Source organism: Kitasatospora sp. NPDC059327, from assembly GCF_042752535.1.
In the GTDB taxonomy this organism is placed as follows: domain Bacteria; phylum Actinomycetota; class Actinomycetes; order Streptomycetales; family Streptomycetaceae; genus Kitasatospora.
The window spans coordinates 1-51,097 of sequence record NZ_JBHYYB010000065.1; the positions used below are offsets into that span (position 1 = coordinate 1).

Below are 51,097 nucleotides of genomic sequence, written 5' to 3' on the forward strand. Positions count from 1 at the left end.
CTCGACCGGCGTCCGGACGCCGGTCGAGCGTCGGCACCTAGGGACACGGACCGCCCGCCTGCCCGAGGAGAACCGTGGCGGAGCCCGGGTTCCGCCACCGCGCCCGGCTCCGGGGCCGGCCGCAGCACCCCCGGCCCGCCCCGGAGCCGGCTGCGCCGACCATCGGCCCACCACGTCCCCGGACGATCAGACCGCCCCTGTCCCTCCAGGCAACACAGCGAGGCTCGATCCGCCATGAACCTGACCTCAGTACAGCTCTCCTGGAGCACCACGATCGGCACGATCACGGTGTCCGTGCTCACCCTGGTGGTGCTCCTGCGCCGGCGGAACCAGAAGGCCCGCCGGTCCGGTGAGAGCGCCGACTCCTGGGAACGCTCCGAGGAGCGGCGCCGGCGCCGTGAGCTGGTCTACGGGATCTCCTCCTACGTGCTGCTGTTCTGCTGCGCGGGTGTGGCGGCCGCGTTGTCGTTCCACGGCCTGGTGGGTTTCGGCGTGCAGAACCTGGGTCTGTCGGGCGGCTGGGAGTACCTCGTGCCGTTCGGCCTGGACGGCGCCGCGATGTTCTGCTCGGTGCTGGCGGTGCGCGAGGCCAGCCACGGCGACGCGGCGCTCGGCTCCCGCCTGCTGGTCTGGGTGTTCGCCGTCGCCTCGGCCTGGTTCAACTGGGTGCACGCGCCGCGCGGAGAGGGCAACGACGGCGCCCCGCAGTTCTTCGCCGGCATGTCCGTCTCCGCCGCGATCCTCTTCGACCGCGCGCTGAAGCAGACCCGCCGGGCCGCACTGCGCGACCAGGGCCTGGTACCGCGCCCGCTGCCGCAGATCCGCGTCGTGCGCTGGCTGCGCGCGCCCCGCGAGACCTACGCGGCCTGGTCGCTGATGCTGCTGGAGAACGTCCGCAGCCTGGACGAGGCGGTCGACGAGGTCCGGGAGGAGCGCCGGGTCGAGCAGGAGGCCCGACTGCGGACCCGTAGCGCCGACCGCCGCGAGCGGGCCGAGCTGAAGGCCCTGGCCCGCCAGGGCGGACTGTTCTCCCGCGGCCACGGCCAGCGGGCCCTCGCCCCGGGAGCGGGGGCCGTCGCCCCCGAGGACCGGCCGAGCGATCCGGAGCCCGTCCCACCGGCCGAGACCGTTCCGCCCGCCGAGGCCGATCAGCCGCGCCCGCGGCGGCGCGCCCTGCCGCGTGCCGCCGCTGCCGGACCCGCCCTGCCGCCGGCCCCGTCGGCGGCCGTCTCCGAGAGCCGTCGGGACGGACCCGGCACGGACGGACCCGGGGAGGGCGACGCGTCCGTCGACCTGACCGTCGACGACTACACCCTGTCGCTGCCGGGGCTGGACGCGATGGAGCGCAAGCTCCGTGCGATCGAGCGGCAGCTCGGCTGAACCCCACGGGCCGGGCCGCACGAGGGGAGCGGATCCGCGGGCGGCGCCGTTCGCGGATCCGTAGCGCCCCGTCCCGGCCCGCGTCGGGCGCCGTGGCTGCCCCGGGGCGCCGGCCTCGCGGGCACGGACGGTGACCGGAGAGGTCCGCACGTCGGTGACCCGGCGGCGCTCACGGGTGCGCGAGCGACGACACGCCGGGTCCGGGAAGACCGCCGTCCCGGTACAGGGACAGGATCCGCCGGAGTCGGCGATGGACGCCGGACAGCCGAAGGGTCGCACCGCGGGAGGCGGCGATCCGGCTCGAACGCTCCAAGGCCACGAGCCCGTGCGAGTCACAGAACGTGACGGCGGCGAGGTCGACGGTCACGCGTCGCACGCCGCCACCGAGGCAGGCCGCGACCGCGCGCTCCACCAGTGGCGCCGAGTCGAGGTCCAACTCACCCGCGAGTCGCACGAGGACGGTTTCGGTCGAGGCGACCACTCGGACGTACAGCGGCTCTGAGGTGTTCATCGGCTGGGCCCTCCCGTCCGGGCTGGGGCGGCTCGCCCGCCCCGGACGGGACGAGCGGTCACACGAGGCCAGCGCCACGTGCTGCCAGAATGCCCCAATAGACCCATTTGGGGTAGCCCTGGCGGGAGATTCCACAGACGGTGACCCAGCGTGCTCGCGCCGATGACGGGGCGCCCCTGCCGCGCCCGGCCGCCCCGGGCGGCCGCGGCGGATAACGGTCGGGCAACAGGGCGGGATGCCGGGGCCCCCGAACCCCTCATCCTGTCGTCGATCCCCCGGACCGGGCCCCCACCCCGTCGACCCACCGCCCGGTCACGGCGCGGAGCGCCGACAGCCCGGTCCCGCCGTCCGCCCCACCCCTCACCGAACAGCCGGATCACGAACCGACCAAGGACCGAACCCGTGCACCTGGGCTCCTTCCCGGCCGGCTACGGGCGCGAGCCCTCCGCCGGACACCCCGACAACCCGGCCGAAGCGCCGGCATCCGACGACCCCGGAACCGACCGGACCGCCGAGACCGACGCCGCCCTCACCGTCCGGCTGCGGGCCGGGGACGTCGGGGCCCTGACCGAGCTGTACGAGCGTCACTTCCCGGCCGCCGTCGCCCACGCCGCCGCGGTGGCCGGACCCGGGCACCGGGCCGAGGACCTGGCGGGCGAGGCCTTCGCCCGGACCATCGCCGCGGTACGCGCCGGCGCCGGCCCCAAGCGGAGTTGGCCGCCCTACCTGCTGGCCGTGATCCGTAACACGGCGCACGCCTGGGCCGCGGCCGACCGGCGCTCCCCGCCCACCGCCGATGCCGATCTCCGCGTGGGCGACGCCGAACTCGCCAGGTCACCCGAGCAGTTGCTCGTGGAGTCCACCGAGCGCGAGCTGGTCGTCGCCGCGTTCCGCAGCCTGCCGGACCGCTGGCGCGTGGTGCTCTGGTACGCGGTGGTCGAGCGGCGGCCCGCCGTCGAAGTGGCCGCTCTGCTCGGCCTGTCGGTCAGCGGGGTCCACTCGCTGGCCGTGCGGGCCCGCGAAGGACTGCGCGAGGCCTACCTCGCGGCCCACCTGCCCCGGCCCCGGTCACCCGACTGCCGGGCCTGCGCGGACCGGCTCGCCGCGCTGGTCAGACGGCCCCCGCGCAGGATCCCCCGAGCACTGGCCCAGCACCTCGACGGCTGCGCGGCGTGCCGCCGGTGCCTGGCCGAGCTCCGCGAGGTCAACCGCCGCCTGCTCCTCACCGGGTCGACCCTGCTCGGCCCGGCACCCGGCAGCGGCTCCTCCGGCCCGCCACCGGTCCCGTCGCGGCACCGACCGCTCCGGCAGCCGTCGGGGGCCGGGCCACCCTGACCGCGGAGACCCCCGTCGCCCCTCCGCGTCACCGGGCACCGGGGACCCGTCGCGGATCCGCCGGACGGCACACCCCCGCGCCGTGCACGCGGCCGAAGCCCGACGGCCCGCGCGGCCGCCGGCGCCGGCCTCGCGCCGCACGGACGGGTCGGCCACCGCCTGTGCGGGTGGTGGCCGACCCGTCCGTCCTCCCGGATCAGTCGCCGATCTCAAGACCGAGGTCGTCGAGGACGAAGCTGGTCTTGAGGACGCTGTCCTCGGTCCCCTCGAACCTCAGGGTGACGGTCTGCCCGGCGTAGGCCGAGAGGTCGACGCCGCGCCGGGTGTAGCCGGCGGCCCGGTCGAGGTTCGAATGGACGGCGAGTTCGGTGCCGTTGGCCGTGACGGTGAGCTTGTCGTACTGGCCGGAGTCGGTGTTCTCCTCCGAGTCGACGTGCAGCCAGTACCCGAGGCTCGCCCGGCAACCCGCCGGGACGGTGACCGTCTGGGCGAGGGTGTCCGTGCGGGAGGATCCGTACCCGTCGAGCCACGCCTTCCAGGTGCCGCCGTGGGCGGCCTGGCGCGGATCGGCGTCGACCACCGCGGCGGTGGCCGCCCAGGGCGCCGCCGCGCCGCTCTCGAAGCCGGCGTTCCCGAGCAGTTGGGCGGCGGGGCACGGGCCGGTGCCGTCGGTGACGGCCCAGGTGAACCGGGTGCTGCCGGCCGCCCCCGACGCGAACGCGGCGGTCACCGTCACCGTCGTGGATCCGGCCTCGGCGGGCGTGCCGGCGATCCTGCCGGTGCCGCCGTCGATCGTGAGTCCGGCGGGCAGGCCCTCGGCCGAGAAGGTCGCCGCACCGGCGGCCGCGGGGGTCGCGATCAGGAGCTCGGCCGGCGTCCCGACGGCGGTGACCTGGTCGCCCGGGTGGGTGACCGCGGGCGTGTCGGGAAGGACGGCCCCCACGTTGACGGCGGCCCAGGCCGTCCCGACGGCGCGGTACGCGTCGCTGTCAGCGCCGTAGAGCTCGGCGGCGGCCTGGAGGGTGGCCGTGCGGGCCGCCGCGTAGTCGGTGGTGGAGGTCATGTGGACGGTCAGCGCGCGGTACCAGATGGCGGCCGCCCGGTCCCGGCCGATGCCGGTGACGCCGATGCCGCCCTGGGTGGGCGAGTCGTAGCGGACACCGTTGACCTCCTTCGCGCCGCTGCCCTCCGCGAGGAGGTAGAAGAAGTGGTTGCCGACCCCGGAGGAGAAGTGGACGTTCAGCCGGCCGATGCCCCGGTACCAGGAGTCGGGCGAGATGCCGTCCTTGGAGGGCTTGTCCATGTACCGCAGGGGGGTCCCGTTGCCGTTGAGGTCGAGCTTCTCGCCGATGAGGTAGTCGGGGGTGTCGGCGGCCAGGTCGGCGTGGAACTCCACCATGGAGCCGAGGATGTCGCTGGTGGCCTCGTTCAGGGCACCGGACTCACCGGAGTAGGCGAGGTTGGCCGTCGCGAAGGTGACGCCGTGGGTCATCTCGTGGCCGGCGACGTCGAGGCTGGTCAGCGGGTGGGTGTCGTCGACGCCGTCACCGAAGGTCATGCAGAAGCAGTCGTCGTCCCAGAACGCGTTCTCGTACCCGCTGCCGTAGTGCACCCGGCTGTAGGCGGCGGCCCCGTCGCCGCGGATCCCCGCCCGGCCGAAGGCGTCCTTGTAGTAGTCCCAGGTGGCTCCGACACCGAACTGGGCGTCGACCGCCGCCGACTCGCGGTTGGCCGACGTGCCGTCGCCCCAGCCGTCGTCGGTGGGCCGCGCGAAGACGGACCCGTCGCCGGAGCTCCGGTTGCCCAGGTCCGTGGTGTAGGAGCCGCCGCGGGCGGCGTCCCGCAGCTCGTACCCCGACCCGGTCGCCGTGGTGCCCACCGTGACCTCGCCGACGTGGACCCCGCGGCCGGCCCCGGTGCGCACGCCCTCGAAGGTCCGGAGCACCGTGCCCTCGGCCGCGTCGGTGACCATGTGCAGCTTGCTCGGGCCGCCGTCGGCGGCCGTTCCGGCGACCACGGTCTCCCAGGCCAGGCGCGGCGCGCCCTCCGCCGCCCAGACCACCAGGCGCGGCGCGCCCCCGGCCGGGGCGCCCGGTCGCGTGTCGAGCGCCGCCTCCCGGGCCGCCGCGGCCTCGATCGCGGGTGCGGTGCCGAGGCCGGCCAGCGGTGCGGTGGAGGCGCGGTCGACACCCTTGAGGGCCCCGTCGGCACCCTGGTGGACCACCAGGTCGCCGCCGAGGACGGGCAGTCCGGCGTAGGTGCGTTCGTAGCGCAGGTGCCGGGTGCCGTCGGCGTCGCGGATGACGTCCTTGGCGACCAGCTTCTCCTGGCCGGCGAGCCCCAGGCGCTGGGCGAGGGCGGCGCCCTGCCGGTCCGCGGCGGCCAGCGCGGCCGACCGGTCGGCGGCGGAGGGCGCCGGGGCCGGGGCGGCGGGGGCGACGGACGCGCCGCACATCGAGACGCCGGTCACCAGCAACGAGGTGGTGACGGCGAGCGGGACGAGCCGGCGCAGGGGAGCGGAACGGGACACGGGAACTCCTTTGTCTGCCGGCCGTCGGTGGGCCGGCTGCTGGATCCGCGCCGCGGGGGCGGCGCGGGTGGGCGATCGGTTCCGGGCATCGGGGACACCGGGGGCGGGCCACCGGGGTTCCGGGCGGCCCGAGGGGTCCGGGGAAGCTGCCGCGCCGCGGAAGTCCATCCCGCATGACGTGGGCATGACATGAATGGGGGCGCGCATCACCCCGGCCGGAGGCGCGGGACGCTCCATCGAGACTCGCGCAACGCCGGCTCCCCACAGCCCACTTGAGGAAGGGGAGACTCGGAGCATAGCCGCGATGCCGTGGAATCCTGTTGAACTGTGCTTGATTATGGGGTTTTCTGTTGGCGTTTCAGCCACCTCGGTGCCAGGAGCGCCGCCGACGAACGCGCCGATGGGCGCCCGTCCCACCGGGGTGCCGCGGCGGTCGGCCCCGGTCACCTGGCCCGATCACGGCGGCCGCGGCCGGCGTGATCGGCCGGATCCGCGCACCGCCTCCCCCGGACGGGGAACGCGCAGGGGCGGGGCGCGGGGCTGTCGGCCCCACCCCTACGCGCGCCGTTCCACCGCCCGGCCGGACGTCAGCTCCCGGTGGCATCGCTCCAGACGTCCGTGTAGCTCTTCAGGTTGGCGTCGATGTCCTTCCAGTCCGGTGTGAAGACGTCGACGCCCTTCAGCAGCGCGGCGAGCCTGGCGGCGTCCTCGCCGGTCGCCGGAACGTCGCCGCGGGCCGGGAAGCCACCGGCGACCGCGCTCACCTGACCCTGCACCGACTCGGTCAGCAGGAAGTCGAGCAGCATCCGCCCGTTGGCGGCGTGCGGGGCCGACTTCACCAGGGCGCCCGCGTAGGGCAGCGCGAAGGTGGAGGGCCTGCCGTCCGGCCCGGCGAGGAAGAAGATGCCCTGGTTCGGCATCGACCTGGCGTCGGCGTAGTTCATCTGCACGTCGCCGTTGGCGACCAGCAACTCCCCCTTGTCGACCTTGGCGGCCAGCGCGCCGGTGGACTTGGAGGGCCCCACGTTGTTCTTCTGGAGCTTCCGCAGGAAGTCGGCGGCCCCCCGGATGCCCCCGAAGTCGTGCATGGCCTTGATCAGCACGGCGGTGCCGTCGCCCGCCACGCCGGGGGTCGAGTACTGGAGCTTGCCGCGGAACCTGGCGTCCAGCAGGTCGTTCCAGGTCGCGGGGGGCTCGGGCAGTTGCCTGGTGTTGTGGATGAAGCACAGGTAGTTGTTGACCACGGTGGTCCAGGCGCCGTCGGCGTCCTTGTCGGCCGCGGGGACGGCGTCCGCCCCGGCCGGCCGGTAGGGGGTGACCAGTCCCCGGCCGACGGCCTGCTGGATGAACGGCGGCACCGTGACGATGACGTCCGCCTGGGTGTTGGACCGCTCCCTGAGCAGGCGCTGGACGATCTCGCCCGAACCGCCCTCGACGTACCTGACCCGGACGCCGGTCTTCGCGGTGAAGTCCTTGAAGACCTTGTCGTAGAAACCGCCGCCGTCGTCGGACTTGAGGCCGTCCGCGCTGTAGACGGTGACCTCGGCGGCGCCCTCGCCGGCGGAGGAGCCGCCGGCGCACGCGGCCGTCGATCCGGTGAGGGCCAGCACCACCGCGGCCGCCAGGGTCGTTCTGCGCAGGTCCTTCATGGGGGTGTCACTCCTTGCGGTAGGCCGCGGCACGGGACCGCGGCGGGTCGGAGCAGGTGGAGGAACAGTGTGGTGGGAGGAGGGGGCGGCGCAGCCGGGCGACAGGGTCGCGGGGCGGCCGGGGCCTCAGCGGTACAGGGCCCTCGTCCGGAGCCGCGAGCAGCCGATCAGTACCACCAGCGTGCTGGCCAGGAGGACCACGGCGAGCGCCGCGCCGGTGAAGACCGCGCCCCGATCGGTGGCGGCGAAGATCCGCACCGGCAGCGGGAGCCAGCCCGGGGGGTACAGCATCATCGTGATGCTGAGCTCACCCATCGACAGCGCGAAGCACAGGCCGAACGCGGCGTTCAGCGAGGGCAGCAGGAGCGGCAGGGTGACCCGCCGCAGCACCCGGGCGGGCCGGGCCCCGAGCCCGGCGGCGGCCTGTTCCAGGGCCGGGTCGAGCCGGGACGCGGCCGCCGCGACGGACTGGTAGGCGAAGGCGGTGACCCGGACGCTGTGGGCCAGGATGACGATGGTGCTGGTGCCGTTGAGCAGCACCGGCGGACGGCTGAACGCGACCAGCAGGCCCAGTCCCACCACCACCGAGGGCACCGCCACCGGCAGCATGAACAGGCCGTCCGTCAGCCTGCCCAGGCGCGGACCCGCGTTCCGGGCCGCGAGTGCCGCCCAGCCGCCGACCGCCAGCGCGACCACGCCGGCGATCCCGGCCGTGGCGAGGCTGGCGAACAGGGCGTCCCGGGACTCCCCGTGCGCCGCGTCCGCGTAGTGCGCGGTGGTGAAGGCGGAGGGCAGGACCCCGCTCCACGCCTTGGCGAAGGAGGCGGCCAGGACCGTCAGGAACGGCAGGGCGAACAGCGGCACGGCCAGCAGGAGGAAGGCGCCGCAGACCAGGGCGCGCCCGGCCCGGCTATGCACCAGCACGGCCGCCACCCCGCTTCCGACGGCCCCGCAGGCAGAGCCGGTACACGCCGTAGAGCGCGACCGACAGCAGGACGTTGACCACCGCGATGACACAGGCCGCCGGGTAGTCGGACTGCAGGATGGCCCGGCTGTAGACGAGCGTCGGCAGGGTCGTGACGCCCTTGGCGCCGGTGAACAGGACGATCCCGAACTCGTTGAGGCACATCACCAGGGCCAGGCTCCCGCCCGCCGCGAGCGCGGGCAGGGCCTCGGGCAGGATCACCTGGCGCACGATCCGCCACGGGCGGGCGCCCAGCGAGGAGGCGGTCTCGATCTGGGCGGTCTCCACCTGGGAGAACGCCGCGAGCAGCGGGCGCATCACGAAGGGCGTGAAGTAGGTGACCTCGGCGAGCAGGACGCCCCACGGGGTCGCGAGGAAGGCTATCGGGGTGCCGTCACCGCCCGTCAGGCCCGTCAGGACGCCGTTGGCCATTCCCGCGGAGCCGTAGATGAACACCAGGGCCAGCGCGATCAGGAAGGACGGGAACGCGAGGAAGGTGTCGATGAACCGGCCGAAGGCGCGGGCGCCGGGGAACGGGACGAAGGCGATCACCAGGGCCAGGAAGAACCCGAGGACGACGCAGCCCGCGGTCGCTCCCGAGGCGATCCAGACCGTGTTCCACAGCGCGTCGCGGAAGGCGGCCGAGGCCAGCACCTCCCGCCAGGGCTCCGCGGAGTGGCCGCCGCCCTCCGGTGCGAAGGACTGCAGGGCGACCAGCGCCAGTGGGTAGAGGAAGGCGAATCCCAGGGCGGCCAGCGGCGGGAGGAGCCACATCCCGGGGCGAAGGGTCCGGGTGCGGCCCGGTCGGGCGCCGGTCCCGCCGAGCACAGCGCTAGCCATCGGCGTCGCTCCGCGCGGGGGCGGGGGCGGGGGCGGCGCCGTCCGGCGGCGTGTCCAGCAGGATCGCGTCCGCGATGTCGAAGCCGAGCGTGACCGGGGCACCGGGGCCGACGGGGACCACCGGTCCGGCGAGGTCGGCGGTGATCCGGCGCCCGGCCGGGAGGTCGACCAGCAGCCGGTGGGTCGCCCCGCGCCACTGCACGTCGGCGACGGTTCCGCGCAGCAGGTTCACGGCATCGGACGCGTGGACGATCCGCACCTGGTGCGGACGGACGCACAGGGTGGCCGTCCGGCCGGCCGGCAGCGGGGTCGGCGCGGTGGCGCGCAGCGGCGTGCCGTCCAGGCGGACCGGTGTGCCCTGCGGGCCGGCGCCCGCCTCCACGGTCACCGGCAGCAGGTTGGCGCCGCCGACGAACGAGGCGGTGAAGGTGTCGCCGGGGCGGCGGTAGAGGCGTCGCGGTGTGCCGCAGTCCACCAGTCGCGCGTCCTTCATCACCGCGATGCGGTCCGCCAGGGTCAGCGCCTCGATCTGGTCGTGCGTCACGTACAGCATGCTGACGTCGGGCAGTTCACGGTGCAGGCGCGCGAGTTCGCTCAGCATGTCGGAGCGGAGCCGGGCGTCGAGCGCGGACAGCGGTTCGTCGAGCAGGAGCACGTCCGGGCGGATCGCGAGCGCCCGGGCGATGGCGACCCGCTGCTGCTGGCCGCCGGACAGTTCGCGGGGGTACCGCGCGGCGTAGGAGGCCATGCCGGTGAGTTCCAGTGCCTCGGACACCCGGCCCGGGATGTCCCGCCGGGCGACCTTGCGGGCCTTCAGGCCGAAGGCGACGTTGTGGTCGACCCGCATGTGCGGGAAGAGCGCGTAGTGCTGCACCACCATCCCGATGCCGCGCTCGTACGGCGGCAGGTCGGTGACGTCGCGTCCGCCGATGCGCACCCGGCCGCCGACGGGCTTGGTGAAGCCGGCGACGGTCCGCAGGGCGGTGGTCTTGCCCGAGCCGCTCGGGCCGAGCAGCGCGACCACCTCGCCGGGGGCGACGGAGAGGGTGAAGCCGTCCAGGACGACGGTGCCGTGGTAGGCGACGGTGACGTCCTGGAAGTCGATGCCGGACCGGCTGTGCGGGCCGGGGTCGGGAGGGGGTGCGGCGGATCGGTCCGCCGAGCGCGGGGGCGTTCGAGTGGCCAAGGGTGCGGTGTTCCTCTCACGTCGTGGACGGGGGCGGGGGGGGCGTTGGCGGGGCCTGGGACGGGGGCGTTGGCGGGGCCTGGGCGGGCGGGACCGGTCGGCGTCAGAGGCCGAGCAGGTCCGCGGTGGTCTCGGCGACGGCCGGTGAACAGGTCATGCCGCGGCCGCCCGGCCCGGTGACCAGCCAGGCGCCGTCGCGCACCTGCTGGCGGTGGACGACCTGGGTGGTGTCCACGCACTGCGCGTACACGCCGGCCCAGCGGCGCCGGACCGGCGGCAGCGCACGGCCCAGCAGGGACTCGACGAGCCCGGTGAGGTACGCGTAGGGGTCCTCGACGACGTCGAAGTCGAACGGCTCGTCGTAGGCGTGCGTGTCACCGATGGTCAGCCCGCCGTCGTTGCGCTGGACCATCAGCAGTTGCATCCGGTGCTCGGCGGCGGTCGGGTGCTGGGGCTGTCCGAGTGCGAGGGCGTCCAGCGCCGGGCCGCCGAAGCCCGGGTAGTAGCGGAAGCTGTCCCCGTCCGCGACCGAGGTGGTGAGCTGCTCCCCCAGCGGGTCGGTCTGCATCATCTGCAACCTGACCCGGCGGACCGGAAGTTCGGGGTCGAGTTCGCGCACCAGGCCGCCGAGGTGGGCGCCGGTGCACAGGACGACCGCGTCGCCGTAGTGCACGTCGCCGCGGTCGTCGCGCACCGCGGTCGCGCCGACCAGCTCGCGCACCTCCCGGCCGGGCAGGAAGGTGTACCGGCCACTGGCCCGCAGGGCCGCGCGGAGTGCGGGCTGGGCGGTGCGCGGCTCGACCGAACCGTCCCTCGCGCAGTGCAGGGCGGCGAGGAACTCCCCGCGCAGGGCCGGGTTCAGGGCCCGGGCCCCGGCGGGGTCCAGCAGGGTGAAGCCGCGGGCCGCGGCCCCGGCACCCCGGGCCGCCTCCTCGGCGACCGCCAGCTCCGCCTCGGTCCGCACCAGGGTGAGCGAACCGTTCGCCCGGAAGCCCAGCTCCGGGACCTCCGCGCCGATCTCCCCCCAGAGCTGCCTCGCCCGTTGAGCGACCGCCAGCTCCTCGCCCTCGGCCCGGCCGCTGACCCAGACCAGGCCGAAGTTGCGTACCGAGGCTCCTCGGGCCTCGGCCTCGCGCTCGATGTGGACCACCCGATGACCGCGCTTGATCGCGTGCCAGGCGTGCATGGTGCCCAGGACGCCTGCGCCGATGACTATGAGTCGCATGCCCGGAAAGCTGTCCCGCATGTGTTACACGCTCAGTTCCGTTCTGTTAACGGAAGGTGACATTCATAAAGGGACTAGACCCGTTATGGATTCGTTATATCTCACCCGCCCCACGAGCACCAGGAGTCGCACCGGGGCCCGCGACCACCCCGACGGCGGCGGGCTCCGCGGTGCCGCGCGAGCCCGGCCGGACCCCGGGGCGGAGGGCCGGGCGGAGGGCCGGGCGGAGGGCGGGGCGGAGGGCGGGGCGGAGGGCGGGGCCCGCGCCCTCCCGATGACAACGAATGCGTAAAGCCCCGGGACGGCATCCCGGCCGTCGCCTCACCTCTCGATACCCGGCGCACCCGTGGCGGGCGGCTCCCGGAAGGCCTCCGGCGGCGAATCCGTACCCCTGCGGCCAATCGGAGGCCAGCGTTCTCCCACGGCGATCGACGCCGCCCCGAACCAAACCCCAAGTAACCGAATATTTCCACGAGTTGAACGTTGGAATTCGCGCATCCGACAGGGTCGCACAGCCATACGGTCGTGCTATGCTCCCAGCCATTCAGAGCACAACTCCCCTCCTTTGCAAGAAGATTGGAGGTGAAGAACCATGTTGAGCTTCTCCGGTCAGGTTGGCAGTACCGCTACCGGCGGTGCTTTCGTCCAGGTGGCACCCGGCGCCAGCACGACGTGCGGCGGCGGTAACTGCTGCTGCTCCTCCTGCTGCTCCTGGTAGTTCTCGTTCCACTCTCGAAATGCCGGGCGGGGCGCTTTTCCGGTCCCGCCCGGCGTCCATTCCCCACCCGTTCCCACGCTGCTCCGGTCGCCACTCTCCCGTCCCCAGAGAAGGACAGAAGATGTCGCTGAAAGACTCCCAAGAAGCCCTCTCCGAATACCTGAACCGCAACGCGCACCTGTCCTCGGTGACGGCCTTCGGCCAGCAGCACACCTCGGTGTCCAGCCACAGCGCGACGACCGTGGTCCGCGCGCCCGAGGCCGTGGTGCGCGGCCGCTGGAGCCCCGTCGTGGAGGGCTTCGTGGGCGAGGAACTCCTCCTCAACCACCGCCGCAGCGGCCGCGACCTGGGCATGCAGCTCGGCGTCTCGCGCTACCTCGGCCACGACGCGGTACTCTCCAGCGCCCACGCCGACCTGCGCGAGCGGCTCGACGGAGCGGTCGCGCTGCCCGCGCACCGCAGGCTGCGGAGCGGGCTCACCTCCACGGTGGTCTCCCGGCGCAGCGGTCGGCGGTTCTCCGGCAAGGCCGTGTCGCTCGACGACCTGGCCACCGTCCTCTGGCACGGTCAGGGCGTCTCCGGCACCCTGCCGGTACCCACTGCCCAGGACCCGGACGCGGCGATCGCGCTGCGCAACGCCCCGTCCGGCGGCGGCCTCTACCCGGTCCGGCTCGCCGTCCTGGCGCAGAACGTCAAGGGGTTGGCGCCGGGCGCCTACGAGTACCAGCCGCACAGCCACACCCTCCACCCGCTGCGGCGGACCCCGATCGACCTCGCCGAGCAGGTGCAGGCCGTCGACATCGACCTCGCCAAGGTCGCCTTCGCGCTCGTCTACGTCTACGACATGTACGTCAACAGCCAGAAGTACGGCGACAGCGGACTCGTCTTCGCGCTGATCGAGGTCGGCGGGATCTCCCAGAACATCCACCTCGCCCGCACCGAGCTCGGTCTGATCGCCTGCGACCAGGGCGGCTACGACAAGCACACCCTCGAAAAGACCCTGGGCCACGACGGCACGTCACGCCACGTCGTCCACTTCACGCTCGTCGGACACGGAGAGGTCTGAACCCGCATGACCGTGGAAACATCGACCGGGGCGGCGGCCGCGCCCCGCCTGGGCCTGGCACCCTCCGTACGCCTCCTCGCCGTCGAGCCGGACGTCATCCGGCTGCGCTGGGGCATCTGGAACTTCCAGGAGGTGACCGTCGACCTGCGGGCCGAGTCACCGGCCGTCCGGACGGCGCTGACCGGCTTCCTGCACGAACTGGCCGACGGGCGGACGGCCGAGGCGTCCTTCGACGGGAACACCGACCTGTCCCCCGTCGAACGGGCGAACCTGCGGCTGGTGCTGGACGAACTGCGGCAGGCCGGCTTCCTCGCGCTCGACCGGGCCTCGGAGCGCGGCACGGACATGGCGCGGGTCCTGCTCGGGAACCTGGAGCTCTACGGCACGGACGAGGGCGGCGGCGCCAGTGTCGCCTTCGCCGCCGACTCGCCCACCGCCGAGGCCTACGTCGCGGGCCAGGCGAGCGCGCTGGGCACCACCATCGAGGTGCTGCCCGCCGAGTTCATGCGGGAACTGCAGGGCGCCGACCTCACCTCCGGCATGGGCGGGCTGACGGCCGCCGACACGCTCAAGCGGCTGACCGTACTCACCGAGCGGCACGACTCCCTGGTGGTGTCCGTCAGCCGGGCCTCGATCCTGACGCTGCGCAACCTCAACCGGCTCGCCTGCCATCTGGAGAAGCCGGTGGTGGTGGGGCTCGTCGACGGCCCCTTCGCCACCGTGGTCGGCGCCGAGAGCCCGCGGACCGGCTGCCTGGAGTGCTTCGAACAGCGGTCACTGGCCCGGCTGGAGGACCACGTCAGCTACCACGCGTTCGTCGGCACCGGCGCCTCCGGCGCGATCGGCGGGGCCAGCGGGATCGAGGCGATGCTCTGCGCGTTCCTCGTCAACGAGGCCGTCCTGCTGCGTGCGCTGGGCACCTCGCGCTTCCTCGGCCGCGCGCTGAGCATCTACCTGCCGACCTACGAGATCCAGGCCCAGGACGTGCTGCGGATCGGCACCTGCCCGGCCTGCGGACACGTCGCGCGCGACATCGTGCACGAGATCAACGTCAACAGCCGGGTCGTCGTCGACCGCCACGTCCGCAACGCCCTCGGAGCGTCCTGATGAACGGCCCCACGACCCGCGGCTACCCGGGCATGACCACCGCGCTCTCCCGGTTCGCCAGGATCGGCGGGAACCAGGGCGGGATCCTGCCCGGCATGCTCGTCTCGGTCGCGGCGGTGGAGGGCGAGCCCTACCTGCGCTCGGCGACCGCCGCGATGCCCCAGTACCACCGGCTCGCGATGAACGACCCGCACATGCAGATGCAGTACCACCTGGCGGGCTACGGGGTCACCAACGAGGAGGCGGTGACCCGGCTGACCGGCGAGGCGGTCGAGCGGTACGCGGCGATCATGGCGATGCCGCTGTTCCAGGAGCGCGTCGAGTACGCCTCCTACCGCTCCCTCTCCTCCCGGCACCCGTGCATGCCACTGGAGTTGCTCGGCGTCTTCGAGGAGGACCAGCAGCGCCGGATCGCGGGCATGATGCACCAGTACTCGCCCGAGCCGCCGACCGAGGACGACGTCATCGCCTGGATCGCCTGCCCGTCGCTGACGCGGCCCGGCCAGGACGTCTACGTGCCGGCGCAGTTGGTGTTCCTGGGCTTCCGCAACAGCGGGCTCCACGGCGACAAGATGTTCACGCCCTCCTTCTCCACCGGCACCGCGGCCCACGTCTCGCTCGACAAGGCCCTGCTCGGCGCCCTGGTCGAGGCCGTGCAGATCGACGCCTTCATCCTCAACTGGTACACGGACGCGAAGGCTCCCGTCCTCGACCTCGACCTCGACGCCGACGGCCGCGAGCTGCTCGCCGCCTCGGGGCTGCCGGCCGACGGGCCCTACGACGTCCGGGCGACGTACCTGACCCGTCCCGAACTCCCGCTGCCGAACATCGGGATCACGCTCGTCCGGCGCGACCGCAAGCTGCCGCACATCGCCTTCGGGCTGCAGGCCGACCCCGACCCGCGCTACGCGCTGCTGCGCGGGTCGGCCGAGGCGACCACCATCCTCGGCATCGGCATGTTCAGCACCGTCTTCGACCTGCCGAACGTGCACTTCGCCCAGCACAAGTCCGCCTACACCGACCTCGACACCAACGTCCTGTACTTCGCCGGACCGGGCGACGCCGAGCAGAAGCTCGCCGTCGTCGAGAGCCGCACCGACGGGCGCCTGGACTTCGGCGCGCTGCCCGCCTACGCGGCGGACGACCGCTCGGCGATCCGCCGGCTCCTGTCCGACCTCGCCGGGGTCAGTGAATGGGCGAGCTACCTCGACATCACCCCGCCCGAACTCGCCGACACGCCCTGGAAGGTGGTCCGGGTCCTCATCCCCGAACTGCTCAGCATGTGCCTTCCCGGTTTCCCGGCGGGCCGGCACCCCCGGATGCGCGCTTACGGGGGTGTGACCAATGTGGTCCCACACCCGCTCCCTTGACGTCCTGCTCCTGGTCACGACCGTCGCCCCCGCCGAACTGGTCAGGGTCGCGACATCCTTCGGCCCCGCCGGGCGCGGCGAACGGGCACGGACCGCACGGACCGCCGGGCTGGGCGTCCCGGCGGCGTACCTGGCCGTCACCGGCCTGGCCGCCGCCCTCGTCCTGTCCGCCGGCACCGCGCCCGCCTCCCTGGGCCGGTGGGCGGCCGGTCCGCTCTGGGTGCTCGCCGCCGTCGGCGCCGGCTGCGCGCTGGTGGGCCTGGAGTTCGTGGTCGGCGCCGCGCCGAAGGTCCTGCGCGGGGCGCGGGGCCTTCGCCTCGGCGTCCGGCGCGGGCCGGGCGCCGCCGGCCCGGCGTTCCTGGTCTCCATCGCCCTGACCGCCGTCGCCGAGGAGGTCCTGTACCGCGGGCTGTGGATCGGCACGCTCCACGAGCGGCTCCAGTTCCCCGCCTGGCTCGCCATCGGCTGCGCCGCACTCGGCTACGCGCTCGGACACCTCTTCTTCGGTGGCCTGACCGTCGTTCAGAAGCTGCTCTCCGGAGCCGTGTTCGGGACGCTGCTGACCGCCTCGGGCAGCCTGGCCGTCCCGCTGGCCGCGCACCTCGCCCAGAACCTCACCGTCTACGCCCTGGCACGGAAGCAGGCGAGCGCCCCATGACCGTACCCGCGTACGCGGCCGGCTGCGTCCTCGCCGTCGCCGGGTGGCTCGCCCTGTACCGGCTGCCCTTCGCCGACCCCGCCCGCAGACGGCGGACGGCGCTGTGGCTGGCGGACCGGACCGGGCTGCGGCCCGACCCGGCCTTCGCCGTGTTCGCGACCTCCCTGTACCTCGGCCTGGCCGCCGCCGTCCTCGCGGTGCTCCTGCCGCTGACCGACCTCTCGCTCGACCAGGTCGTCGGCCGGCCGTCGACGGCCCTCCTGTTCGGCCTGCCGCTGGCGGTCCTCGGCACGTCCAGCCTCAACATCCTGTGCGTGTCGCTCCTCTACCGGGCCGCCCCGCGCGTCGACGTGCCGGGCGAGATCGCCCGGATCCGCTGGATCGCCTCGATCCTGACGCTGCCCCGGCGCTACCGGTGGATCGTCCCGGCGACCGCCGCGCTCTTCGAGGAGCTGGTCTTCCGGGGGGCCGTCCTGCTGGGCCTCGGCTCCCTGCACAGCGGCTTCGCGTTCGCCGCGGTGTTCAGCACCCTGCTGTTCGCCGCCGGGCAGGTCGTGCTCGTCTCGACCCCGGTCCAGGCGTACGTGATGGCCACGTCGAGCATCGCCCTGGGCACGGTCGGCAGCCTGCTGATCGCGGCCACCGGCAGCATCCTGCCCGCGCTGGTCCTGCACATGTCCTTCGCCGGCTTCTACACCACCATGAGCGCCACTGCCAGGCCGCAGGGCGCGAACACCCGGAGGCCCAGCCTGTGACCACGAAGCGGTCGAACCCGCCCCCCGCCCCCGCCCGGCCGGACGACGAGGTGGTGGCCCGGGTCGAGCACCTGACCGTCGCCTACGGCCCGCTGGTCGCCGTCCGCGACGTGTCCTTCCGGGTGTCCGCCGGCGAGATCCTCGGACTGGTCGGTCCCAACGGCTCGGGCAAGACCTCCGTGGTCGAATCGGTCGCCGGACTGCGCGGGGCCGTGCGCGGCGGTTCGGTCACCGTCCTCGGCCTCGACCCGCACCGGGACCGCGACCGGGTCGGCCCTCTGGTCGGTGTGCAACTCCAGGAGTCGCAGTTCCCCAGCCGCACCCGGGTCGGCGAGCTCTGCGACCTCTACGAGGCGATCTACCGCGCGCCGGGCGCCGCCGCGGCGCTGCTGGAGACGTTCGGGCTCGCCGACCGGCGGCGCAGCCTCGTCGCCGACCTCTCCGGCGGGATGCGCCAGCGCCTGGCCCTGGCCCTGGCGCAGATCGGCGCGGTGCGGCTGGTCGTCCTGGACGAGCTGACGACCGGGCTCGATCCCGAACAGCGCCGCGCGACCTGGAGTGCGGTGCTGGACCTGGCCGCGCGCGGCGTCGCGGTGCTGCTCACCTCGCACCACATGGACGAGGTGGAGGCGCTGTGCGGCCGGGTCGCGGTGCTGCGCGCCGGTGAACTGCTCGCCCTGGACACCCCGGCCCGCCTGACCGCCGCGCACGGCGGACCGGCCACCTTCTCGGTCGACCTCGGCGGGACGGGCGCCGACCGCCCGCCGCTCGACGCGCTCGACCGGCTCGGGCTGGAGCGGCGGCCCGCGGCCGCCGGGCGGTGCCTGGAGCTCACCGGGAGCTTCCCGGAGGACTACAACCGCGTCGTCCGGGTGCTGGCGGACGCCGGCCTGCCGGCGTCGATCGTGAGCCACCGGGCGCCCACCTTCGAGGACGCCTATCTCAGGCTCGTCGACACCGCACCCTCCGAAGGGAGCCGCTGAGGATGAAGACGCTGGCCCACGTCGTCCGGTTCGAGAGCCTGCGCATGGCGAGGAACTTCGCCCCGGTGTTCTTCGCGCTCGCCTTCCCCGTCCTGATGCTCGGCATGTTCGGCGGCATCTACGGCAACGAGCCGTCGAGCCAGTTCGACGGCCGGGGCACCGTCGACATGTCCGTGCCCGCCTATCTCGTCCTGGTGGTCTCGGTCACCGGGCTGATGAGCTTTCCGCTGGGACTGGCCGAGTACCGGGACCGCAAGGTCCTCAAACGCTTCCGGGCCACACCTGTCGACGCCTCCGCCTTCCTGTTCGCCCAGGGGCTGGTCAACCTCCTGCTCAGCCTGGTGGGCGCGGCGCTGCTGGTCGCGGCCGGCTACCTGTTCTTCGGCCTCCACCTGCCGGCCACCGCCTCCGCCGCCTTCGCCACGCTCGGCGCGCTGCTCCTGGCCACCGCCGCGACGTACGCGATCGGCGGCGTGATCGCGGCGCTGGCGCCGTCGGAGCGGGCGGCGACGGCGGTCGCCAACCTCGTCTACTTCCCGATGATCTTCCTGTCCGGCGCGACCGTCCCGCTGCAGATCTTCCCCGCGGCGATGAGGACGATCAGCGACGCCCTGCCCGCGACGTACGCCGTGAAGCTGCTGCAGCACACCTGGCTGGGCAGCTCCACCAACGTCGCCCTGGACATCGGCGTGCTGGCCGGCGTCCTGGTGCTCGGGTCGGTCGCCGCCGTGCGGCTGTTCCGCTGGGAGTAGCCGCGGTGACCGATGACAACGTCCTCGCCACCGCCTACCTGACCGCTGTCGCCCGCGCCGGAGCCACCTCGGCGGGCCTCCTGCGGGACCCGTACGCGGCCCGCTTCGCCGAGCGGTGCCCGAGCGCCGTCCTCGGCGTCATGCGGCACACCGCCGGACCGTCCGCGGTGGTGGCGCGGACGGTCGCCGTCGACCGGCTGCTGTCCGAGCTGCTGGCCCGCGAACGGGCCGAGGTCTGCGTCAACCTGGGCGCGGGCTTCGACAGCCGCCCCTACCGGCTGGCCTGGCCGGCCGGAGCCCGGGTGGTCGAGGTCGACCACGCGGCCGTCCTCGACGTCAAGGACGCCCTCCTCCCGGCCGCCGAGGCCCTCGTGCCGGTCGAACGCGCCCGCTGCGACCTCGGCGACCTCGACGCCCTCGCCCGGCTTCTGGCGCCGCGCACGACCGGGCGACGGGTCGTGATCCTGGCCGAGGGCCTGCTCACCTACCTTCCGCCGGCCCACCTCACCGCGCTCGCCCGCTGCCTGGCGGGCCTCGGCGCCTCCGCCCACTGGATCTGCGACGTCCTGTCCGTCGACTCCGCCCGCGCCCTCACCGAGGCGGCGCAGTCGGCCGGGACCCGGCTGGACATGTTCGGTCTCACCGACCCGGGCGTCCTCGAAGCCGGCGGCTGGCAGTGCGAACACCTCGAACTCCTCCCCACCGCCCGACTGGCGCCCCGGACCGGCCACACCGGCCACACCCCCCGGACCGCCACCAGCGCTCTCCTGCCGGACGGTGTCCTGACGCTGCGGGCGTCGCCTCCCGCCCGGGACTGAGCCGCCGGGGACTGGGCCGCCTCCAGCGGCACCCGACGAGCGGTGCGGGGCCCGCCAGCCTTCAATGGAACGAGGAGGTACGGACCGGCAGCAAGGACCCGTCACAGGAGCCGAGCCCTCGGAGTGAGACGGATGAACACCCCTGACGACAGCCCGCCGCCCGCGCAGGCGGGGGCGGTGGTCGGTCCCGAGGGGGTGCCTCATCGCGCCGAGAACGACGCCCTGGTCGAGATCCTGTTCACCCAGAGCCGGCTGGGCGTGCTGCTGTTCGACCCGGACCTGCGCCTGCTCCGGTCGGGGCCGCACCCCGCCGGACCGGCGCCGCTGCCCCCCGACGACCCCGTCCCGGAACGTGCCGCGCGGGGGCGCCGCGCGGGCGACCGGCACGACGGCGCGGGTGCCGCGGACCCGCTCGCCGGCGCACGGCCGGCGGATCTGTTCGTGCCGCAGGACGCGGCGCGGATCGAGGAACGGCTGCGGGAGGCGATCACCACCGGTACCGCGTTCCACGACCTCGTGATCCGGGCCCGCCCGGCCGGCCGCCCGGACCGCGACCGCGTGGTGGCCATGTCGGCGCTGCCCGTCATGGCCGGTGGCGTCTGCCGGAGCCTGGCGGTCCTCCTCACGGACGTGACCGAGGAGGAGTGGTTCGCGCAGCGGGCGCGGCTCGTCGGACGGGCGGCGGCGACCCTCGGCATCCCGGTGGACATCGACGGCAACGCCGAGGCCGTGGCCGCGGTCATGGTCCCCGCCTTCGCCGACCTCGCCGCCGTCGACGTGGTGGAGACCGCGGTGGTGGGCGACGAACTCGGAGACCTGGCGAAGGGCACACCGCTGCGCCGGATCGCGGTGGCCTCGGCCCACGGCCCCTGGCCGGACGCGCTGCCCGCCCGCGGCTCCGTGATCCAGGCCACCGAGGAGGAGAAGGGCCGTCTGCTCGACGGGCCGCCGCGCTTCGCGACCGACCCGCCCCCCGCCGAGGACCCGGAAACGGCCGTCCGCGCGCTCCTGCGACGCGTGCCCGGAGCCGGCTCCTGCATGGTGGTCCCCCTGCGGGCCCGCGGACAGGTGGCCGGCTCGCTGACCCTGTGGCGCGGGCGGGAGCGTGCGCCGTTCGAGGCGCGCGACGCCGAACTGCTGGAGATCATCGCCTCCCGTGCCGGGCTCGCCCTGGACAACGCCCGTCGCTTCACCCGTGAGCAGCGGACCGCCGAGACCCTGCAACGCAGTCTGCTCCCCCACCGCGTCCGCACGGTGACCGGTGCGGAGTCGGTCGGCATCTACGTACCGGGGCGGACCCCGGCCCGGACCGGCGGCCGCTGGTACGACGTCGTGCCGCTGTCGGCCACCCGCGTCGCCTTCGTGGTCGGCCGGGTCATGGGGCACGGTCCGACCGCCGCGGCGGCGACCGGACGGCTGCGCACGGCCGTGCGCACGCTCGCCGACCTGGACCCGGCCCCGGACGAACTGATGACCCACCTGGACGACCTCGTGCTGCGGATCGCCGCCGAACAGGACCCCGCCGACCCCGACGGCCTGGTCGAGGGCGCCACCTGCCTGTACTGCGTCTACGACCCCACGACCGGCCGCTGCTCGATGGCGAGCGCCGGACACCCCCCGCCGGTCTCGCTCAGGCCCGGCGGGGAGGTCCGGACCGTGGCGTTGACGCCCGGCCCGGCACTCGGACTGGGGGGATCGCCCTTCGAGCCGGTCGAACTCCCCACCGACGACGGCGACCTGCTGGTGCTCGCCTCCGCCTCGCTCGACGGCGACGCGGCCGGAGCCGTCCCGGTCGGCCCGCTCCTGGACGCGGCGAAGGCGCACGACTTGGCCGACGGAGGGCTCCAGGCGCTGGGGCACGCCATGGTGCGCGCCCTGCTCAGCGACACCGCGGGCGACGACGCCGCCCTGCTGCTCACCCGTCTGCGGCGCACGCCGACCGGTTCGGTCCGCGGCTGGGAGTACCCCGCCGACGAGGAGGTGGTCGCCCGCAGCCGGGCCGACGTCACCGCCGAACTGACCGCGTGGGGTCTGGACGACCTGGTGTTCACCACCCAACTCATCGTCAGTGAGCTGGTCACGAACTCCATCCGCTACGCCGGCGCCCCGATCCGCGTGCGGCTGATCAAGGACGAGTACCTGATCTGCGAGGTGTCCGACCCCAGCCAGACGCAGCCCCATCTGCGCAGGGCCAGGCTCTCCGACGAAGGGGGCCGCGGGCTCTACCTCGTCGCCCAGCTCACCCACCGTTGGGGGAGCCGCTACACGGCGGACGGCAAGACCATCTGGACCGAGCAACGACTGCCCGGGCCGGGGCACGCCCCCGGCTGAACCGCCCGACGAGCACCGGCCCCGTACCGGTGTCCCGCTCAGGTGCGGCGGCCGAAGAGCGGGCCGAGGACGAGTTCGGCCGCGCCCGCGGCGACGGCGAGCCGGCCGGCGGTGCTGACGGAGACCGGGACGGGCTGCCAGTCGGTGTCCGGGATCCGGGCCGCGATCTGTGCGGTGACACCGGCGAGGTAGGTGTCGGGGTCGGCCAGGACCACCCGGCCGCCGAGGACCACCCGGTCGATGTCGAGCAGCCGGACGAGGTTGGCGACACCCACCCCGACCAGGTCGGCGGCGGCGGCGTGGTCGCCGCGCCGCAGTTCGGCGAGGCAGAGCACCTCCAGGCAGCCGCGGTTGCCGCAGTCGCAGAGCGGCCCGTCGATCCGCACGGTCTGGTGTCCGAACTCGCCGGCGTTGGTACGGGTGCCGCGATGGAGGGCCCCGTCGAGGAGCAGGCCGGCGCCGAGGCCGGCGGCGAGGTGGACGTAGGCGAGGCCGCTGCCCGGTCCGGGATCGGTCGGGGCCTCGGCCAGGGCGGCGGTGTTGGTGTCCTTGTCGACGACGACGGGCAGGCCGTGCAACCGGGCGGCGAGTTCGTCGCGCAGGGGGTAGCGGTCCCAGCCGGAGCCGCGGGCGCCGGGCGGCGTGAACCAGTGGAGGATGCCGGCGGTGTGGTCGAGCGGTCCGCGGCAGCCGACCCCGACCCCGAGCAGCCGGGCCCCGACCGGGCGGGCAGCGGCGACGCGGTCGACCTGCTCGACGATGAGGCGGACGGCGTCCGCCGGCGTGATGCCGAGCTCCACCGGCTGGGTGTGGACGAGGTGGTGGTGGCCCGCGAGGTCGACCAGGAGGACGGTCAGCTCGTCGCGTTCCAGGTGGACGCCGACGGCGCAGGCGGCCTCGGCGCGCAGCCGGAGCAGGGTGCGGGGCTTGCCGCCGGTGGAGGCCGCCTGGCCGGCCTCGACGATCATGCCGTCGACCAGCAGCCGGGCGGTGATCTTGCCGATCGCCTGCGGGGTGAGGCCGGTCCCGGTGGCGAGTTCGACGCGGCTGCTGCCCTGCGGGGCGGCCCGGAGCAGGCCGAGGGCGAGGGCCGCGTTGTGGTCCCGCAGTCCGGTCAGATTGGTGCCGGCCGGCCGGCTGCTGCCGGACGGACCGGGGTGCGACGTCGTCATGGGGTCATTGTTCCTGGAACGGCAAGGGGGCTTGCACTTAGGAAACACTGTTGATTAAGTAGGGACATGACTTCCGTGAGCACCCCCGTCGCCCACCACCCCGTCCGGGTCGCCGTGGTCGGCTACGCCCTCGCCGGCGCCGCCTTCCACGCCCCGCTCATCGCCACCACCCCGGGCCTGCGGCTGGACGCCGTCGTCACGGCCGATCCGGGCCGTCGCGCGCAGCTCCGCACGGAACACCCGCGGGCCCGCGCCGTCGACACCACCGAACGGCTGCTCGCCGACCCGGAGGCCATCGACCTGCTGGTCATCGCCTCCCCCAACCGCAGCCACGTGCCGCTGGCCCGCGCCGCGCTGGAGGCCGGACTGTCCGTCGTGGTGGACAAGCCGGTGGCCGGCACCTCCGCCGAGGCGATCGCCCTGGTGGAGCTGGCCGAGGCCCGCGGCCTGATGCTGACGGTCTTCCAGAACCGCCGCTGGGACGCCGACTTCCTCACCGTCCGACGCCTGATCGCCGACGGCGCACTCGGCCGGGTGCACCGGTTCGAGTCCCGCTTCGAGCGCTGGTGGCCGGAGGTCACGGCGCGCTGGCAGGAGTCCGCCGACCCGGTCGAGGTCGGCGGCATCCTCCCCGATCTGGGCAGTCACCTGATCGACCAGGCCCTCACCCTGTTCGGCCCGGCCCTCCAGGTGTACGCCGAGGTGGACACCCGCCGCGACGGCGCCGTCATCGACGACGACGTCTTCCTCTCCCTCACCCATGCCGGCGACGTCCGCTCGCACCTGTGGATGAGCGCGCTCTCCGGCCAGTCGGGACCGCGCATGCGGGTGCTCGGCGACCGCTCCGCCTACACCGTGCACGGCATGGACCCGCAGGAGGCCGCACTGCGCGACGGGCGGCGCCCGGGCCCCGGCTGGGGCGAGGTCCCCGAGGCGGACCGCGGCCTGCTCGGCACCGGGGACGGCACCACCGCGCACCCCTCGCTCCCCGGGGACTACCCCGCCTTCTACGCCGGAGTGGCCCGCGCCCTGACCGAGGGCACGCCCCCGCCGGTCGACCCCCGCGACGCCGTCGCCGCCCTGGTCGTCATGGAGGCCGCCCGCCGCTCGGCCGCCGAGGGCCGCGCCATCACCCTGGCCGACGAGAGCCGCACCGGCGCCCTGGCCGGAGGGAGCTCCCGATGACCGGCGACGCGACCACCGCCCTGATCCACCGGATCGAGGACCAGGAACGCCACCTGCGGCTGCCGCGCTTCGACAACGAGGACGCCTGGCTGCTCGGCACCCTGCTGGTCGGGCTGGCCCGCGCCGAGGGGGCACCCGTGGTGGTGGACATCCGACGCAACGGCCAGCAGCTCTTCCACTACGCGCTGCCGGGCAGCTCCGCCGACAACGACGCCTGGATCCTGCGCAAGGCCCGCACCGTGGACCGCTACGGCCACTCCTCGTACCTGGTCGGCCTGCGGTTCGCCGCCAAGGGCGGGAGCTTCGAGCAGGACTCCCGGCTCGACCCGGACACCTACGCCGCACACGGCGGCGCCTTCCCGATCACCGTGGAGGGCGTGGGAGTCGTGGGCACGGTCGCCGTCTCCGGCCTCGCCCAGGCGGAGGACCACCGCCTGGTCGTCACCGCCCTCGAACGGCACCTGGACCGCCTCGCCGCGCCCGCCTGACCGGGGCACGGGCGCCGACCGGTCCCCGGTCCCCGGTACCGGCCCGGGTCCGGCCACCGCCGTCGTCGTGCGTCAACACCAAGCCACCCGAGCACAGTTCGCCCTCGACATCGGCCAGCAGCTCGCCGCCCTGATGCTCGATCCCGAGTTGGCGGCCGGGGTGCAGCCGGACAACCACGCGGCTACACGCCGGAGGCGTCGGGCAGGATCATCGCGTCATACAGCGGCGAGTCGTCGGCGTGCTTGATCTGGCCGATGATCTCGTAGCCCCACCGTACGTAGGCCCCGTGCGCGGGCTGGTTGTCGATGATGCAGGTCAGCGTCGTCCAGGGTTGCTGTCGTCCGGTGATCCACTCGTCGTGGAGGCGGCGGCCGACGCCCCGGTTGGTGTGGGCGGGCAGGACCATCAGTTCGCGGAGCCATCCGACGCCCCGTTCCTGTGCGGCCGCGCGGAGCTCCTCGGGGCGCCGGTCGCCGAGGGCCTGCCACCAGGCCCGGTCCTCGGGAAGGGTGACGCCGTGGACAAGACCGATGAGAGCGTCGTCCGCAGAGGCGGTGACGCACTCGAAACCGTCCATCTCCAGCGCGCCGCTGAGACGGGCGCGGAAGGAGTCGACGGAGAAGAACGGATCGCCCTGGTAGGGCGGTACGTCGTAGACCCGGGCGTACACCTCGACCAGCTGGTCGAGGATCCGGGCGGTGTCGGTGGCACCGTGGCGTTCCAGGCGGAGATCGGCAAGGGGCATCGGGGGGTCCTCTCTCAGGCCGCGCAGGCGGTGATCAGGTCGACCATGTCACGTGCGCGGGGTTCGGGGTGGTGGTTCAGGCCGGTGGTGGTCCGGTCCACCGGATCAGGGGCTGGTGTGTTGGGTGGCTGAGCAGGCAGGATCGGTGCATGCGGCTTTTGGTTCTGGGTGGTACGTGGTTTCTCGGCAGGGCTGTGGTGGATGGGGCGCTGGCCAGGGGGTGGTCGGTGAGCACGTTCAGTCGTGGCCGGTCCGGCTCGCCGGCGCCCGGGGCCGAGCATGTCCGTGGAGACCGTACGGTGGCCGCCGACTTGCGTGGTCTCGCCAGCCTCGGGCCCTGGGATGCGGTGATCGACACCAGCTCCACCGAACTCTCGCCGCGCGGCGTGCTGTTGAGCGCGCAGGTGCTTCGGCCGCAGGTCCGGCACTGGGTCCACGTGTCGACGGTGTCGGTCTACCAGGGCTGGCCGCACGAGGAACTGACCGAGGACTGCCCGGTGCTGAGTGCCCGGTGGACGCCGACGAGACCTTCGGCTACACCGGGCCTGACGGCTCGCCGACCATCTACGGCTTCCAGAAGGCGGGGGGCGAGAGGGCTGTCGCTCGCGAGTTCGGCGAGGACGTGACGTTCTTGCGTCCTGGGGTGATCCTCGGGCCCGGGGAGTACGTCGGCCGGCTGCCGTGGTGGCTGGGCAGAGCGGCCCGCGGTGGTCCGATCGTGGCGCCGACGCCGGCTACCCGGCGAATCCAGCCCGTGGACGTGCGAGACGTTGCCCGTTTCGCGCTCGACCGGGCCGGCGCGGCCGCGGGTGGCGCCTTCAACGTCACCCACCCGGTCGGGTTGTCGTTCGCGGACTTCCTGGCGGAGTGCCTGCGGGTGACCGGTGGAACGGGCGCGCCGGTGTGGGTCGACAGCGGGGTGCTCGCCGACCACGGAGTAGCGGAGTGGACCGAGCTGCCGCTGTGGCGCACTCACACGGGGGTGTGGAGCGTCCGGTCGGACAAGGCCGTCGCCGCGGGTGCGCGGTTCCGGCCGATAGAGCAGACGGTCCGGGAGACGTGGGCGTGGCTCCAGGGCGGTGGCCAGTTGGTCAGCCACCCTCGGCGCCACGCCCACGGCATCTCAGAGGAGAAGGAGAGCCTGCTCCTCGCCGCAGTGGGCGCGCTCTGACCTGGGCCCTTCAGGCTATGGCGGGCGGAGTGCCGAGCTGGGCGCGGGCCGGCAGGGCGAGGAACTCCTCGACCCGCTCCGTGAGGTCGGCGCGGGGCCGGTCCGGTGCCTCGATCCCGGGCCGGGCCAGATCCGCGCGCAGACCCTGGGCCCGGGTGGTGATGCCCTCCACCCGCCAGGGGGACGGGATGTCGAGAATCGGGCGGACGGCCTCGTCGGCGCCCTCGAACTCGCCGGCGAGGAGGCGAGCCCGGCCGAGGTCGATGGAGGCCTGCGCGATGTCGGTGTCCTCCTGACGCGGCCCTCGACTGCGCAGACAACTTCCACATCGCCAACCGGCATCTCACCGACCATGAACCCGGTGACGTCCGCATCCAGGCTCACCCGCCGCGCCCGATCCGCGACGACATCGCGGCCGGCGTACGGGCGCCCGAGCACGAGCGGGCGCAGCTGCGCCGGATCCTCCAGCTCGGCGCCGAGTACAGCGGCCGGCACGACATCGCGGCCGATCCGATGGCACCCCGTTGGCTCGGTGTCGGTCCGAGGCTCCTGGGGTCCAGCTGAGCGCACTGTATGCCCACCATGTCGATATGGGCGGCCGAACCAGGCCACCCGTCCGTCAGCAGTTGACGGATCATCACGGCGTACAGCGGCGAGTCGTCGGCGTGCCCGGTCCCTACCGGGCCACCGCCACGACCTTGAAACCGGCCGGCAGCTCGCCACCCTGGTGCTCGACCCCCGGCATGGAGAGCGTCCAGCGATGATCACAACTGGTGCTTTCAGCGCTACACAGCGCTGAAAGGGGGTACCGTCCCGTGCACACGGGCTAAGGCGCGCACGGGACGGAGTACATCATGGCACTACCGAGCACCATCAGCATCGGACAACGCATCAAGGCGTACGAGGACGAGCGCGGTTTCAGCCACCTGATGCTGGCCCAGCGCGCCGGCGTCTCCTACAGCCTCCTCACCAAGGTGGTCACGAACAAGCTGCCACCGACCCCCGGCTTCATCAACGCGGTGGCCCGCGCACTGGGCGTCGAGCCCGCCGATCTGATGCCGGCCCCGACGTACAGTGACGGCATGCCCGCCGACCCCCTTGTACCGCTCATGGGACCCATCCGAACCGCGCTCGACCTCTTCGACCTCCCGCCCCAGGAAGGCATCCGGCCCAGGACCCTCGGCGCACTGCGGACGGCGGTGAAGCAGATCAACGCCCTCGCCCAGGCCGCGGAGTACAAGCCGATGTGCCGGATGCTTCCGGGGCTGATCGCGGAACTGCACACTGCCGCGCACGAGTTCACCGGTGAGCAGCAGCGTGATGCCTGGGGCCTGCTGGCCGAGACCTACCGGTGCGGCCACTCGGTGGGAATCGCGATCGGCATGACAGACCTGTCCGCCACCGCTCTCGCTCGCATGGACTGGGCGGCCCAGCGTGCCGGAGACCGCGCCCCGGGCCTTCGCGCGGCACGTGAGTACCTGCGGGTCACGGCCTACCTGCGTGAACAGGACCTGGACGCCTGCCGCCGACTCCAGGCCGCCGGCCGCGCTCACCTCGAAGGCACGGACCCCAAGACCCCGGGAGCGCTCGTTGTGACGGGTCAGCTTCACCTCGGTTCGGCAGTGGTCGCGGCACGCTCCGGCGACAAGGACCTGATGGAGCACCATCTGGGGGAGGCCGGCCGGGTAGCGGCCGTCACGGGCGAGACCGGTGACTTCTCCCTTCACTTCGGCGCGACGAACGTGGGTGTTCACAGGGTGATGACGCTCGTGGAGTCCGGACAACACGCCAAGGCGGTAGTTGCGGCCAAGACGGTTCGCTTCCCGGCCGGGTGGGCGCCGACCCGGATCGGCCACCACCACATCGACCTGGCCCGCGCCAACTTCTGGCTCGCGCGCCCCGAGGCGGCGCTCGACCACCTCGATGCCGCGTACGAGGTGGCTCCCCAGCAGGCGTCCCGCCACCCCCTGGTACGCGAGACCGTCACGGGCCTGGCCCGGTCGACCGGACGGCGAAACGCTCGCCTGTCAACCTGGATCGTTCGATCCGGAGTGTGACGATCTTTCACTTTTTGTGAAAGCCAAGGGCTTTCATCGACGGCAAGCTACTGAACAGGGCCGGTGCGGGGAAGAATCCCCGCCCGGCCAGCCGCCGCGGCGCTGTTTCCCGCTCAGCTGTCGATCCCCATGGAGCCCACCATGGCACCCGCTTCGCCCTCACCGTACGACCAGGCGTCATCACCGGACCGGAAGCCCTCGGGGGCACCTCAACGCCGATTGCAGCTGGCCAACGCGGCCAGCGGATGGGGTTCGACGACCACGGTGGTCGCGACGTACGTCGTCTCTCCCGGCCCTGGCCGGCCCTCCCTGCAGTTCTCGGACTGCAGGAAGGCCGCTGAACGGCGCGGTTGGACCGTCGCACGGGAGTACACGGACTACCGCCCCGCCGGCTTCGAGCGCCTCGATCTCGGCGAGCAGTGGGCGCACATGCTGCGGCTGGTCGAGACCGGCCTTCTCGACGGTGTCGTCGTCCACGACCTCGCCACGGTCGCGCGCGACGAGCAGGACTACCGCACCCTGGTGAACTGGGCCACCGACCACTCCACCTTCGTGCTGTTCCTCGACGGGGCCCGGTACGGCCGAGACCATCTGATCGGCCGCCGGCCCGCGGCGCCGACCAGGGCGGCGTGATGCCCACCGAGGCCGAGCGGGCCGCCGCCCGGTTCAAGGCGGCTCTGGTGCTCACCGGCTGCTCCTGGCCGACGGTGGCCGCTTCCGCCTGGCCGGCCGGTCCGGACCGGGTGCCGCTGGTCGATCTCGGACACGGGCCCGCGCCTCTGCTCGACCAGCTGTCCGCCTGGATCGAGCGGCACGCCGATCCGGCCCACCGGTAGGGACGGGCGCGGTGGTTCAGGTGCAGCTGCTTGTCGTCGCCCATGCCTCCCAGGCGCGGGGCCTGCGCGAGCGGGTCCTTCGTCAGCTGGCCGGTTGGGGCATCACCGACGACGCGGACACGGCGAACACCGTGCGCGTGGTAGTGAGCAACCTGTTCGCGGCCGCGCTGCTGCACGGGGTCCGGGGGCAGACGGTCACGGTGCGGCTCTCCGCGGTCTGCGGGGAGCTCACTGTGGAGATCCTGACCGGCGCGACCATCCACCCCCGCGACCGCAGGCGCAGCACGGTTCGTGGCGACCGGCTGCCGGCCGTCCTGGCCGTCTACGCCACGGACAGTGGCGTAGACGACCTTCCCCGGGGCCGTGCCTTCTGGGCCACGGTCCCGGTGCCCGAGCCGTGCGACAGGCGCAGGGCCGCGCGCGTCCGCTGCCGGCTTGGGCTGTCCGCCCGGGTACCCGTCCGTGGCCGGGCCTGATCCGAAGACCCGTCGACCACCCCGCATCCCGAGAGGACCAACGTGCACGTCGTTCCGTCCGCCGTCCCGCCCGCCAACCAGGCCGGGCTGCGCTGGCTCGCGGGGTTCCACCGCGACCGGGCCGCTTGTCTGGACTCCTGGGCGGCCGGGGGTCTGGCGGAGATCCCGCTGGTCCACCTCGCGGCGGTGCAGGTGAGCGCCACGATCGGGATCCGGGCGCTGCGGCGGCTGGAGCCGATCGGGCCCGTGCTGCACAGCGTCGGCCGCGGCACGGTGGAGTTCTTCGTCGCGCCGACCACGATGGTCGTCGATCGGCCCGGGGTGCGGGTGCTCACGCAGGGGTCGCTGCTGTGCCCGCCGCCCGGACGGGCCGTGGAGCGGCGCAGGGCGCCGGTGTGGCTGGCCCCGCCCGACGGCGTCGGGCGCCTGATGGACATCCGCCGGGTCCTGGACGCGGTGGCCGCGCAGTACGCCTTCTTCGCCACGCTCCCGCCGGACTACGGCGCGCCGGCGCCGTGCACCGCCGTCGGCACGTGGTCCACGACCGCGGCCGTCGCCTTCGTCGCCGCCGGCCGAAGAGCCACCGGCCGGACATCCTGAACTCCTGGGGACCGGGCAGCGGCTCTGCCCGGCCCCCAGGTTCGAGTCCCGCCCGTCACCGGGGCGGGCCGCGGAAGCAGCGGTGCGCCCCGTGGGCGCGCCCTCGCTCACCGCAGGCGCCGTCGTCGTCGGGACGACGAGCGCCGGTTCGCCGCCGCGCCCGGAGGGGACGCGGCAGCGAACCACGGCGGCCGGCCGGTGCCGGACGGCACATCAGGCGGGGCCCGGATACAGGGACGGGCCGGGCCCCACAACGCGACAACACGTATCGAGATCGAGAGGACGCGCGGGTGGCATTGGGCGACGAGGCGGCGGTGACGGCACTGCCGGAGGCCGGGCTGGTACCGGCGCCGGCCGCAGAGGACCTTCTGCCGCGGGTGAGCGCCGACGAGGCGCGCCGGCTCATCGCCGCGGACCTGCGCCGCTGGGGCGGCGCGGACCTCCTGAAACCCACGACCGACCTACTCGCCCAGGCCTGCGCCGACCTCGCGCTCACCGGCGTCCACCTGGGCCTGGCCCGCGACGCGCTCACCCTCCTGACCGAGTGCCGGGACTGGCTGGACCACGCCGCCGACCTCGAACTCACCGACGCCGACCCCGACCACGCGCTGGACGCGCTGCGCCGGGTCTGCGGGGCGCTGCGCGCGACGTCGGCACGGCTGGCGACGCGCCCCTGAGCGCCGTGCGCGTCCCACCGCGCACGGCACCGGGTGGGGTCCTGCCGGAAGCCGGGACCCCACCCACCCATCCACCCCTTCTTCCACCTTCCTTCTGGAGACCACGTGACCGAGGCCCGCACCGCGGCCTACGACGGCGCCGACCAGGGCGCGTCGCGCCTGTACCGGATCCTGGGCCTACTCCCGTCCGCCACCACCGCCATCCACCCGGCGATGGCCGGCGCCGCCGCCGGCCTGGACCCCGCCGCCACGATCGAGGCGCTGGACGTCCTCGTCGCCCAAGGACTGCTCAGCCACGGTGTCGACGGCGGGCACCGCTTCGCCAGCCTGCCCGCGCGCCGCCACGCCGCCGCCCTCGCCGAGAGCACCGACACCCCCGCCACCCGCGCCCGCGTCATCCGCCGGGCCCTGGACTGGCTGCTCACCGAGGCCACCGCCGCCTCCCGCCGGATCGACCCGACCCGCCGCACGGTCGATCCGCCGGTCACCTTCCCCCCGGCCCACCGCCTGGGCCTGTCCACCACCACCCAGGCCAGGGCCTTCCTCGCCGACCGCGGCCCCCACCTCACCACCACCCTCACCCTCGCCACCACCCACCACCGCGCGGCCGTGCCCTACCTCGTCCACGCCTGCTGGCCCTACTACCTGCGCGACGGTGACCACAGGGTCACCGTCGCCCACCACACCAAGGCACTCAGCACCGACACCGCCCTACCCCTCCTGCTGCGCCGTGAGCTCCTCGGGGCCCGCGCGACCGCGCTGCGCGCGCGGCACCTCTTCCCCGCCGCGCTGGAGGACGCCCACGAGGCCCTCGCCCTGGCCCGCCAGGACAGTGACCTGGCCGGCATCGCCCAGCACCAGCACGACATCGGCGCGACCCTGCACGAGGCCCTCGCCCACGACCTCGCGAACGTCTACCTCGCCCGCGCCCACCAGGGCCGCACCGCCCTCGGGCGCCACCGCGACGCGGCGAACACCCTCCTGACCCAGGGCGTCGTCTACCTCGACCTCGGACTCCACGCCGACGCCGTGAAGCGCCTGCGCACCGCGGAGGAGGCCCTGGCGGCCCAGGGCGACCGCTACAACGCGGCGCGGGCCCGGGCCTGGCAGGGCCGCGCGGCCGCGCTCTCCGGCGACCACGAGCAGGCCACCCTCCTCCTCGCCGGGGCGATGGTCACGTTCAGGGCCGAGGGCGGCCGACTGTGGCAGGCCCGGGTCCTGGTCTGGCAGGCGGAGATCGCCGTGGCCCGGGGACACGCCGGACGGGCCGCCGGCCTCTACCGCCAGGCCGCCGACCTCTACCAGGGCTACAGCCCCACCGATCACGACCGCGTCAGTGCCGCGCTCACCCAGCTGACCGGATGACCCGCACCGGATCCCCGGCCACCGCCCGAACACCGACCAACGACGAGACGAGAACCGTGACCCCCGCCCTCACCATCTACAACGAAGCCGACAGCTCCGATGCGGTCGCCGAACGCGTCGAACGCCTCCTACGCGTGGCCGCGCCCCTCGCCGAACGCCACTCCCGTCTGCCCCTGCCCACCGAGATCACCGTGTCCCTGGTCCACCCGGACGGCTTCGTCGACCTGATGGCCGAACACGCCGAAGCCGCCGGCCACCGCGCGGCCGCCACCTTCCCCGACGACTCCACCGAACGCGCCGCCCTCCTCGCGGGGATCGAGGGCGGCCGTACCGCCACGGGGACCGGCGCCGCCCGGTCGTGGCCGGGCGTCCGGGCAGCGACCGCACTGCGCCTGGACGGCAGCCTGGAACTGGTCGTCATCCCCGCCGCGCTCTCCGCCACCCGCGCCACCGACCGCAACCTGGTCGGCGCGTTCACCCACGAACTCACCCACTGCGCCCAGCTGCGCATCTGGCCGACCATGCCGTGGCAGCACCTGATATCCGGCGCCCGCGTCCAGGTCGCCGGCCTGCCGCAGGACCAGACCGTGGCCTCCCAGTACGTCTTCGAGGGCCACGCCCAATGGGTCCAGCGCAACGCCATGGTCGAGTACTGCGGCCAGGCCGAGATCGACCGGATCGACGGCGAGCCCGTCCCGAGCAACCTGCTGCTCCTGGGCCAGGAGCAGCTGCGGGCCCGGCGCGGCCCGTACGACGTCGGGGAGGCCTTCATGGCCGCGCTCGACGACCTCGGCGGCCACGACCTGGTCCTGCGCCTGCTCACCGACCCCGACCAGCTGCCCACGATCGCCCAGATCACCGGCACCGACCCGGCGGTCCTCGCCAAGACCTACGCCGACACGGCGGCCGGCTGACCCGATCCTCTGCCGTCCGGGGAAGACATGTGCGGCGGCAGACGGCGGTGCCCACCGGGGTCCCGGGTCCTGGGGAGGGCCCGGCCAGGGTGCCTACCGCCACACCGGTAACGGCCACCCGGCCGCGATCCGGAACCACCTGCTCGGCGGGTGCCCAAGGTCAACCGCAACACCGCGGGGGCACCGGAGCAGGGGCCCGGGGAGAGGCACCCTCTCCCCGGGCCACCCCCTCACCGTCCAGCACGCGGCCGCCGGCCCGGCCGCACCGCCCCTGACCTTCTACGGAGTCCCCCGATGTTCCCCGCCCCGCCGAAGACCGGCCGGCCCTGCCCGCGCTGTGGCGCCGTACCGACCCTGGACGCCCAGTGCCACCGGGTGCTCGCGCTCCAGGCCCGGGGCCTGACCCACCGGGCGATCGCCGGCCGCCTCCGGTGGACGACCGAGACGGTCGGCGCGCTGGCGGGCCGGGCCCGCCGGGACCTCGGTGCGACGACGGCCGCGCACGCCGTCGACATCGCCTGCCGCACCGGCCCTGCTCGTCCCGCCGCCCGGCGACCAGGCCGTCGCGGCCCGGGTCACCGGCGGCCAACTGACCGCCGTCGAACCCATCACCTGCGGCCTCAGCGCCGCCGAGGCCGCCCGGGCACTCGGCATCGGCCGCCAGACCGTGACCGGGCACCTGCGACTGCTCTACGCCCGCGTCGGCGCCCGCACCGCCGCCCACGCCACCTACCTGCTGCACGGCCTGCGCCGCCTGCCGCCCGGTCACCCGTGCCCGTGCCGCGGCCGCGGCGGCGCGAGCGCGAAGGCGCCGGTGCACGTCGCCTACCGCCACCCGGTCGGCTGATCCGTCGACATCGAGGTGAGCTTGATCGTGGACGCGGCCGGCGCACGGGTGTGCTGCCCGCGCTGCGCAGGGACGTGCTTGGCCCTGAGCGGTCGTCAGCAGGTGGTACTCCGCCTCGTGGCCCTGCGCTGGACGAACCCGCGGATCGGGCGCCACTTTCGGCGCGGCGAGGAGGAGGCGAAGCAGTGGGTGCGTTCGATCCGCGGTCTCCTCGGCGCGGCAGACCGGACGCAGGCCGTCGACATCGCCTGCCGGGCGCGTCAGCGGCCCCGGCCCACGATGGCCCCGCCACCGCCCGCGGGCCTGACGCCCGCGTTGGTACGGATCGGGGCTCTGCGCGCCGGCGGGACGAGGGTGCGCGAGATCGCGCGGCGGACCGGGCGCAGCCCGGACACCGTGACGTCCCACCTGCGGAACCTGCACCGCCGCCTCGGTGTCTCCAACGGCGCGCACGCGGTCTACCGGCTGCACCAGCTCGGCTTGTTGCCGGCCGGATACCCGTGCCCGTGTTCCGGGGCCGTGGCCGCCGGGGCGCGGGTGGGCGGGGTCAGGTCGTCGTGGCCTTGGCCCGCATCTGGGCCAGAGCGAGGTCCAGGCGTGCGGAGGTGACGCGGGAGGCCAGGGCGGTCGCGGAGGCGGCGTGGTGGTCGGCTTCCTCGCGGGCGCCCTGGAGGTAGAGCACGGTGGCCAGGCGCGCGCCGACCAGCGCCTTGACGCGCGCGCGGGAGGTGTCGGTGCGTTCCTCGGCGGCGCGCAGGGTACGGACCAGGTCCGGGGCGTGGCGGCCGGTGGTGATCGCCATCAGGAACAGGCCGTAGCCGGTGTCGCTGCTCAGCTTCTCCGGGGTGATCGCCCAGGTCCACGCCGGGCCGCTGTGCGGGTCGGTGGAGCGGGCGTAGATGCCCTCGGCGGCGTTCATGCAGCGCAGCACCTGCCCTTCGTCGCCTTGGAGCGCGTGGGCCTGGGCGCGTACCGCTTCCACCATCGCGAGCGCGGCGCACGACAGGTTGCCGTCGACGGCCGCGTCGGCCAGCGCGAGGGCCTGGGCGGGGTTGCGTTCCTGGATCTCCTGGCGGGCGAGGTTGGTGGTCAGGTGGCACAGCGAGTCGGCGTCGCGGGCCTCGCGCGCGGCGTCGATGCCCAGGCGGAAGGTGGGCCGGGACTGGCCGCTGAGACCCGCGTCGAAGCTGGACCAGGCACCGAGGTTGGCGAGGTCGGCGATCACGCCGCACAGGCGTCGGCGCACGGCCGGCGTCATGGAGGCCTTGGTGAGGCCGAGGGCCCGGTTGAGGTCGTCCAGGGCGTAGAAGCGCACCGGGGCTCCGCCGCTCTGGCGGTCGAGCGCGCTGAGGGCGCGCACCCGTTCCTGGACGGCGTCGAGGTCGTCCATGCCGAGCCGGCTGGGCGCGGAGGCGAGGGAGGGGACCGGGACGAGGCCGGCGAGGGACCCTGCGAGGAGCGTGCGGCGTTGCGAGGTCCTCACCCCTTCGGGCAGTCGGGACTTCCGGGAGTACAGGCCGAGCTCGGCCGCGGTGGCCACGCCCAGGACGTGGCACAGGGCGTTGCGGACGTCCCGCCCGGGCCAGGTGACGTCTCCCGTTTCTAGTCGGCTCAGCTGCTTCGCGTCAAACGCCGCATGCCTCACCGTCCGCTTGTTCGAATGCTCCTGACGTTCCCTCAGATCGCAGAGGCGGGCCTGGACCTTGGCCGCCACCTGCTCCTGAGTGAGCTCGGCCAGCAGGCGCACCCGCCGCAGCCTCTCGTTCACCACGTCGACCCCCCCACAGGTCGGTCCGTCGAGGAAGAGCCGTCACCGTAGCAGCCGACCGGGCGCCGGCGAATCGCCCGTTCGGGAGAAGTTCGAGGCCCCAAAATGGGGAGCAATCCGAGGTGTTGGCGCCCGGGCCGGCGCGCTTTCATGGCTCCCCCAGCTCATACGGGCAGCGGCCGGCCACCGGCCGTGCCGCTGCGGTACCGCGAGGGGACACCTATCGTGAAGTCGCACACCACCCACCTGCCCGACCGCGGACGCCTGCTGACGTCCACCCGGCCCATGCCCGACTTCGAGGTCGTCGGATCGCACGGACCGTGGCTGTACCGCGCCGACGGCACCCGGATCTTCGACGGCTCCAGCGGACTGCTGTGCGTGAACGTCGGACAGAGCAGCCCGCGCGTCCTCGCCCGGATCGAGGACCAGTTCGCCAAGTTCACCTACGGGGGCGCCGCCGTCGTCCAGCCGCACATCCAGCTGGAGCTGGTGGAGCGCCTGTGCCGGGCCGTCACCCGCCCCGCAGACTCGGTCGCGCTGGTCACCTGCGGCACGCTCGGCGTGGAGGTCGCCATCGGCCTGGCCCGCAGCATCACCCGGGCCAGGAACGGCAAGAAGCGCGCCGACATCCTCACCAGCGACCTCAGCTACCACGGGATGAGCGCGCTCACCCTCGCCCTCGCCGGCAACCACGCCCGCCAGCCCCGCCCCGACGACGCGATGGGCCTGGCCCCGGCGTTCCCCGCCCCCTACCCGCCGACCCACCCGCACGACGACGGGCGGGCCTGCACCGCAGAGTGCGCCGAGGAGATCGCGAAGGCGATCGACGCCCGCGGCGCGGACAACGTCGCCGCCGTCCTGCTGGAACCCATCAACGGCGCCACCGGCGGCGCGTACCTGCCCCCGGCCGGGTACCTGCGCCGCGCGCGGGAGATCTGCCGGGCGCGGGACGTCCTCGTGATCCACGACGAGGTACTCACCGGCCTGTGGCGCACCGGCACCCCGCTGGCCGGCCAGCACTGGGACGACGCCGAACCCGACATCGTCATCCTCTCCAAGGGCCTGGGCGCCGGATACACCCCGGTGGCGGCCGTCCTGGTGTCGCCCGAGCACGCCCCGATGATCCGCCACCCCGACGCCGACCCGCTGCCCGCGATGGGCACCATGGCCGCGCACCCGCTCATGGCCGCCGCCTGCCTCGGCGTCCTGGACGAACTGGAGGCCCTCGACCAGGACGCCCTGCGCGCCAGGGGTCACAGGCTCAGCGAGAGCCTGCGCTCCCTGACCGACCTGCCCGCCGTGCGCGAGGTACGGGGCGTGGGCCACCTGTACGGCGTGGAGCTCGCGCCGGGCCTGCTGTGGCCGCTGCTGCGCGAGGCCGAGCGGCGCGGGGTCTTCCTCTACCCCTTCACCGGGGCCGGCGACCCGAAGTCCGAAGGACTGGTCGTCGCCCCGCCGCTGACCTCCACCGACGACGACATCACCTTCCTCACCGCGGCGCTGACCGACGCGGCACACGCCCTGATCTGACACAGGCCGGACACACCCGGCCGCGAACCCGAGGAGAGAACCGTGCTTCTGCCCCACCCCGTGATCGACTCCCTGACCGTCGAGCAGTCCCGCGCCTGGCACGCGCACTTCTCGCCGGAGGCCGGCGGGCGGCGCCCCTCCATCGAGGAAGGCATCTGGCGGCGCACCCAGGACCCGCGCAACGCCGAACAGTCCGGCTGGACCGAGGACGAGGACGGCCGGCGCCGCGTCGTCCACTACCGGCTCCACTACGATCTCGACCAGACCCAGCCGATGGACCGCCTGGTCCTGGCGGAGCTCTACCTGGCCGTCTCCTGGCTGGCCCCGGCCGCCGAGATCGCCGCCCACCGCGGCGACCTGGAACGTTGGCTGGCCGCCGGCCGGTGGAAGGCGGGCGACACCGAGGACCCGCGCTGGCGCCGCGGCGACCTGTACGCCACGATCACCGAACACGACGTCCACCCCCAGGACGAGCGGGCCGGCCGCGACACCCCCACCGGGTTCACCTCGCTCGACGTCACCATCGAGTCCGTGGACTACGCCCTGCTCCGAGCCTCCCGCAACCTGCCCTGGGACGTGCTGGCCGGCGGGATGCGCGTCAAGGAGCGGCGCGGCACCCCCGAGTACGCCGACGACCTGTCCGGCCTGCTCGACCACCTGCCGTTCGTGGTGGAAGCCGGATGCGGCACCAGCATCGAGGCCGGAGTGCAGCCGCTGCACTGGCTCCACGAGGTCTACCGGGTGACCGAACGCCAGGGCAACGACCTCACCCAGGGCTACCGGTTCACCATGGCCCCCGGCCAGGACGTCCTGGTCCAGGAGATGCTGACCGACACCGAACGCAAGATCGGCGACATGGTCGCCATGTTCCGCGCCCTGTTCCAGGCCGAACCCACCCAGGCGCACCGGATCCTCAAGGCCCTCTACGACGCCGGGCACGCGGTCGGCCCGATCGCCACCCACAACTTCGACCGCCTCTTCGCCCGCGCCGGGATCCCCGAGGCGTTCATGCGCCGCTACGACCAGCGCACCCCCCACATGGACTACCCGCCGAACGCCCGCGCGCTGCTGGTGATCGGCCTGCACGCCGACCGGCGCGACGTCCAGCGGCGCGCCCGAAAGCTCGGCCTGAAGGTCTTCTACCTGGACACCGAGGGCGTCACCGAGAGCGGCGCCCACAAGGAGTACCTGATCGAGGGCGCCCGCGAGGGAGACGTCATCGTGCGCTCCCAGGCGATCCCCGCCCTGCGGCGCCTGGCCGAACTCCTGGGCACCGAGCACTGAACCCCCGAGCCGGTCGGGGGCGGGGCCGGCACCGCGAAGCCCGCCCCCGACCGGCGAACATCCGAGCGAACTTCGTTCCGTCATGGGACAGTTCAATCCACGATAGCGTCGGGTAGCGCTCCGGACGCGGTGCGCCACCCGACCAGACAAGGACCCCTTCCATGCGCGTTTCCGTGATCGGCTGCGGCCACCTCGGCATCCCGCACGCCGCCGCGATGGCCGAACTCGGCCACGAGGTCATCGGCGTCGACGTCGACCAGGCCAAGGTCGACCGGCTCAACGCCGGCCAATGCCCGATCTACGAGACCGGCCTGCCCGAACTCCTCGCCACCCACACCGCCACCGGCCGACTGCGCTTCACCACGAACATCGCCGAAGCCGCCCAGTTCGCCGACCTGCACTTCGTCGGCGTCGGAACCCCCATCGACGCCGACGGCCGCTCCTACGACACCGCCCAGGTCTTCGGCGCCATCCGCCAACTCGCCCCCCACCTGAAGCGCCCCTGCACCATCGTCGGCAAGTCCACCGTCACCGTCGGCACCACCCTCAAGGTCACCGAACTCGCCCACCGCCTCGCCCCCGCCGGCGACCTCGTCGAAGTCGTCTGGAACCCCGAGTTCCTGCGCGAGGGCCACGCCGTCGAAGACACCCTGCGCCCGGACCGCCTCATCGCCGGCGTCACCAGCGCCGAGGGCGAGAAGGCCATCCGCGCCGTCTACGCCGCCATCCTCGACACCGGAGTCCCCCTGTTCGTCTGCGACCCGCAGACCGCCGAACTCGCCAAGGGCGCCGCCAACACCTATCTCGGCCTCAAGATCAGTTTCATCAACGGCGTCGCCGACATGTGCGACGCCGCCGGCGCCGACATCTCCAAGATCGTCGACATCCTCGGCATCGACCCCCGCATCGGCGCCGCCGGCATGCGCCCCGGCATCGGCTACGGCGGCGGCTGCCTCCCCAAGGACGTCCGCGCCTTCACCGCCAGCGCCCGCCAGCTCGGCGCCGACCGCGCCGCCGCCCTGCTGCTGGCCGCCGAGCACATCAACGACAACCGCGTCGACACCGCCATGACCCTGATCACCGACGCCCTGGGCGAGCGCCCAGTCAAGGGCGCCCGGGTCACCGTGCTGGGCGCGGCCTTCAAGCCCGGCACCAACGACGTCCGCGAATCCCCCGCCCTCGCCCTCGCCCAGGCACTCGAACACGCCGGAGCCGTCGTCACCGTCCACGACCCGCAGGCCGTACCCACCGCCATGCGCCGCAACCCGGAGCTCGAATACACCGACGACCTTCCGGCCGCCCTCGACCGCGCCGACATCACCGTCCTGGCCACCGAATGGCCCGAGTACCGCCAGGCCAACCCCCAGGACCTCGTCAACCGCCCCACCACCCCGCTGCTCGTCGACTGCCGCACCACCCTTGACCCCGACCCCTGGCGCGCCGCCGGCTGGACCGTCCACCAACTCGGCCGCCCCGGCAAGTAGCGGCACCCCCGCGGTAGGGGCGCGACGGCCTCTGCCGCGGCCCCACCCCGCAGGCGCAGGTCTTGTCGTCGTTGGAGCTCAATCACTGCAAGCCGGGCCCGTCATTATCGTGACACTCCAATCGGACTCACCCCGGACCGCCCGGGAGACGCGGGAGACGCGCCATGGTTCAAGCCCACCCCCACCCCGTCACCGCCCGGCCGACCCTGGCCGACCTTCGCGCTGCGCACGAGCGGCTGCGCCAGGCACCCGACCTGTCTCCCGAGAAGGGCCGCCAGTACGCGTTCGTGATGGCCGAGTTGGAGCGGGCCGTCACGAAGAAGCTGGTGCCCGTCACGGGGCAGCTCACCGACCTGGTCCTGGACGGCTTTCTCGCGGCCGCCGAGGACGGCCTGTTCCGCGTGGCGCGCAACGGATCCGGGCCGACCGCGCCGGTCACCAACCGGATGCGCATCGGCTGCCTCAACCAGCTCTCCGCCCTGGCGGACCGTCCGCTGAACCTGGAGCACCGGACCGCGGCTCAAACGCTCAAGCCGAGCACATCATCCCAGGAGGCGGGCGCCCTGCGCCGCTACGCGGCCCGAACGATCAAGGCGGCCGGGCTCGACGACGACCACATCCGGATTCTGCTGGTGATCGGCCTGGCCCTGGACACCCGCAGCCGGTCCGGGGAACTCTCCGCGATGCTCACCACCGACATCCAGCACGAGCTCAAACCACGCCACCACCAGCCAACCGTCAGCGTCCGCCTCCGGCTCAACCCCCAGCATCGGCCGTCGGACACGATCGTGCTGACGGAGCCGATCGAACTGCACCCGGTCACCGTCGCCGCCCTGGACCGCTACCTCGACGTCCGCTCTCGCCTGGTCGGCGTGCTCCAGAGGTGGGCCAAGAACCACCTCGACCAGGCCGTCAACCCCTACCACGACCACCTGTTCGTATCGCTCGCGGCCAACCACACCGGCGGCCGGCCCAGCGTCGAAGGCGGTACTCCACTGCGCCCCCCGGGAATGCCTCTCCAGCCGCAGGGACTGCGGCGAGCCCTCGACCGGGCGGCCGACCGGATCAACAGGAAACGCGACCCCCGCTCCCGCCCGGTGCCGAACATGGAGCAGGCTGCACCTGCTCCACCTCACCAGGAGCCTGGACGCCATCCGCGCCAGCCGCCAACTGCACGTCTCCACCGGCTGCCTGGTCGGCGCCCTGTACTGCTCGCCCCTTGACCGCCGCCGCCAGGGGCTGCGCCCCCACAATCTCGGCGCCTACCTGCTGCGGACCAAGCCCTCCAGCACGCCGGTGATCTTCGAGGTCGCCCCCGACGCGCCGATCCCGCCCAAGGGAGTCGACTACCTGCACCTGGGCGCCATCCACCTGCGCACCTACCGGGCGTACCGGAGCTACCTCACCCCGGCCGAGAACGACCGGATCGACCGAGCCGTGCGGACCGGCCTGGCCGCCGCGGCGCCGTTCCTCGACCTCGCCCTGCGCAACGCCATCGGCCGTGCCAGCGTGGCGCCCGCGTTCGTCGACCTGCTCGCCGCCGCGGTGCCCAGCCTGCCGTTCCTCGGCTACCTCTACTTCGAGGTCTTGTCCGAGTACCTGATGCTCCACTCCGTCACACCGGAGACCAATACCTTCGCCCAGGCCGGAGAGCTGAACTGCTGGTTGTTCAAGCGCCTGGCCTTCGCCGCCGTCGACGACATGGACCAGCTGTTCGACCTGGCCCGCTTCCACCCCGGCCACCGCCGCCTCGTCGAGCTCGTCGAGGGCATCGAACCGGCGCTCAGCCCCCGGGTCGCCGAGTACGTCCGGCGCAGGGTGTCCCACCTGCTGGCCCGGACCGCGCTGCACCCCGCCCAGGACGCGGCGTCGGCCGCCTTCCAGGGTGCCGGTCTCGACACGCTGACGGCGGTCGCGCCCGGGCTGATCGGCCAGATGGTCTTCCGTGAGATCCGTTACCTGCCCCGCTACCCGCAGCTGTACCACTGCTTCGAGAAAGCGAAAGCACTGGAAGCATGGGACTTCTGGAACGGCCAGGGAATTCCCACCCCCTTCAACGGGATCCTCCCGAAGGGCGAGATCGGAATCAATCCGGTCTACCCCAGAGCGGAGATCCGGGCGTGGACGGCGAGAATCGACCACCGGGGGTATCTGCACCCCGCCGACGAGGTCGAGGCCGACTTCACGCCGCACCTGGCGGCATGGTGGGCACCGCCCCGCGTGGGCGAGACGCAGGACGGGCCGGACAGGTCACGAGGCGAGCAGACTCCGGGCGCGCGGGTGCCGGCTCCCGGCCAGCGGCGGTGGGTGAGCGGGGCTCGGGCATGACCGGCGGGCCCCTGACCGTCCTGACCGGAGTCAACCGCCCCAGCGCGCCCTCGTCGGGGGGCATGGTCCTGGTCGGGGACCTCTACCGGGTGATGCCCGAGACGAGGACGGTCTTCCTGGGCCGGGAGCCGGTCGACCCAACATGGACGACCGCGTTCAACCGGCTGATCACCCTGTCCACAGTGAAGCGCCCGCTCGGCCCGGACTTCGACGCCTATGTCGAGGAGCTGACGCGCGAGGTGCGGGCACTCATCGAGGAGATCCGGCCGGACGCGATCCACGCCCAGTACCCCGGACTCGCCCTGAGCCTGGCCCTCACCCGTGCCGCCGGCCGCATCCCGCTCGTCTCCCTCGTCCACGGCCCCGACGTGATGGCCGCCGAGCGCAGCCCGGAGGAACGGGCCCGGCTGGAGGAGGCCGCCGCCGCGAGTGCCGCGATCGTCGTCCCGACCACCGCGCTCCCCGACCGCATCGACCGCCTCACCAGCCGCCGCTTCACGAGCCGGCTCACCGTCATCCCGTGGGGCATCCCTGTGGGGGACACCCGGCTGCGCACCCGGCCACCGACCGGGCCGGGCCCCTGTCCCTGGTACACGCAGGCCGACTCGACGACAACAAGTCCACGGTCACCGCGATCGAGGCCCTCACTCTGACCCACTGGTCGCACCACCTGACGGTGATCGGCGACGGGAGCCTGCGCGAGCACCTGGAGCAGCGGGCCTCCGGCCTCGGCCTGCGCGACCGGGTACGGTTCGCCCCGTCCCAGCCCCGCGCAGACCTGTGGTCCCGCCTGCCAGACTTCGACGCATTCGCCTTCACGACCAAGGGACTGGAGGCATTCGGGCTCGTCCTCATCGAGGCGCAGGCCCACGGACTCCCGATCGTCCACTCCGACCTTCCCGGCGTGCGGGAGACCCTCGGGCGCGCCGGCCTGCCGTACGCTCCCGGCGACCCGCACTCCCTGGCCCGCGCCCTGGACGACCTCGGTCGGGACGCCAAACTGCGCACCGCCCTGGCCGAGGCGGCCGTAGAGAACGCGCGGCGATACGACATCGCGACGACCAGTCGCCAACTCCGGGAGCTGACACTCACGGTCGCCAGACGCTCGTGCAGGGCTTCGGCGTAGATCGCCACCAGCCCGTCTCGGCCGCCGGGGTTGCTCCCTCAGGCCATTGCGACCCCGGCGGCAGAGGTCGGCGAAGACGGGGCTCGCCCGGATCGAGGACCAGTTCGCCAAGTTCACCTACGGGGGCGCCGCCGTCGTCCAGCCGCACATCCAGGAATCGGTGCGCTCGGCTCCGTCCGCGGCCCGAGCGCACCGCCCTACGCCCGCGCCGCACCCGGTGACGGCGACCACGAGCAGAGCGGCGCAGACCGTCCGGAGGCGACGGCGCCAGGTGCGGACCGCCGAAGGGCGCAGCGATCTGGACCGCCACGACGGCGTCGAGCGCTTGCCGCCGCCGCTTCTGCCGCCGCCGTTGCCGCCCGGTCCGGGGCCGGCCTCGGAGCAGGCGGCCACCGCGTGGAGCGCGACGAGTCCGACGATGGCGCGCAGCACCGTCCTCCGCGTGGGATCGGGCATGGTCTCCCCCTGAGAGATGTGGACCGGTCGGCGGGGGCGGCCCGGCGAACCGGGCGGCGCCCACGACCACGCCGGTCGGGATCGGACGAGTCGGGTGGGACTCCTCGGTCGGCGGGTCGTACGGGCCAGGAGGCGTCGGGGACGCCGGAGCCCGCGGGTCCGCCCCACCGGAGAGAGGAGTCCGCGGCGCCCCGGCCGACTCCGCCCTGTCGCGCGCCCGTGACGAAGCCGCGACCGTCCTGCCGAAATATCCACGCCCCGGAGACCGCCGCGCGACGTGCGGGGAGTGCGGCGGCCCGGGCCCGGGTACGCGCGGGCCCGGGCGGGGAAACGCCCGGAAAGGAAGCGGCCTGTCGCCGACGGGCATCAAGGATGCCGACCTGGAAGCCTCTTGATGGTGCGCCAGAACCGGCGCCGGCTGCGGGGCGGCCGGAACCGGCGGCGCGTGGCAGGACCGGGACACAAGATTACGATTCGGCAACGGAGCGGGCCCACGGGCTCTCCCGGCGGTCTTGGTGCCGTATCGCCACTCGGTTCACCAGCCGCCATTCGCAGGGATCCCTATGCCGCGCCGTCCGTCGCCGCCACCCCATCAGCCCATGTCGTCCGGGTCGGAGCCCGCAGAAAGACCGTCGCCCGCCCGAACGGTGGGGCGGTCGACCGACAGCACGGCCCCCGAGAGCGACGAGCGGCTCACCGCACGGGCGCGAGCCGGGGACGAGAGCGCCGTCGCCGAGCTGTTCGAACGTCACCACAGCGCGGTCACCGCCTATGCCCGCACGCTGACCCGGACGAGCGGCGCCGCCGAGGACCTCGCGAGCGAGGCGTTCACCCTCACCCTCCGGGCCGTCCGAGGCGGCGGCGGGCCGCAGCAGAGCTGGCGGCGGTACCTGCTCACGGTCGCTCGCAACACCGCCATCAGCTGGAGCGCGGCGCAGCGCCGCACCCTGCTGACGGCCGACTTCGGGGACTGGGCCGATCGGCAGGACGAGTCGCTCTCCCCCGACGAAGCCCTCCTCGCCGGTGCCGAGCACCGCCTGGTGGCCGCCGCCTACGCGGGACTTCCCGAGCGGTGGCGGACCGTGCTGTGGCACGCGGTCGTCGAGCGGCAGTCGCCCGAGCGGATCGCGCCGCTGCTCGGGCTCACGCCCAGCGGGGTGTCCTCGCTGGTGTCGCGCGCGCGTGAGGGGCTGCGCGAGGCGTATCTGAGCGCGCACGTCCGGCAGGCCGCCTCGCCCGAGTGCCGGGCCCACGCGGAGCGGCTCGTGGCGCTCGTCCGCCGCCCCGGGCGACGGCACCCCAAGAGCGTCGTCCGTCATCTCGACGACTGCCCGCGGTGTCGGGCGGTCGTCGAGGAGCTGCGCGATGTCAACCGGCGCCTGCGGACGGCGGGGCTGGCCGCAGTGCTGCCGTGGGGCGGCGGTCACGCCTACCTGGCCGCGGTGTCGGACAGCACCGCGGTGAGTGGTGGACCGGCGGGCGCCGTGGGGGTGTCGGCCGGTCTGGGCGCGAAGGCCGCGACCGGGATGGCGGTGGCCGGGGTGGCGGTGTCCACGGCCGGCGTGGTGGTCGCGGCCGCCCTGGGGGCCTCGGCCTCCCACCCGGGGCCCTCGTCGGCCGCTCCGTCGAGCGTCGACCGGCGGCCGTCGGCACTGGCGTTCGTGAGCCCGCCCGCGAACCCGAGCGCGGACCCGACCGCGAGCCCGACCGTCCGGCCCAGCGCGAGCGCGACCGTGACGCACACCGGCCGGCCCGGTGCGAGCCCGACCGCGACACACACCGTCCCGTCCGGTGGGAGCCCCGCCGCCGGCGCTCCCGTCCCGCCCGGTGCCGGCCCGACCGCGGGCGCTCCCGCCCCGTCCGCAGGGGCCCCCGCGGCGGGTCCCACCGCGTCGGCGGTCACCGGACCCGCGCCCTCGGACGGTCGCACGCCGACCGCCCCCGGCAGGGCGACGACGAGCCCGCACGCGGTGACCCCGGCCCCCCGCGCGCCGGACTCCGGGGACCGCGCGCTCTCGGCCCACGGCAGGCCGGGAACCGCGCTGGTCCCCGGCCGGTCCGGTGACCAGGCGGTCGAGCTGCGGTTCGCCGTGCTGAACTCCTGTGTGAGCGTCGCCGGCTACGACGGCGTCGACGGCGCCGCGCCGTACACCGTCCCCTGCGAGTCGACGAACGACCAGCGCTGGTACCTGCGACCGGGTACCTCCGCCGAGCGCGTGCGGGTGGTGAGCGCGGCGAACGGTGGCTGCCTGCGCCCCGGTGAGGACACCGGCACGGTCGCCGAGGGCTCCTGCGGAATCGACACCAAGGACGAATGGCAGACGCTCCGCCTCGGGGGGACGGACGTCGCCCTGCGGCACGGCGACACGGGACAGCTCCTGGGCGCCGCGGACACCGGGGCCGACGGCGACCGTCTCCGGCTCCAGCCCGCGACCTGCGGCACCGCCCCGACCTGCAAGGACAAGGTGGCGTTCCGGTTCTGACCACCGGCGGTCCGTGGCGGCGCCGGACCGGGCACGGCTGCCGGACCGCCGGGTCGGCCCGTCGGCGGACGGGCCCTGCCCCGGGACTTCCCCCAGCACCGCTCAGGTCTACCCGGTCACCGCGTTCCACCCGCCGACCGCCGCCATCTCGTACACGCCGGACACGGTCCCGCGCGCCGCGGGGGCGGCCCCGGGCCCCTGCCGCTCCCAGCCGTCCAGGAGGGCGTCCACGGCGCACGGGGTACGGGGGTGCCAGGGCAGCCCGGCCTCCGCCCAGCAGGCGGCCACCCGGGCGGCGCGAGCCGGGTCGTCGGCGTCAGCCGCCCGGTGGCTGAGCACGAGCACGCTGCCGGCGGGCAGGTCGCGGCGCAGTGTCGAGAGCAGGGAACGCGCCTGCGGGTCGGTCAGTTCGTGCAGGACGTCACCGAGGACGGCCGCCATCGGACGGTGCCACTCCAGACCCGCCTTCTTCCGCAGTGTCCCGATGAGCGCGGGCGCGGCGAGGTCGGTGCGCACGTACCGGACCCGGGCGGGCGCCGGCACGTCGAGCAGCGCCCGGGCGTGGGCCAGGACGACCGGGTCACGGTCCAGGTAGACGACCCGGGCGCCCGGCCGGGTGGCCAGGACCGAGGTGTGGATCGGGGCGAGCGCCGTACCGGGCGCACCGGTCGTCAGTCCGCACCCCAGGTCCAGGAACTGCGCCAGGCCGCCTTCGGCCAGGAGCCCGGCGGCGCGGTGGAGGAACGCCCTGCCGTGCCGCACCGCGTCCACGCAGCCCGCGTCCTCGGCCCGCAGCCGGTCCAGCAGTGTCCGGTCCGCGGCGAGGTGGTCCTTGCCCGCGAGCATCAGGCTCGCCAGCCGGGCCGACGAGGGGCGGGTCAGCCGGAGGTCGTGTCGGGGGTCGAAGGGCGGGTGTGGCGCGCCGGCGGCGCGGTCGTGCCCGGTGGGGTCGTGCTCGGTGGGGTCATGCCCGGTGGGGTCCCGGACCTCGGCCGGGCCGCCGGTCACCTGCGGAGCCGCGGGCCGGCCCGGGCGTTGGCCGGGGCGGGCGGTGTACCGGCGGACGCCCCGCCGGCTCATGCCCGCACCGTCCGCATGAGGCCCGCCGGGGCGTTCTGCCGGGCCCCGCCCAGGACGGGGTGGACCGGTGTCGCGCGGTCCCGCCCGCGCGTCGGTTCGTCGTCCGCGGTCCGCCGGGTGAGGTCCTCGGCGAGGAGGTCACGGAGCGGCGAGTCGGTCACGGGTGCCGGGACGGAGGTAGCCATGAGGGTCCTTGGCGGGTCTGGGGTCGGCGAGGCTGACACCGCGCCGACGGGGCTCGGTTCCCGCGCGCTCTCGAACCGCCGGGGGTTCGAGGTGCGGCGGCTCTCACTGTCGGCGCTCGTGGTGCGCGGACAGCGTCGACATGCCACGACGGGGTGGCGGGCGGCCTGGTACGACCCGTCCCCTGGCCCGGGCCGGCTCCCTCCGCCCGGCCGGACCGGGCGCGGGAGCGGCCCCGGGCGGCCCCGTTCGGTGCGCACACCACGGCGGCGACCGTGGGGGCGGGGCGAATCACCCCGGTTCCGAGTCCTGCGGCGCCTCGGCTCTACGGCGGCCCGACGCGGCCGAAGTGGGCACCGGCCGCGGGCACGTACATCAGAACCTGCCCGACGAGCGGGGGGATCAGGACGACGGCGCTCATCGCGGCGGCGGCCACGAAGTCCCCGTACAACGCGGCGATCGCCATGAGGAGGACTCCCACGGCCCAGCCGATGCCGGTGAGGAGGGTCAGGACCGCCCTGGCCCGGCGTCCTCCGGCGCGTGCCGCACCGGCGAGGGCGACGAGGGCGACCAGCACGGCCACGGCGGGGAACAGGAGGACGAAGTCCCCCACCTCCACCCCGATCCGGATCCGCTCCGCGAAGGCCAGCACCAGACCGGCCGCTCCGGCGAGCACGATCAGCAGCCACAGCAGGAACGACCAGCGCACGACGCGAGGGACGGGTGCTTCCCAGGGACGACGCGGAGGGACCGGGGCCATCGGAGACACCTCGCCGGCGTGGTCGGCCGGCCGGTGACCAGGCTCCGCGGCGGAGGCTCGTACGGCGGGGTGGGGCATGGCGTTCTCCTGCGGTTCAATCGACGGTTCGGGTCGAAGGAGTGGGGATCCGGCATCCACGCCCGCCCCGTGACACGATCGTGATGATCCGCGTGCGTCCGTCACCCCGGCCGGCCGACCACGCCCCGCGCAGGGGTGGGTCGGCGGCTTCCGCGCCCGGGTGAGGGGATGCTACAGCTGTCGTCCGCGCGCCCCGGAGGGTGAAACACGAATCCGGGGACGACCGTTGACTCCCGCACCGGACAGCCCGCACACTTTGCGCACCAGCGGCACACCGCGAAACCGCCGGCGCCGGTTCGGGCCCCCGCCCGCCGGCCGGCGTCCGCGTGACGCCCGCCCCGCCGTCCGTCATTCCCGCGGTCGGCTGCGAACCCCCTTCGGCCGGACGGTGTTTGCCGGCCGGACCCACCGCGGGCCTCGCGCCTGAGGCCCCCGCCCCCAGGAGGTACGACGCGCTCTTCGTCGGCGCCGCCAGGACCGCAGCGTCCCGCGCCGCGAGCTCTTGTCCCGTCCACCCGCCCTGCCGACGTCGGTGAACCCGTCGGACACGGCCGAACCCAACCATCGGCACGTTCGAGCGACGTCCCTGCGGCGGGGCCGGGCCCCCCATTCCTCCGGCAGAGCGCCGTCGCAGGGTACGAACCGCGGTCGCGGCCCGAAGAGGCCGCGCCCGCGTCCCCCGCCACCCGACCGGACGCGTTCGCCCGGCCGGTCGTGCGGCGGCGCACGACCACCTGAGACCCACCGACCGGCGGGCCTCGACGCACGAGTTGAGGACCCCGGATTGAGCAAGCTCGCCAGAGTGACGAAGAAGGCGCCGAAGGATCCCGAGGGGCGGATGGCCCTCGCCGGGCACCTGCGCGAACTGCGCAACCGCGTGGTCAAGTCGGCCCTGGCGATCGTGGTGTTCACCATCGTCGCGCTGGTCTTCCACAAGAGGATCGAGGACTTCCTGCTGCAGCCGCTCCGCTGCACCCCGGAGATCATCGCCGCGGGCAAGGAGACGTGCGCACAGGTCTCGACCATCGGTCTGACCGCGGGCTTCACCTGGATGCTCAAAGTCGCCCTGACCGCCGGCGTGGTGGCCACCGTCCCGGTCTGGCTCTACCAGATCTGGGCCTTCGTCGCGCCCGGTCTGCACCGGAACGAACGCAAGTACACCCGGATCTTCGTCGCCTGCGGCGCACCGCTGTTCCTCGCGGGTGTGGGCCTCGCGATGCTGCTGCTGCCGACCACGGTCCAGATGCTGATGTCGTTCACGCCCGACAACACCACACCGATCCTGCCGCCCGACGACTACTTCGACATCGCCACCCGGCTCGTCCTGGTCTTCGGCCTGGCCTTCGAGTTCCCGCTGCTGCTGGTGATGCTCAACCTCGTCGGCATGGTCACCGGCAGGCGACTGCTCGGCTGGTGGCGCGGCATGGTGCTGGGCATCACCGTCTTCGCGGCGTTCGCCACGCCGAGCGTCGATCCGCTGAGCATGCTGGCACTGGCCGCGCCGATCTGGGCGCTGTACTTCCTCGCCTGCGGCATCTCGATCATCAACGACAAGCGCAGGGCCCGCCGCAGCCCCGACTACGGACTGGACGCCGACGAGGCGTCGGACATCGACCTCTCGGTGCGGCCGGTGGAGGAGGCGGAGGCCGTCGAGGCGTCCGTCCAGCCGTCCGCGATCGCCGAGTTGCCGCCCCCGCGCCGGGAAGAACTGTTGGACGACATCACCTGATCACCCAGCGACGTCCGGCCCCCTCACCACCTCTTCCGCCGAACTCCCGCCGGCGGGGCGGACGGTGGGTGCCGCGCCGCCCGGCGGGGCACCCAC

General features: G+C 74.0%; 48 protein-coding genes. 33 read left to right on the forward strand and 15 right to left on the reverse strand.

The features are described 5' to 3' along the window. The first annotated feature begins 234 nt into the window (after positions 1 to 234). Positions 235 to 1,380 (forward strand): DUF2637 domain-containing protein, encoded by a 1,146-nt coding sequence (locus ACFXHB_RS30790; RefSeq protein WP_380577957.1) that lies wholly within the window; start codon positions 235 to 237, stop codon positions 1,378 to 1,380. Between the two features lie 169 nt (positions 1,381 to 1,549). On the opposite strand, the gene ACFXHB_RS30795 is transcribed toward ACFXHB_RS30790, so the two are convergent. Next, positions 1,550 to 1,891, reverse strand: coding sequence for an STAS domain-containing protein (locus tag ACFXHB_RS30795; protein WP_380577958.1), 342 nt, complete (start codon positions 1,889 to 1,891; stop codon positions 1,550 to 1,552). Between the two features lie 402 nt (positions 1,892 to 2,293). On the opposite strand from ACFXHB_RS30795, the gene ACFXHB_RS30800 reads away from it, so the two are divergent. After that, the gene (locus tag ACFXHB_RS30800) at positions 2,294 to 3,226 is read left to right on the forward strand and encodes an RNA polymerase sigma factor (protein ID WP_380577959.1); all 933 of its coding nucleotides are present in this window, start codon (positions 2,294 to 2,296) and stop codon (positions 3,224 to 3,226) included. Between the two features lie 196 nt (positions 3,227 to 3,422). Here ACFXHB_RS30800 and ACFXHB_RS30805 read toward each other — a convergent pair whose 3' ends face one another. The 6 genes from ACFXHB_RS30805 to ACFXHB_RS30830 all read right to left on the reverse strand — a co-directional run bounded on the left by ACFXHB_RS30805 (position 3,423) and on the right by ACFXHB_RS30830 (position 11,620). Further along, complete coding sequence (locus ACFXHB_RS30805; RefSeq protein ID WP_380578001.1) at positions 3,423 to 5,681, reverse strand: M4 family metallopeptidase; 2,259 nt, start codon at positions 5,679 to 5,681, stop codon at positions 3,423 to 3,425. A gap of 662 nt (positions 5,682 to 6,343) precedes the next feature. Continuing rightward, complete coding sequence (locus ACFXHB_RS30810) at positions 6,344 to 7,405, reverse strand: 2-aminoethylphosphonate ABC transporter substrate-binding protein (RefSeq protein ID WP_380577960.1); 1,062 nt, start codon at positions 7,403 to 7,405, stop codon at positions 6,344 to 6,346. Positions 7,406 to 7,531: 126 nt separating this feature from the next. After that, the gene (locus tag ACFXHB_RS30815; RefSeq protein WP_380577961.1) at positions 7,532 to 8,329 is read right to left on the reverse strand and encodes an ABC transporter permease; all 798 of its coding nucleotides are present in this window, start codon (positions 8,327 to 8,329) and stop codon (positions 7,532 to 7,534) included. Continuing rightward, entirely contained in the window at positions 8,316 to 9,209 is an 894-nt protein-coding gene (locus tag ACFXHB_RS30820) for a 2-aminoethylphosphonate ABC transporter permease subunit (protein WP_380577962.1), read from the reverse strand. Before ACFXHB_RS30820 ends, ACFXHB_RS30815 begins: the two co-directional genes overlap by 14 nt. Next, entirely contained in the window at positions 9,202 to 10,395 is a 1,194-nt protein-coding gene (locus ACFXHB_RS30825; protein WP_380577963.1) for an ABC transporter ATP-binding protein, read from the reverse strand. Before ACFXHB_RS30825 ends, ACFXHB_RS30820 begins: the two co-directional genes overlap by 8 nt. A gap of 103 nt (positions 10,396 to 10,498) precedes the next feature. Beyond that, positions 10,499 to 11,620, reverse strand: coding sequence for a TIGR03364 family FAD-dependent oxidoreductase (locus ACFXHB_RS30830; RefSeq protein ID WP_380577964.1), 1,122 nt, complete (start codon positions 11,618 to 11,620; stop codon positions 10,499 to 10,501). Between the two features lie 839 nt (positions 11,621 to 12,459). Between ACFXHB_RS30830 and ACFXHB_RS30835 the strand changes: the two genes are divergently transcribed. The 9 genes from ACFXHB_RS30835 (at position 12,460) to ACFXHB_RS30875 (ending at position 22,178) form a co-directional block, all read left to right on the forward strand. Next, complete coding sequence (locus tag ACFXHB_RS30835) at positions 12,460 to 13,404, forward strand: SagB/ThcOx family dehydrogenase (protein ID WP_380577965.1); 945 nt, start codon at positions 12,460 to 12,462, stop codon at positions 13,402 to 13,404. A gap of 6 nt (positions 13,405 to 13,410) precedes the next feature. Further along, positions 13,411 to 14,511, forward strand: coding sequence for a hypothetical protein (locus ACFXHB_RS30840; protein ID WP_380577966.1), 1,101 nt, complete (start codon positions 13,411 to 13,413; stop codon positions 14,509 to 14,511). Further along, on the forward strand, positions 14,511 to 15,881 hold the full coding sequence (locus tag ACFXHB_RS30845; RefSeq protein ID WP_380577967.1) for a YcaO-like family protein: 1,371 nt from the start codon (positions 14,511 to 14,513) through the stop codon (positions 15,879 to 15,881). Before ACFXHB_RS30840 ends, ACFXHB_RS30845 begins: the two co-directional genes overlap by 1 nt. Next, positions 15,856 to 16,539 carry a CPBP family intramembrane glutamic endopeptidase gene (locus tag ACFXHB_RS30850; protein WP_380577968.1) on the forward strand — a complete coding sequence of 228 codons (684 nt, stop codon included), beginning with the start codon at positions 15,856 to 15,858 and terminating at the stop codon, positions 16,537 to 16,539. Before ACFXHB_RS30845 ends, ACFXHB_RS30850 begins: the two co-directional genes overlap by 26 nt. Then, the gene (locus ACFXHB_RS30855) at positions 16,536 to 17,294 is read left to right on the forward strand and encodes a type II CAAX prenyl endopeptidase Rce1 family protein (protein WP_380577969.1); all 759 of its coding nucleotides are present in this window, start codon (positions 16,536 to 16,538) and stop codon (positions 17,292 to 17,294) included. Before ACFXHB_RS30850 ends, ACFXHB_RS30855 begins: the two co-directional genes overlap by 4 nt. Beyond that, entirely contained in the window at positions 17,291 to 18,277 is a 987-nt protein-coding gene (locus tag ACFXHB_RS30860; RefSeq protein WP_380577970.1) for an ABC transporter ATP-binding protein, read from the forward strand. The genes ACFXHB_RS30855 and ACFXHB_RS30860 overlap by 4 nt, the downstream gene beginning before the upstream one ends. 2 nt (positions 18,278 to 18,279) lie before the next feature. Beyond that, a complete protein-coding gene (locus ACFXHB_RS30865) occupies positions 18,280 to 19,029 on the forward strand; it encodes an ABC transporter permease (RefSeq protein WP_380577971.1) in 750 nt (249 codons plus the stop codon). 5 nt (positions 19,030 to 19,034) lie between these two features. Next, on the forward strand, positions 19,035 to 19,847 hold the full coding sequence (locus tag ACFXHB_RS30870) for a class I SAM-dependent methyltransferase (protein WP_380577972.1): 813 nt from the start codon (positions 19,035 to 19,037) through the stop codon (positions 19,845 to 19,847). Between the two features lie 132 nt (positions 19,848 to 19,979). After that, on the forward strand, positions 19,980 to 22,178 hold the full coding sequence (locus tag ACFXHB_RS30875) for a SpoIIE family protein phosphatase (RefSeq protein ID WP_380577973.1): 2,199 nt from the start codon (positions 19,980 to 19,982) through the stop codon (positions 22,176 to 22,178). Between the two features lie 38 nt (positions 22,179 to 22,216). Here the strand turns inward: ACFXHB_RS30875 and ACFXHB_RS30880 are convergent, their stop codons facing one another. Then, positions 22,217 to 23,350 carry an ROK family protein gene (locus ACFXHB_RS30880; RefSeq protein WP_380577974.1) on the reverse strand — a complete coding sequence of 378 codons (1,134 nt, stop codon included), beginning with the start codon at positions 23,348 to 23,350 and terminating at the stop codon, positions 22,217 to 22,219. Between the two features lie 66 nt (positions 23,351 to 23,416). On the opposite strand from ACFXHB_RS30880, the gene ACFXHB_RS30885 reads away from it, so the two are divergent. Next, positions 23,417 to 24,535 carry a Gfo/Idh/MocA family oxidoreductase gene (locus tag ACFXHB_RS30885; RefSeq protein WP_380577975.1) on the forward strand — a complete coding sequence of 373 codons (1,119 nt, stop codon included), beginning with the start codon at positions 23,417 to 23,419 and terminating at the stop codon, positions 24,533 to 24,535. Beyond that, positions 24,532 to 25,023, forward strand: a complete 492-nt coding sequence (locus ACFXHB_RS30890; protein WP_380577976.1) for a heme-degrading domain-containing protein — start codon at positions 24,532 to 24,534, stop codon at positions 25,021 to 25,023. The genes ACFXHB_RS30885 and ACFXHB_RS30890 overlap by 4 nt, the downstream gene beginning before the upstream one ends. Positions 25,024 to 25,205: 182 nt before the next feature. Here the strand turns inward: ACFXHB_RS30890 and ACFXHB_RS30895 are convergent, their stop codons facing one another. Then, positions 25,206 to 25,769 (reverse strand): GNAT family N-acetyltransferase, encoded by a 564-nt coding sequence (locus tag ACFXHB_RS30895; protein ID WP_380577977.1) that lies wholly within the window; start codon positions 25,767 to 25,769, stop codon positions 25,206 to 25,208. A 511-nt stretch (positions 25,770 to 26,280) separates the two neighbouring features. Here ACFXHB_RS30895 and ACFXHB_RS30900 point away from each other — a divergent pair. Next, on the forward strand, positions 26,281 to 26,940 hold the full coding sequence (locus tag ACFXHB_RS30900; protein WP_380577978.1) for an epimerase: 660 nt from the start codon (positions 26,281 to 26,283) through the stop codon (positions 26,938 to 26,940). 10 nt (positions 26,941 to 26,950) lie between these two features. Here ACFXHB_RS30900 and ACFXHB_RS30905 read toward each other — a convergent pair whose 3' ends face one another. Then, on the reverse strand, positions 26,951 to 27,112 hold the full coding sequence (locus ACFXHB_RS30905; RefSeq protein ID WP_380577979.1) for a hypothetical protein: 162 nt from the start codon (positions 27,110 to 27,112) through the stop codon (positions 26,951 to 26,953). 682 nt (positions 27,113 to 27,794) lie between these two features. Between ACFXHB_RS30905 and ACFXHB_RS30910 the strand changes: the two genes are divergently transcribed. The 10 genes from ACFXHB_RS30910 to ACFXHB_RS30955 all read left to right on the forward strand — a co-directional run bounded on the left by ACFXHB_RS30910 (position 27,795) and on the right by ACFXHB_RS30955 (position 35,321). Next, a complete protein-coding gene (locus tag ACFXHB_RS30910) occupies positions 27,795 to 28,997 on the forward strand; it encodes a helix-turn-helix domain-containing protein (protein WP_380577980.1) in 1,203 nt (400 codons plus the stop codon). Positions 28,998 to 29,138: 141 nt separating this feature from the next. After that, a complete protein-coding gene (locus ACFXHB_RS30915; protein WP_380577981.1) occupies positions 29,139 to 29,630 on the forward strand; it encodes a recombinase family protein in 492 nt (163 codons plus the stop codon). Then, positions 29,630 to 29,833 carry a hypothetical protein gene (locus tag ACFXHB_RS30920; RefSeq protein ID WP_380577982.1) on the forward strand — a complete coding sequence of 68 codons (204 nt, stop codon included), beginning with the start codon at positions 29,630 to 29,632 and terminating at the stop codon, positions 29,831 to 29,833. The genes ACFXHB_RS30915 and ACFXHB_RS30920 overlap by 1 nt, the downstream gene beginning before the upstream one ends. A gap of 20 nt (positions 29,834 to 29,853) precedes the next feature. After that, complete coding sequence (locus ACFXHB_RS30925) at positions 29,854 to 30,309, forward strand: hypothetical protein (RefSeq protein WP_380577983.1); 456 nt, start codon at positions 29,854 to 29,856, stop codon at positions 30,307 to 30,309. A 42-nt stretch (positions 30,310 to 30,351) separates the two neighbouring features. Then, positions 30,352 to 30,909, forward strand: a complete 558-nt coding sequence (locus ACFXHB_RS30930; protein ID WP_380577984.1) for a hypothetical protein — start codon at positions 30,352 to 30,354, stop codon at positions 30,907 to 30,909. A gap of 290 nt (positions 30,910 to 31,199) precedes the next feature. Then, on the forward strand, positions 31,200 to 31,586 hold the full coding sequence (locus ACFXHB_RS30935; protein ID WP_380577985.1) for a hypothetical protein: 387 nt from the start codon (positions 31,200 to 31,202) through the stop codon (positions 31,584 to 31,586). A gap of 105 nt (positions 31,587 to 31,691) precedes the next feature. After that, positions 31,692 to 32,951 (forward strand): hypothetical protein, encoded by a 1,260-nt coding sequence (locus ACFXHB_RS30940; protein WP_380577986.1) that lies wholly within the window; start codon positions 31,692 to 31,694, stop codon positions 32,949 to 32,951. Further along, positions 32,948 to 33,865 (forward strand): hypothetical protein, encoded by a 918-nt coding sequence (locus ACFXHB_RS30945; RefSeq protein ID WP_380577987.1) that lies wholly within the window; start codon positions 32,948 to 32,950, stop codon positions 33,863 to 33,865. Before ACFXHB_RS30940 ends, ACFXHB_RS30945 begins: the two co-directional genes overlap by 4 nt. Positions 33,866 to 34,349: 484 nt before the next feature. Beyond that, positions 34,350 to 34,712 (forward strand): hypothetical protein, encoded by a 363-nt coding sequence (locus ACFXHB_RS30950; RefSeq protein ID WP_380577988.1) that lies wholly within the window; start codon positions 34,350 to 34,352, stop codon positions 34,710 to 34,712. A gap of 279 nt (positions 34,713 to 34,991) precedes the next feature. After that, complete coding sequence (locus ACFXHB_RS30955) at positions 34,992 to 35,321, forward strand: response regulator transcription factor (protein ID WP_380578002.1); 330 nt, start codon at positions 34,992 to 34,994, stop codon at positions 35,319 to 35,321. On the opposite strand, the gene ACFXHB_RS30960 is transcribed toward ACFXHB_RS30955, so the two are convergent. Then, the gene (locus ACFXHB_RS30960) at positions 35,260 to 36,483 is read right to left on the reverse strand and encodes a hypothetical protein (RefSeq protein WP_380577989.1); all 1,224 of its coding nucleotides are present in this window, start codon (positions 36,481 to 36,483) and stop codon (positions 35,260 to 35,262) included. The genes ACFXHB_RS30955 and ACFXHB_RS30960 overlap by 62 nt on opposite strands. 222 nt (positions 36,484 to 36,705) lie before the next feature. On the opposite strand from ACFXHB_RS30960, the gene ACFXHB_RS30965 reads away from it, so the two are divergent. The 7 genes from ACFXHB_RS30965 to ACFXHB_RS30995 all read left to right on the forward strand — a co-directional run bounded on the left by ACFXHB_RS30965 (position 36,706) and on the right by ACFXHB_RS30995 (position 44,232). After that, positions 36,706 to 38,010, forward strand: a complete 1,305-nt coding sequence (locus ACFXHB_RS30965; RefSeq protein ID WP_380577990.1) for an aspartate aminotransferase family protein — start codon at positions 36,706 to 36,708, stop codon at positions 38,008 to 38,010. Between the two features lie 42 nt (positions 38,011 to 38,052). Further along, entirely contained in the window at positions 38,053 to 39,294 is a 1,242-nt protein-coding gene (locus ACFXHB_RS30970) for a hypothetical protein (protein ID WP_380577991.1), read from the forward strand. Positions 39,295 to 39,455: 161 nt separating this feature from the next. Then, the gene (locus tag ACFXHB_RS30975) at positions 39,456 to 40,778 is read left to right on the forward strand and encodes a UDP-glucose dehydrogenase family protein (protein WP_380577992.1); all 1,323 of its coding nucleotides are present in this window, start codon (positions 39,456 to 39,458) and stop codon (positions 40,776 to 40,778) included. A gap of 164 nt (positions 40,779 to 40,942) precedes the next feature. Continuing rightward, positions 40,943 to 42,001 carry a hypothetical protein gene (locus ACFXHB_RS30980; protein ID WP_380577993.1) on the forward strand — a complete coding sequence of 353 codons (1,059 nt, stop codon included), beginning with the start codon at positions 40,943 to 40,945 and terminating at the stop codon, positions 41,999 to 42,001. Between the two features lie 73 nt (positions 42,002 to 42,074). Next, complete coding sequence (locus ACFXHB_RS30985; protein WP_380577994.1) at positions 42,075 to 43,106, forward strand: hypothetical protein; 1,032 nt, start codon at positions 42,075 to 42,077, stop codon at positions 43,104 to 43,106. Then, positions 43,103 to 43,759, forward strand: a complete 657-nt coding sequence (locus tag ACFXHB_RS30990) for a glycosyltransferase (protein ID WP_380577995.1) — start codon at positions 43,103 to 43,105, stop codon at positions 43,757 to 43,759. The genes ACFXHB_RS30985 and ACFXHB_RS30990 overlap by 4 nt, the downstream gene beginning before the upstream one ends. Then, the gene (locus tag ACFXHB_RS30995) at positions 43,741 to 44,232 is read left to right on the forward strand and encodes a glycosyltransferase (RefSeq protein ID WP_380578003.1); all 492 of its coding nucleotides are present in this window, start codon (positions 43,741 to 43,743) and stop codon (positions 44,230 to 44,232) included. The genes ACFXHB_RS30990 and ACFXHB_RS30995 overlap by 19 nt, the downstream gene beginning before the upstream one ends. A 117-nt stretch (positions 44,233 to 44,349) precedes the next feature. Here ACFXHB_RS30995 and ACFXHB_RS31000 read toward each other — a convergent pair whose 3' ends face one another. Continuing rightward, a complete protein-coding gene (locus ACFXHB_RS31000) occupies positions 44,350 to 44,688 on the reverse strand; it encodes a hypothetical protein (RefSeq protein WP_380577996.1) in 339 nt (112 codons plus the stop codon). A gap of 647 nt (positions 44,689 to 45,335) precedes the next feature. Here ACFXHB_RS31000 and ACFXHB_RS31005 point away from each other — a divergent pair. After that, a complete protein-coding gene (locus ACFXHB_RS31005) occupies positions 45,336 to 47,171 on the forward strand; it encodes a sigma-70 family RNA polymerase sigma factor (protein ID WP_380577997.1) in 1,836 nt (611 codons plus the stop codon). 108 nt (positions 47,172 to 47,279) lie between these two features. Here ACFXHB_RS31005 and ACFXHB_RS31010 read toward each other — a convergent pair whose 3' ends face one another. The 3 genes from ACFXHB_RS31010 to ACFXHB_RS31020 all read right to left on the reverse strand — a co-directional run bounded on the left by ACFXHB_RS31010 (position 47,280) and on the right by ACFXHB_RS31020 (position 49,143). Continuing rightward, complete coding sequence (locus tag ACFXHB_RS31010) at positions 47,280 to 48,251, reverse strand: SAM-dependent methyltransferase (protein WP_380577998.1); 972 nt, start codon at positions 48,249 to 48,251, stop codon at positions 47,280 to 47,282. Then, positions 48,248 to 48,436 carry a hypothetical protein gene (locus ACFXHB_RS31015; RefSeq protein ID WP_380577999.1) on the reverse strand — a complete coding sequence of 63 codons (189 nt, stop codon included), beginning with the start codon at positions 48,434 to 48,436 and terminating at the stop codon, positions 48,248 to 48,250. Before ACFXHB_RS31015 ends, ACFXHB_RS31010 begins: the two co-directional genes overlap by 4 nt. A 323-nt stretch (positions 48,437 to 48,759) precedes the next feature. Then, positions 48,760 to 49,143: a hypothetical protein gene (locus ACFXHB_RS31020; protein WP_380578000.1), complete on the reverse strand. Its 384-nt coding sequence runs from the start codon at positions 49,141 to 49,143 to the stop codon at positions 48,760 to 48,762. Between the two features lie 967 nt (positions 49,144 to 50,110). Between ACFXHB_RS31020 and tatC the strand changes: the two genes are divergently transcribed. Continuing rightward, the gene (gene tatC / locus ACFXHB_RS31025) at positions 50,111 to 51,001 is read left to right on the forward strand and encodes a twin-arginine translocase subunit TatC (RefSeq protein ID WP_380578004.1); all 891 of its coding nucleotides are present in this window, start codon (positions 50,111 to 50,113) and stop codon (positions 50,999 to 51,001) included. Positions 51,002 to 51,097: the final 96 nt, after the last annotated feature.

What these genes read in the sequence shown, in the direction of transcription:
- ACFXHB_RS30795 (WP_380577958.1), bottom strand. Translation starts at nt 1,891, where the DNA reads ATGAACACCTCAGAGCCGCTGTACGTCCGAGTGGTCGCCTCGACCGAA.
- ACFXHB_RS30980 (WP_380577993.1), top strand. Translation starts at nt 40,943, where the DNA reads ATGGTTCAAGCCCACCCCCACCCCGTCACCGCCCGGCCGACCCTGGCC.
- ACFXHB_RS30805 (WP_380578001.1), bottom strand. Translation starts at nt 5,681, where the DNA reads ATGTGCGGCGCGTCCGTCGCCCCCGCCGCCCCGGCCCCGGCGCCCTCC.
- ACFXHB_RS30820 (WP_380577962.1), bottom strand. Translation starts at nt 9,209, where the DNA reads ATGGCTAGCGCTGTGCTCGGCGGGACCGGCGCCCGACCGGGCCGCACC.
- ACFXHB_RS30920 (WP_380577982.1), top strand. Translation starts at nt 29,630, where the DNA reads ATGCCCACCGAGGCCGAGCGGGCCGCCGCCCGGTTCAAGGCGGCTCTG.
- ACFXHB_RS30880 (WP_380577974.1), bottom strand. Translation starts at nt 23,350, where the DNA reads ATGACGACGTCGCACCCCGGTCCGTCCGGCAGCAGCCGGCCGGCCGGC.
- ACFXHB_RS30810 (WP_380577960.1), bottom strand. Translation starts at nt 7,405, where the DNA reads ATGAAGGACCTGCGCAGAACGACCCTGGCGGCCGCGGTGGTGCTGGCC.
- ACFXHB_RS31015 (WP_380577999.1), bottom strand. Translation starts at nt 48,436, where the DNA reads ATGGCTACCTCCGTCCCGGCACCCGTGACCGACTCGCCGCTCCGTGAC.
- ACFXHB_RS30890 (WP_380577976.1), top strand. Translation starts at nt 24,532, where the DNA reads ATGACCGGCGACGCGACCACCGCCCTGATCCACCGGATCGAGGACCAG.
- ACFXHB_RS30975 (WP_380577992.1), top strand. Translation starts at nt 39,456, where the DNA reads ATGCGCGTTTCCGTGATCGGCTGCGGCCACCTCGGCATCCCGCACGCC.
- ACFXHB_RS31010 (WP_380577998.1), bottom strand. Translation starts at nt 48,251, where the DNA reads ATGAGCCGGCGGGGCGTCCGCCGGTACACCGCCCGCCCCGGCCAACGC.
- ACFXHB_RS30915 (WP_380577981.1), top strand. Translation starts at nt 29,139, where the DNA reads ATGGCACCCGCTTCGCCCTCACCGTACGACCAGGCGTCATCACCGGAC.
- ACFXHB_RS30865 (WP_380577971.1), top strand. Translation starts at nt 18,280, where the DNA reads ATGAAGACGCTGGCCCACGTCGTCCGGTTCGAGAGCCTGCGCATGGCG.
- ACFXHB_RS30850 (WP_380577968.1), top strand. Translation starts at nt 15,856, where the DNA reads ATGTGGTCCCACACCCGCTCCCTTGACGTCCTGCTCCTGGTCACGACC.
- ACFXHB_RS30910 (WP_380577980.1), top strand. Translation starts at nt 27,795, where the DNA reads ATGGCACTACCGAGCACCATCAGCATCGGACAACGCATCAAGGCGTAC.
- ACFXHB_RS30895 (WP_380577977.1), bottom strand. Translation starts at nt 25,769, where the DNA reads ATGCCCCTTGCCGATCTCCGCCTGGAACGCCACGGTGCCACCGACACC.
- ACFXHB_RS30875 (WP_380577973.1), top strand. Translation starts at nt 19,980, where the DNA reads ATGAACACCCCTGACGACAGCCCGCCGCCCGCGCAGGCGGGGGCGGTG.
- ACFXHB_RS30840 (WP_380577966.1), top strand. Translation starts at nt 13,411, where the DNA reads ATGACCGTGGAAACATCGACCGGGGCGGCGGCCGCGCCCCGCCTGGGC.
- ACFXHB_RS30830 (WP_380577964.1), bottom strand. Translation starts at nt 11,620, where the DNA reads ATGCGACTCATAGTCATCGGCGCAGGCGTCCTGGGCACCATGCACGCC.
- ACFXHB_RS30885 (WP_380577975.1), top strand. Translation starts at nt 23,417, where the DNA reads ATGACTTCCGTGAGCACCCCCGTCGCCCACCACCCCGTCCGGGTCGCC.
- ACFXHB_RS30790 (WP_380577957.1), top strand. Translation starts at nt 235, where the DNA reads ATGAACCTGACCTCAGTACAGCTCTCCTGGAGCACCACGATCGGCACG.
- ACFXHB_RS30855 (WP_380577969.1), top strand. Translation starts at nt 16,536, where the DNA reads ATGACCGTACCCGCGTACGCGGCCGGCTGCGTCCTCGCCGTCGCCGGG.
- ACFXHB_RS30945 (WP_380577987.1), top strand. Translation starts at nt 32,948, where the DNA reads ATGACCCGCACCGGATCCCCGGCCACCGCCCGAACACCGACCAACGAC.
- ACFXHB_RS31000 (WP_380577996.1), bottom strand. Translation starts at nt 44,688, where the DNA reads ATGCCCGATCCCACGCGGAGGACGGTGCTGCGCGCCATCGTCGGACTC.
- ACFXHB_RS30990 (WP_380577995.1), top strand. Translation starts at nt 43,103, where the DNA reads ATGACCGGCGGGCCCCTGACCGTCCTGACCGGAGTCAACCGCCCCAGC.
- ACFXHB_RS30835 (WP_380577965.1), top strand. Translation starts at nt 12,460, where the DNA reads ATGTCGCTGAAAGACTCCCAAGAAGCCCTCTCCGAATACCTGAACCGC.
- ACFXHB_RS30955 (WP_380578002.1), top strand. Translation starts at nt 34,992, where the DNA reads ATGGCCCCGCCACCGCCCGCGGGCCTGACGCCCGCGTTGGTACGGATC.
- ACFXHB_RS30845 (WP_380577967.1), top strand. Translation starts at nt 14,511, where the DNA reads ATGAACGGCCCCACGACCCGCGGCTACCCGGGCATGACCACCGCGCTC.
- tatC (WP_380578004.1), top strand. Translation starts at nt 50,111, where the DNA reads ATGGCCCTCGCCGGGCACCTGCGCGAACTGCGCAACCGCGTGGTCAAG.